Below are 46,750 nucleotides of genomic sequence, written 5' to 3'. Positions count from 1 at the left end.
CAATTTTGTCTTGTTTAGATAATTTAACCATAGTAAAACCCCGAAATTAGTTTGTTCTAATTTCGGGGTTCATATCAGAATGACGGTTTTGTCAAAACATTATTTTCAGGTAGTAAACCACTTTTAGTGGAATCTACGTCAGGGAGTTGTGTAACCAGCGCAACGCCCTTTTTATTTACAATGAAATTATATCATCTATAAAAGTAATATTCAAAGTAATTTGAATTAGTAATAATGTTTCGTATTTGACAATTAATTTTCAATTTTTTTCTAAAAATTTTATTGAACCTAAATTTACAAAAGCGTAAATTATAATAGTATAGTAATTTATTTGGAAGGGTACAGAAAAATTATGAATAAAAAAATCATTGTTACAATGATTACTGCTCTTGCATTAATGGGCTGGAAGTCGACTGCAACGGTTAAAGCCGCAACCACTACGCCAGCTGACAATCAAAACACTGTTCAAGAGGCAAATAAAATTGACACTGCCAAGCAGGATAATAATACGAATCAAAATAGTGCCGCAAGTGATGCCGAGACCACGACAACTGCCAAGCCTAAACCGCAAAAGCAGGGTTGGGTTGTAAATGGTAAAAAGACTTACTACTATAAATCCGGTCAAAAAATTAAAGGTACAGTTAAAATCGGTCAAGCTAACTATCTTTTTGATAAAAATGGGGTTATGCTTACAGGCGTGAGAAAGACGCCGCATCGTGCAACTTATAGTTATTACGGGACAAATGGTCAGCGTCATGAGTCTTCAACTTCGACAAACAGAGCATATTATTGGATCGAAAATGGTAAGATTACTGGGATTAAAAATAATGCTAAAGTAATTAGTCAAAGACCAGAATTGCCAACAGGTTGTGAAATGACAGCCGTAACAATGATGTTAAATTTTGCTGGCGTCAAGGTTTCTAAATTTACGGTTGCCAAGAAAACGCCACGTAGCAGTAATCCAGATAAAGGTTTTATTGGCTCACCGTATAAGGAATATCCGGGTGGTTATTGGGTAACGCCAAATGGAATTAAAGGTGTAGTCAAACATTATTTGGGTAAAGCTAAAGTAATGACTGGCGATAGTCTAGCAGCAGTCAAAAATAAATTACTTCATTCACATTTAGTGGTTGCTTGGGTGAAGGACGTTGACGGCTTTTCTAATCATGCGCTAGCTTTGACAGGTTATCATAATGGTCAAATTTTTTACAATGATCCTTGGACTGGTAAAAAATCTGCAATGAGTGAGAATGAATTTATTAACCACTGGCGCGGCGATGGCTTAAGAGCTTTGAGCTATTAAATAATTCAAAATCCAATTTACTTATTAAATCGCTAATGATATTATATTGTCAGTTAGTTTGATTTGTATTTTGGAAGGAAAAAGATGAAATATAAGAAACAATTATTTGCTGGCGCTGCAGCAGTAATGTTATTAGGTGGTTTAACATCAGGGACGATTGTTGAAGCCGATAGTGTTAGTCCGACTACTGCGGCAAGTAATTCAAACCAAGAAGCTGCCAATAATACTGCCTCACCTGCAGATACTAGTAAGCCGGAAAATAATACTGTCAAAGCAGCAACTACTTTTAGTAATTTAAGCACTAAATATAAGTGGACTGCCGGGGATAAAATTGAGGATCAAGTTTCCTTAAACAGTAAGGAAATTCGACCAGTATATTTACAAAAATGGGATGGCAAGAAGTATGTTGATGAGAAGAAATATACTACTGATGCTGATGGTAAATTTACGGTAACTTATCCTGCAGCTTGGTATCACCGCCTGCATACTACTTGGCGTTTGTATGCCCCCGCAACTAATGATGCGACTTCAGCTGAAAGCTCTAAAATTGAAATTTCAACAGTACGTCGTTACCAGATTCCTAAGCAATACCGGCAGTTGCACATGAAGAGCTTGCATTTAAAGGGTTACTATACTAGTCCATTTGACAAGAGTCTAAATTATGCTTCAACTAGAAGTGACTACGTCAAGGCTTTTATCAAGCGCGGCTATCAATATAAAAATGCGGGTACTGCTTGGATTGACTTTACTTCTAAGAAGCCGGGAACTTCGGTTGATTGTTCAGGACTCATTATGCAATGTATGTATGCAACTGGAATTGATCCATCACCGGCTAATCCAAGATGGCATTCAACTCATGAATGGGGCTGCCGTTCATTTGTACAAAGCAGCACTTTGCAGACAGTCAGCTTAAACCATTTAAAACGTGGTGACATCATTTTCTATGGTCAACCAAAACCAGATGTTTATCATGTTGGTATTTACTTAGGTAATAACAAGGCCTTGCATTCATGGCCTAATTGGGGAGTAACGGTAACTGCGGCAAACTTTCAACGGTATTATTATGCCAAGCGAATTTTTCCAGTGACTAATTCTAAGACAATTCATGAAAGAAATTAATTACAAAAAAGCACTTCAATTGAAGTGCTTTTTGTTTTTAAATGATTCTTCGAACAATACCATCAGGGTGATGGATTATTTTTGATTTGGTAGAACGAGAATTCCAAAATGCATCATGTAGACTCGAAACGTCAACGCCGCCGGTAGTTGTATAGGGACTGTCGTGCAGAAAAAGTCCTTTGCCTAGATAAAGCCCAACATGTGCTAAGTGACCATCAGATGGGTCATCAAAGAAAATTAAGTCACCGCGTTTTTTATGCTGGTAACTAACGCCGCGACCATTGTTACATTGACTAAATGTCGTTGAGCCTAAATGGTGACCAATACTTGAATAGAGGTAATTCATGAAGCTGGAACAATCATAGTGGCGGGTATTTTCATTATAAACAGAATGACCAATCATCTTTTCGCCTTTGGTAATGGCACGCTCTAACTGGCGATTATTGCCCTTTAAGGCATTTAGGTTGAACTTTAATTTTGATCCTGGAAGCCAATAATTTTGGTGGTTAAAGTTGAACCGATAATAAGTAATGTTTATGTTAGTATGCGCAATCATATTAACGTGCACCAATTTGTTTTTGAGGTCTAGATTGTTGATGGTGGTGATTTTGCGCACGCCATTAGTGTAAGCCGGCTTGTTATACAAGGAGGCATTAGCATTAATCTTCATCTTGTAATTTAATTTATTTTTAGTGATTAAATACTGATTGAACGCATTTTTGTTTAACCAGCCATATTTTGTTTTAACAAAAGTACCTTTAGCAGTTCGAGCAATTTTAGAATAGTTGATTCGTTTATTATAGTAGCCTTTAGCTGCTCTGCCTTTTTGGTTTAGTTTTTTACTGAAGCCATAATGAGTTTGGAAGATAACACCCGAACCTTTTTGATGATAAATAATCGGCTCTGGCTTTGCGGCGGCTGCATCTGTTGGGGCAGTCTGCTGGTTGTTATTTTGTGCTGCTTGACTTGGAGTATTTGGCACAGCTTCTTGACTAGCAGCCATGACTTTAACGTTGGCACTATGAATGCAGGCTACACTAATTAATAGAGCAGTCAAAAAATGCTTAACTTTAATTGACATCTTGGGGTCCCTTCTTAAAAATGCAATACACAGTTAATATTTTATATTATAATGGAGTGCGTGAATGATTATTTTTAAAATAAATGTTAATGAATAGCTATATGGGAGGCTGTTAAATTTGAGGATTAGGCGTTACTTTGTGGGGATTACGGTAATTTTTTGCCTATTAATTAGTGCAGTTATTCCTGTTAAGGCTACTAATACGGGACTAACTGATGAAAGTGCGCTGACGCTGCATCAAAAGAAAAAGCAGGTGTATAGTCATCATCAAGCGAAAACTGTTGGTCAGAGTGATGGGCAAATTCTTGCTAAAAAGCCCAAGACTAAGGCGAGAGCATACATTGTACTTAATCGCAAAACTGGGGCAATTTTATTGCAAAAGAATGCCAATCAACAATATTTAATCGCATCAACCGGAAAATTAATGACAATTTATTTAGCTAGACGTAAGTTGGCTAATCACCCACATGCTTGGCAAGAAAGGCTTAAATTTTCTAAGTCACTAATTAAAATGGGCACCAATCCAAACTTTGATGGTTTTCATGCGAAAAAAGGTCACACGTATACTGTTAAACAGGTACTTGAATCGGCAATTATTGATTCTGATGATAATTCGGCGATTCGGTTAGGACAATGGGTTGCCGGTTCAAACCGCAAATTTATTAAAATGATGAACAAGCAGGCTAAGTTATGGCATGTTAAGGCTAAGTTTACGTCAGCTTCGGGACTAGAAAATGACGATCTGGCACGCTATGGTTACTATGTTAAAGGCGGCCTGACTTCGGGGAATTTATTGTCGGCTAAGAGCTTAGCAGTTGTCGCATATCATGTGGTCCATGATTATCCAAGTTTAATGAAGTATTTTGCGACTGAGTCAATAAAGGTTGCAGGGCAAAGATTAGTCAATCAAAATCGGATGCTTCCAGGCAAAAAATACTATCATAAAACATTTAAAGTTGATGGTATGAAGACTGGTTGGACGCCGCGAGCTGGTTATTGCTTTGTTGGCAGTAGCCGCAAGGATACTGGCTTGATTACAGTTACATTGCATGATAATAGCGAGTTTTCCGATACAGCTAAGTTGATGCGTTTTACTTATCGGAATTTAAACAATTAGGGAAGAAAAATTAATGATTAAAAAAGTTCGCTTATTAGTTATTGGCTTAGTAGTTAGTGGAATTGCCTTATTAAGCAGTCCATTACCAGTCAATGCCAGTGATGAAGTACCACGGACAAATATGCGTGAACCAATTAGTTATACCAAATCATCTGAAGTTAAGCCGTACCCCAAGCACTTAAGTGCCAAAAAAGACCGCATTATTGTTTCGCTTAAAAAACAGCGGGCATATTTAAAGCGGGGGAAAAAGACGCGTTATGAATTTTATGTTTCAACTGGTGCACACAATCAAACACCGCGGGGACATTACCGAATAAATACTTATCGCGCGCCGTGGTTTTATTCAGCTAGTGAACAGATGGGAGCCAGATATGCGGTGGGCTTTTTGCAAGGTGGATTGTACTTGTTTCATGAGAATCCGCGCACTCTGCAACATAAAACGATTAAGTCAGTTGCTAAAAATCTTGGTAAAAAGCCCACTTCTCATGGTTGTGTTCATTTGAGCACTAGTGATGCCCGGTGGTTTTATCATCATGCGCCAACGGGGATGCGCGTGATTATTAAGTAACGATTAGTGAATATAGGAAAAGATCGTAAAAATGAAACTTAATTATCGAAAAATAATGATTGCGGCTGTTGCTTTAGGCTGCACGTGGGGCGGTTGGGCTCTGAATAATGATGTTGCCAATGCCGAAACCAAAACGGTCAACAATTAAAGATTTTTCAATTAATGAGTTTCGCCAAGAGTTTTTGAAAGATCTTAATGAGGAACGCGCGAAGCGGAGTTTGGCGCCAGTAACTGAAGATCCCCATTATGATGAAGTTGGCAACTTTATTTTGGAAGATTATTTTACTAAGGCGGGTATTTCATATCATAGTATTGCTGAATATATTGCAATGGATCCGTGGGGCTGGATTACTAATCATGCCAATAAGGAGTTGGAACCTGCACCAAATGGTGGCACATCAGCTGATGTTGCAGCTTCTAATTGGGGTCATCGTGATATTTTGCTTAATCCAAGTGACAAGACAATTGGTGTTGGAGCTGCAACCACGGTCGATGGTTATGTTTATTCAGCTGTTAGGGTCACATATTAAGTTAAAAAGCACTTCATTAAGAAGTGCTTTTTATTTATTCTTGATAATTAAAATATTGATAATGCTTATTTTCAAAGGCTTTAGCGAGTTCTGGTGTACGGTATGCATGATGGTCAACCCAAATTTTAGCACCACTAGCATTAGTTAAAATCTCGGTACCATCAAGTGTAGCCGTATTGTAGTAAGCACCGTCACCCATCCCTTGATTCCAGCCGCGAATATTAAGCCAAGTTAAACCATTTATAGTAGTGCTGTTATTGGCATATGCCCAATGACCTGTCTTTTGTAAGTAGGCGTTGTTACTTAGATATTGATCGTGTTTAACGTAGGTGTGTAATGTATTGTAGCCGACTTTTTTCTTGCCAACATAGAATTTAGCGGTCTTTTTGGTAAAAACCTCCTTATCAAGTTTTTGGGTATAAGTATCATAGTAATACCACGTACCACGCATACTTTTAGGATAGGATTTAATCTTGGTGGTAGTTGCTGCAATGGGGTGTGGTGCAATTGCGACGATCGTTCCGAGTGTAATTAAGGCAGTTGCAATTAATAAAGTGCGTTTAAATTTCATTTTTATTCTCCTGTACTCATTTCTACCTATTATAAGCTCATATTTTGTTACCGAAAAGAGATAAAATGGTAAAAACTCTGTTTATTAGTTTTGTTAAACTTGAATAACAGGGGTAAAAATATTACTGTTATATGAGTGTGCCCTTGGCAATAAAGCGTTTAAAAAAGATCAGATTGGAATATTAATATTAACTGTGAAGAAGAAAAGTGTTTTTAAAGTTGGAATAGTTGAAGTGGCATTGCTGCTTGGTGTCGGTGCATTTGGAGCACCGCGTGTCTGGCAGCCAGAACAAGTAGCAGCAGCGACATCAGGGAAAAAGTCACTGCGTAAATTTGTCCGTCACACAATGGCGCAAAATCATGTGCGTGGCTCGGTTGTGGTAATTAAAAATGGCGTGCCGCAAAAGATTAGTTATGGTTATGCCTCAAGCAATCGCAAAATCGGAAATGGTAACCACAAAGTAGTTTATCCAACTGGTTCGCTGCAAAAAGTGATCACGGGTGCAATGATTGTCCAGATTATGGACGAAGAAAAAGAAACTAACCAAGAGTTTGACCAGAATACTAAAATTGACCGGTGGTTTCCAGATTTAAAGAATGCTAAGAAAATTTCGGTTGGTAATTTGTTGACCCATACGTCGGGGATTAAACCAACTAATACTGAAGTTTGGCGTAATTATAATTATTCTGAAAGTGCTGCAATTAAGATGACAATTGCGAATGCCAATAAATTTTCATTCGCCAAGGTTGGTAAGTATAATTATAATAATGCGAATTATATTTTGCTGGCTGGGATCATTCGTCAAGAAACGGGACAATCTTATCAGACCAACTTGCATAAGCGAATTGTTAAGCCTTTGGGTCTGACGAGTACGTTTACGGCAGCAGCTTTGCCTAAATCTAAGCTGATAGCAAGTTCATACTATTCGAATGGCAATGCCAATTATTGTAACACCGTGAATTTTACAAAAGATTTTGCTTCCCAATTATTGGGCGCAGGCAATCTACTGACGACGCCAATGGAGTATTATCGAATCCAGTGTGGCTTGACTGATGGAACGATTTTGACGCAAAAGCAATTTCAATATCTAACTAATTTGGACAGTAAGGTTACGGCTTATTCTGGCGGTCTTCATATTAAAAAGTCTGGTAAACTTAAGATTGCTTATGGCAATTTGCATGGGACACACTTTGGCATGTGGGCACAATTAACTGCTGATAATCAAAATGGAATTATCATGTTTTTGAACCAAACAAATGATCATTCGGCTAAAGAGAAGAAAGTTGGCTACCGTATTTTGCAATATATTAAGCCGGGGACCTTTTTGCCGAAGTAATCTTAGCTAATTGCTAAGATTTTAAGAGTAAGATTGTTAGTAAGAGATTAATTTAGAAATGAGCGAGTAATGGCTAACGAAAAAAATCAAATGTATTTTGCGGCAAATCCAACCGCCAAGCATGATGAACATGTAGTTGATTATCACGTCAATGGTGTGGATTTGAAGTTCAACACTGATGCCGGTGTTTTTTCAAAAATGCGGGTTGATTATGGCTCTGGCGTGCTAATTAAGGCAATGGCTGATGTGAGTTTCCCAGCAGCTAATATTTTGGATGTTGGTGCTGGCTACGGTCCACTTGGCTTATTCGCAGCAAAATTCTGGCCTGAGCAATCTGTTGACCTAGTTGATGTCAATGAGCGCGGCTTAGAATTAGCCCGTAAAAATGCCCAATTAAACCAAATTACTAATGTTGCGATTTATCAATCTGATATTTATCAGAATGTTCCTGCAGAAAAGAAGTTTGGTCTAATTGTAACTAACCCACCAATTCGTGCTGGTAAAAAAGTGGTTTCTGGTATCTTAGCTGGCGCTAAGGATCACTTAGTAATTGGCGGCGTCTTGCTGGTTGTTATTCAGAAGAAGCAGGGTGAACCAAGTGCCCGCAAGTTGCTGACAGAAACTTTTGGTAATTGCAGCGTCTTAACGCGGGATAAAGGTTACTATATTTTACAGGCAGTGAATAACTAATGATGTTTTCTAGTGAAGATAAAAAGAAATACATGCAATTAGCCTTTGACCAAGCTAAAAAAGCTCAAGACTTAGGTGAAGTGCCGATTGGTGCAGTGGTAGTTGATCCCGATGGGCAAGTGATTGGTTCAGGCTACAATCGGCGTGAGCTTGATCAAGATGGCACGCAGCACGCCGAGATGATGGCGATTAGACAAGCTTGCCAAAACCTTGGCAGCTGGCGGCTGATTGATTGCAGTTTGTTTGTGACTCTAGAGCCATGTTCAATGTGCGCCGGTGCGATTATTAACTCGCGCATTAAGAATGTTTTTTATGGTGCACTTGACCCTAAGGCCGGTGCAGCAGGCAGTGTCGTTGACTTGTTTACTGTCACGAAGTTTAATCATCATCCGAATGTTGTGCGCGGCTTGTATCGTGAAGAAGCAAGTAAGATGTTGAAGGACTTCTTTCAAGAAATTCGCCGCCAGCAAAAATTAGCGAAAAATTCAGCAAAGTAGTGGAAAAGTCATGCTAAATACGGTATCATATCTATTGGGCAATGTTTGACCTCTGAAGCGTGTCAGGACCGGAAGGTAGCAGCACTAAGGTTGCTCAGGCATGTGCCTTTTATTAGATATCAATAAACTCTTAACTCTGCAAAAGAGTTAAGAGTTTTTTACTAGAGAAAGATGAACATGGCTTATCAAGCGTTATACCGCAAATGGCGGCCGCGCACTTTTGACAGTGTTGTCGGTCAAGAAGATATTACGAATACTCTAAAAAATGCGATTAAGCGCGGTACAGTTTCGCATGCGTTTTTGTTTTCTGGTCCCCGGGGGACTGGGAAAACTTCGTGTGCCAAGATTTTTGCTAAAGCCCTGAATTGTACTAATCTGCAAGACGGTGAACCCTGCAATGAATGTACTAATTGCTTAGCCGCTGATAAGGGCGCGATGTCCGATATTATGGAGATTGATGCCGCCTCTAATAACGGTGTCGATGAGATTCGCGAAATTCGCGATAAGGTTAAATACGCGCCAACACAAGGTAAGTACAAAGTTTACATTATCGATGAAGTTCACATGTTATCGATTGGGGCTTTTAATGCGCTGCTTAAGACATTAGAAGAACCACCGGAACATGTGGTCTTTATTTTAGCAACGACAGAATTGCAGAAGGTACCGGCTACCATTATTTCTCGTACGCAGCGCTACAATTTTAAGCGAATTGCGCAAACTGATCTTGAAGAACGGATGAAATATATTCTGAATCAGGAACAGATTAAGTATGAGGATAAGGCATTAGCAGTTATTGCTCAGGTTGCTGACGGCGGGATGCGGGATGCCTTGAGTATTTTGGATCAGCTGCTTAGCTATGAAAAAGATGCGGTTAATTATGATGATGCCCTGCAGATTACCGGTTTTGCCGCGAAAGAAAAAATTGAAGAAATTTTGCTGGCGCTGTTAGAAAAAGATACGGCCAAGGCGTTAACGTTAGCTCAAGCAGAGCTAAAAAATGGTGCCACTTCAAAAAATATTCTGGATGAATTGATTGATATGGCAACCAATGCTCTGATGGTAGTTAAGACCGAGGGACAAAATGAAAGTAATTTCTTAAGTGCTGATTTTGTACAAAAGATTGAGACTGTCCCAACACAGCGCTATTTTCAGTTAATTACGGCGGCTAATACCGCGTTGAATGATTTGCGCTATACCAATCAGCAGCAGATTCCGCTAGAGGTGTTTTTGGTTGCAAGTACTAGCAGTGAACAAGGGACTGAAGCTGTTACACCAGCTGCTAGTGCCCCCGCATTGCCTGATGGTAAAAGCAGCGATTTGCAAGCTGAAATTACGGCTTTAAAAAAGCAAGTAGTAGATTTAACTGAAAAATTCTCGAAGTTATCCAAGCAGCCACGTAAAACTAATCGCGATCAGGTTTACCATGTTGATTCTGCTGTTAAAAACAAGTCGCAGGCAAGCCATACAGCAATTGAAAAGCCGAAGAAAAAACGTGTGCGTAACACTGACCATGCCAATGAACAGAATCGCAAGCAAGTTTATCATGTGCTAGAAAATGCAACTAAGAAAGATTTATTGGCGCTTAAAGATATTTGGCCGGATTTGCAATCAGTCTTGTCGGTTTCACAGCGAGCTTTGCTTGATGTCCTGCAGCCAGTAGCAGCTAGTCCTGACCAAGTAGTAATGAAGTGTAAGTATACTTTATGGTTTGAGAATGCTAGTGCAGACGACGACTTTTTGACTAAATTAACTAGTGAAATTGCCAAGTTTACGCAGCATGACTATGAGATTGTCTTAGTACCAGATGAAGACTGGCTCAAGGTGCGCAAAGACTTTTTGCAAATGCATGGCAAAGACCTACTGGCTAAGAAAAAAGAATCTGCTGGTCAAGAACCAGCAAGTGAGCTGGCTGCTTCTGACAAGCAAACTGCAAATGATGAAGTAGTTCAAAAAGCCAAAGACTTATTTGGTGATGTGGTTAATATTAAAGATTAAATAAAGGAGAGCAAAATGAGTAAGAGACCTAATTTTGGTGCAATGGGCGGCATGGGTGGAATGAACATGCAGCAAATGATGAAGCAAGCTAAAAAAATGCAGGAGCAAATGATGCAGGAGCAGCAAACAATTACGGCTCAAGAATTTGTGGGTAAGTCTGCTGATGATTTAGTTGTTGCTACTTTTAGTGGAGATCGTAAGTTAAAAGATATTACGATTAACAAGGAAGCAATTGATCCTGATGATCCAGATATGCTGCAGGATTTAATCATTGACGCGGTTAACAAGGGCTTATCAGAAATTGACCAAGCTACCCAAGCGAGTTTAGGTAAGTACACGAAGGGTATGATTTAATTGCAATATCCAACACCGATTGCGCATTTGATTGATTCATATATGAAATTACCGGGCATTGGTGAAAAAACAGCCACTAGGCTGGCTTTTTATACACTAGATATGCCGGATGATGATGTTAATGACTTTGGTACAGCACTTAAAGATGTCAAAGAAAAATTACGGCGCTGCTCAATCTGCGGTAATATTACCGAGCAAGATCCGTGCTTGATTTGTGCCAATCCTGAACGCGACCAAACAACGATTATGGTTGTTGAGCAGCCTAAAGATGTGATGGCCTTTGAAGAAATGGGCGAATATAACGGCTTATATCATGTTCTGCATGGCGTTTTATCGCCAATGGATGGGATTGGTCCTGAGGAAGTTAACATTAAGTCATTAATTGTCCGCCTGCAAAAGCAAGATAGTGTTAAAGAAGTGATTTTAGCGTTAAACTCAACTCCAGAAGGTGAGTCCACGGCGATGTATATTAGCAAGCTAATTAAACCGGCGGGGATTAAGGTAACACGACTAGCAGCAGGATTGGCGGTCGGCAGCGACATTGAGTATGCTAATTCAATTACGCTAAAGCGGGCAGTTCAAGGGAGAACATCAATCTAATGGCACGAACTAAGGTTAAAGAAATGGGCGACGACAAATTAGTTGCCGTGATTGAAAAGCTGCAGGATGAAATTGCCGTGCAAAAGAGCTTGGATCCGACAACATTAGATATGTCAGACGACAATATTATTGCTAATAAAATTTTGCAGGCGAAATATTCTTTTTTGTATAATGAAGCTCGCCGGCGACATACAAGATTTAGTGGTTACACGAATGCTATTTCTGACTAAAAAGTCTACCAGTGTAGGCTTTTTTATTTTTGCTAAAATTAAAAGTATGTTGGGGTGTTAATATAGAAAGAACTTCTGTAAAATAGAGGCATGGGAGAGTTTTATGAAAAGTTTTTTTATTAGTTTTGAAGGACCTGATGGGTCTGGAAAAAGTACTGTTTTGGAACAAGTTGTAGCCCAGATTGCCCCTAAGCTCAGGGTACAACATCTTGTGACCCGTGAGCCCGGTGGCTCCAAAATCGCGGAACAAATTCGGCAGTTTATTTTGGATCCGGCTAATGTTGCTATGAGTGCTAAAACCGAGGCATTACTTTATGCCGCTTCAAGAAGTCAGCACATGGCAGAAACAATCATTCCGGCATTAGAACAGGGTCAAGTTGTTTTTTCTGATCGGTTTGTCGATAGTTCATTAGCTTATCAAGGTGTCGGACGAGATTTAGGAATTGAAGCTGTTAAGGTAATTAATGATTTTGCCACTAGTGGGATTGAACCTGACTTAACTATTTTCTTAGATGTGCAGCCTGAAGTGGGCTTAGCACGAATTGCTAAGGACCATGGCGGTCAAGAAGACCGTTTAGAACAAGAAGAATTAGCTTTTCACCAAAAAGTTTATCAGGGTTACCAGTGGGTTAACCAGCAATATTCCGACCGCATTGAGGTTGTTAATGCTAATCGACCTCTTAGTCAGGTAGTAGCAGATTGTGTTAAAATTGTTGTAAACCGTTTACCAAAAGAATTGCTAAAGGACTGATTTGATGAAGTTAATAATCGCAATTGTACAAAAAGAAGATGCCAGTCGGCTGCAGCGTACTCTGGTTAAAGAAAATATTCGTGCGACTAAGTTGGCTACAACTGGTGGCTTTTTGAGTCAAGGCAATACCACATTTCTTATTGGGATTGATGATGAACATGTAAAAGAAGTGTTACATATCATTAAGGAAGATTCCAAGGCGCGCGAGGAATATATGAACCCTAATATGGTAATGACTGGCTTTGATATGAGCAGTCAGCCGATTAAAATTACGGTTGGCGGTGCGACTTGCTTTGTCTTACCAGTAGAAGCGTTTAAGCAATTTTAATGGCTATTGATCTTACGCAAAAGAGCGCTAAAGAGGCAGCTTTTTTAGAACGTGCTTACCAGCAAAAACAACTGGCACATAGTTATTTGTTTGTTGACCGTGATGAAGATGAGGCTGTTAATACCGCATATTGGCTTGCCTGTTTATTTAATTGTACTGGTGAAAAGCGGCCTGATGGCACTTGCCAAAATTGCCGGCAAATTATTTCTGGTAACTATCCTGATGTCTTGCTGGTAACTACTGCAGGTAAGCAAAGTTTAGGGATTGATCAAATTCGACCATTAAAGGAAGAATTAGGCAAAAGCCCAGTGCAGAGCAGCTGCCGGTTTTTTATTATTAATGAGGCACAAAAATTAACGCTGCCAGCAGCTAATGCCCTACTTAATTTATTAGAAGAACCGATTGCTCCTGTTGTGACAATTTTGATTACTAATAATGTTGATCAGATTTTGCCAACAGTGCGTTCCAGAACACAAATTATTAATTTTGCGGCTGACGAGCAAGTAGATAACAAAACCGCATTTTTAATTCAAAACGGCTTTACTAAAGACCAGATCCTTGAACTTGGCGATACTCGCAAATTTGACCAAGAAATTAAATATTTTTATCAAGAAATGTTGGAATACGATCTGCTATCAATTGTCAGTGCCCACCAATTAGCAGATTTGGCTAAGAGTAAAGTTAGCCAAAATTATGTTTGGTTGATGTTAAAGAAGATGGCACAAACGGAATTAAATGATAAAGATCAACAGGCGGGAGCTAAGATGCTTCAAAATTTATTAGAAATTGACAAGATGCGTTATAGCAACGTTAATTTTCGCAACTTATTGGATTATCTAGCTTTGCAGTGGAAACGGTAGGTGTTTGATGGTGGACTCTTATTCAAAATTGCAGCAACTCCACGATTCGATGATGAAGATGACCAAGACAATCGAGAGTTTAGAAAATGATATTTTAGATACACTCAAGGAAAATACCGAGTTAAAGGTTGAGAACCAGCTTTTACGTGAAAAAATGGACAAAATGACGAATGCCAATGCGCATAACGGAACAATTAAGACTCAGAGTGGTCTTGAGTCCTTGCGGCAGATTTATAACTCGGGTTATCATATTTGCAACATGTACTATGGCTCACATCGTGATCCAAGTTCTGATTGCATGTTTTGTTTAGATATTCTTGATAATTTCGGTGAAAAGAAAAAGAAGAAAGTACATTAAAGGACGGATAAAATGCAGCGGCAAAGTAGTTATGCAGATGATCAGGGTAAGCTTTATTTGGTACCAACACCAATTGGTAACTTAGAAGACATTACGATTCGGGCTAAAAAGGTATTAACAGATGCAGACTATATCGCGGCTGAAGATACACGAACTAGTGGCATTTTGCTAGAAAAGATTGGCGTGCATAATCACATGCTGTCGTTTCATAAATATAATTCTAAGCAGCGTGCACCGGAATTAGTGCAATTAATGCAAGAAGGGGCAGTAATTGCGGAAATCAGTGATGCAGGGATGCCGGTTATTTCTGATCCGGGCTATATTTTAGTGCAGGAATGTATTAAAAATAATGTTCCCGTAGTACCACTGCCGGGTCCGTCGGCGTTTACGACGGCCTTAATTGCCTCGGGATTTGATGCGCAGCCGTTTACTTATTACGGCTTTTTGCCGCGTAAGGCAGGTGAGCAGAAGCCTTATTTTGAAGAAATGTCTAAGGCTCATGCAACTTCAATTTTTTATGAAGCACCGCATCGGCTGGTTAAGACGTTAAAAAATATGGCAACAGTATTTGCACCTGACAGGCAGATTGTGGCTGCACGGGAACTAACTAAAATTCATGAGGAATTTGTCCGGGGAACAGTTGCGGAACTAAATGACTATTTTACTGAAAACGCGCCGCGCGGTGAATTTGTCATGTTGGTATCGCCAAGTACAGCTGAAATTAAACAATTAACATGGCCTGAATTGATTAAGTTAGTCGATGACCGAGTTGCTCAAGGTGAAAGTAAAAAGTCAGCCATTAAAGAAGTAGCCCAGTTAAATAATGTTTCTAAGAACGAACTTTATGATGAATATCACCAAAACAGAGGCAACTAATGAAATATAGTGAACAAAAACGAATTGAATATTATGAATGTGATGAAAACCAGCATTTGAAGTTGCCGGCAATGATTGACTTGATGATGAGTGTATCCGAACACCAATTAAGTAGTGGCGAAGCAAGTACTAATGCTTTGACCGAGCGTGGCTTGGGCTGGGTCGTCACGCAATACCACATTGAGGTTCAAGCATTGCCCCAACCTAATGACCACATCACGGTTACTACTGATGCTGTTGGTTATAATCGCTTTTTGGAGTACCGGGACTTTAATTTTATTGATGAACAAGGGAAGATGCTCATTACAGTTAAGAGTGAGTGGGTCTTGTTCGACTTGAAGAAGCGTAAAATGGTAGCAACAGATGAAAAGATGATGACCGACTTAGGTATTCCATTATTAAAGAAATTGCCACGTTTCCCTCGCTTGCGACCGCAAAAAGAATATCAAGTTAAGCGCCAGTATCGGGTTCGCTATGATGACTTAGATACTAACCACCATATGACTAACGGGCATTACTTTAGTTGGTTCATTGATACTTTGGACCGTGAATTTTTGCGCGAGCACCTAATTCAAAGTCTAGACATTAAGTTTAATCAAGAAGTAACGTATGGTCAGGAGCCATTTGCATATGTTAGCGTACAGGATGATGGGCAAGATATTAAGTCCTATCATGTGATTGAGGATGAAGAAGGCAATCCTAGAGCCGTTTGTGAACTAACTTGGCGTAAAATATAATATAATTAATTGAGCATGACTGGTCGTCATGCTTTTTTAATGAGAGGAAGTGTTGGCGATGATTTCAAAAAGAACGCTAAAACTAGAACTACGTGACTTAATTCTACTTGGAGTTGTAATTGCAATCAAAATAATCTTGCATCGCTTCAGTATTGGTACGGCAGTTGTTCATGTCAGTCTTGATTTTATTGGGAGCGTGATGCTGGGCTTCATTTTTGGTCCCGTGTGGGGCAGTGTCGGCGGCGCGATTGGGGATCTTGTTTCCTCAGCTATCTTTGGTAATCAAGGTGGTTATTTCATCGGTTTTACACTTAGTGCGATGGTTGGACCATTAATTTACGGACTGTTTTTTTATCACCGACCAGTTAAGATTTGGCGGATTATCTTGTCGACGTTGCTGGTTACCGTAATTGTTAACGTTGGTCTGAATACTTTGTGGGTACACGTTTTGTATGGGTTGAATTTTAATGCGGCCTTAGTGCAGCGACTGCCTAAAGAATTAATTGTTCCTTGGGTACAAATGTTTGTTATCTACTTTGTTTTACAGGCCCTTTCTCGTGTTAAAATGAAAAGGTAGATTTTTTAAAAAGGGAAAAGTAATCTGAAATGAAAATTTTAAGTGTGTCAACGGCCACTAATCACTTGAGTGTAGCCTTGAATGACGACCAATCAGTTATTGTTGAAAAAAGTGAACAGGATGAACGCAACCATAGTGAGCATCTTGATCCTTTAATTGATGAAATTATGCAAGCAAATAATCTGCAGTTAAAGGATCTTGATCGTTTTGCGGTAGCAATTGGACCAGGATCTTATACGGGATTGCGGATTGGAATTACGACGGTTAAAATGTTTGCTAGTATTTTAAATAAAGAAGTCGTCGGTATTTCAACCTTGCAAGCTTTGGCTGCTGGCTGCAGCGATCAAAATACATTGATTGTAGCAGGAATTGATGCCCGCAATGATAACTACTTTGCTGGCGGTTATGTTAATGAGGGTGGTCTGCCAGTTAATGTCCTGGCTGATGGTCACTATCATATTTCATCATTGCTGGAAGCTGTTAAGGAATATTTAGCTAATAAGTCTGTAAGCAAGATTATCTTTATTGGGTCGGGTTTTACCAAGCAGGAAGAATTACTTAAGGCATTGGCTGTACCTTTTAGTTACGGTACTGATGACCAAAATGTTATTCATGCTGGCTTAATTGGCAAGCTAGCAGAAACAGCCACGCCAACTGATCCTGACCAGTTGTTACCAAATTATTTGCGGCGGACGCAAGCAGAGGTTGACTGGCATAAGAAGACGGGGAAGCCGTTTGAGCCAGATAGTAATTATGTGGAAGAAGTTTAAGCAGCATAATTATTTTTCTCGTTTTAAAAAACAGCCACTTAAGATAGAATTTCAGCCATTTGTGTTTACCTTTGCTGGTCAAACCGTTCAAGTTATGCGGGCCAAGTCTGATGATATTTCTAATATGCTGCTGCTGGAAACGCAGGCTTACAATGGGAGAATGCCGTGGAACGCGGAGATTTTTCAGTCAGAGCTGACCAAGCCCAACTTGCTATATTTAGTTGTTTATCAATCTTCAACTTTGATTGCTTATGCGGGTGTGCGCATTAACCAGCCTGAAGGACATATAACTAATATAACAGTCGCTCCTAATTGGCAGGGGCAAGGCTTAGGCACATACTTAATGCAGATAATGATTGAATTAGCACAAAAGTGGGGCTGCGAATATGTTAGCTTGGAAGTTCGCGTGGATAACTTGGTAGCGCAAAAATTATACCGACAGTTAGGCTTCAGTCCAACTTTTATTCGCCCAAATTATTATCAAGAAACGCAAACAGATGGCTTAAATATGGTGCTGAATTTAACACAAACACGAAATAAGAAAGGGAATAAGTTTTGAGCAAACAAAAAGATATTCGGATTTTAGCTTATGAGAGTTCCTGCGATGAAACTTCTACAGCAGTCATTAAAAATGGCCGTGAAATTGAAAGTTTAATTGTGGCAACGCAAATTAAGAGCCATCAACGTTTCGGCGGGGTAGTTCCAGAGGTTGCCAGTCGTCATCATATTGAAGTAATTAGCCAGATTACTAAAGAAGCATTAGCGCAGGCAAACGCCACTTGGGATGATATTGATGCAATTGCGGTAACTTACGGTCCTGGACTTGTTGGCGCACTATTAATTGGTGTTAGTGCGGCTAAGGCTGCTTCAATGGCTACAGGGATTCCGTTAATCGGTGTTGACCATATTATGGGTCACATTATGGCAGCTCAACTAACAGATGAAATTGAATATCCTGCTCTTGCCTTGCAAGTTTCCGGGGGTCATACTGAAATTGTCTTGATGAAAGACCCCACGCACTTTGAAATTGTTGGTGATACCCGTGATGATGCCGCAGGAGAAGCTTACGACAAGATTGGTCGAGTTCTAGGTGTGAAATATCCAGCTGGTAAAACGATTGATGACTGGGCACATCAAGGTCAAGATACGTTTAACTTCCCTCGAGCAATGATGACCGATGATGATTATGACTTTTCATTTTCTGGTCTAAAGAGCGCCTTTATTAATACTTGTCACCATGCTGACCAAATTCACCAAGAATTGAACAAGTATGATTTGGCTGCTAGTTTTCAGGCGGCGGTGGTAGATGTGTTATCTACTAAGACAATTCGTGCAATTAAAGAATATCAACCAAAAACCTTTATTATGGGTGGCGGTGTAGCCGCTAACCATGGTCTACGTGATCGCATGAGTCAGGAAATCGCGGCTTTGCCAGAAAGTATGCGACCAAAGGTAATTTTGCCTGACCTAAAGTTGTGCGGCGATAATGCAGCAATGATTGGTGCGGCGGCTTATAATTTGTATAATGAAGGTAAGTTTGCTGATATGACACTCAATGCTGATCCGTCACTGGAATTACCGTATGCGAAGAATATGCTGAAATAATTATTAAACTAAAAAGACGAGGAAGTAAGTAACTTCCTCGTCTTTTTTTATTCAAAATTTTCTAATTCAGTTAATGCTTGTTCCCAAGCTTCATTGGCTTTGTCCAATTCAGTTTGTACGGCAGTTAGGTCCTCTTGCAAGGGTCCCAATTTACCAAAGTCAGAAGCAATATCGGGGTTAGCCATCTGTGCTTGAATTTCTTGCTGCTTTTGTTCCAATTCTTCAATTTGAGCTTCAACATCTTCTACTTGGCGTTGCAACTTACGTTTTTGTGAGTCGCGCTGCTTTTGTTCTTGATAAGACAGCTTGGTAGAATTTGCAGCTGTTGTTTCTACGGGTGCATCTTGACCAGCAGGAGTTGCGGCACTAGCAGCAGTTTGTTTAGCTTGTTCATCTAAGTAGTATGAATAGTTACCTTCGTAAGTTTTGGCATGACCATCTTTGACGGCAACAATCTTATTAGCCAGCTGGTTGATAAAGTACCGATCATGGGAGACAAACAGCAATGTGCCATCGAACTTTTGCAGAGCTTGCTCGAGCACTTCCTTAGCTTCAATATCCAAGTGGTTGGTCGGCTCGTCCATTAACAAGAAGTTGTTATGCTCAAGTGATAAAACAGTTAAGGTCAAGCGGGCTTTCTGACCGCCGGATAATTGACCGACAGTCTTGTCAATGTCTTTGGCAGTGAATAAGAAACTAGCCAAGATTGAGCGCACGTCACGTTCAGGCATCGTTTTATGGCGATCCCAAATGGTATCAAGCACGGTTTTGCCAGGATCAAGTTGTTGCAATTCTTGGTCATAATAGCCAATATCAAGCGAAGCGCCGTACTTGATTGACCCTTCTTTAGGGGTTAAGTCCTTCATGATGGTTTTTAAAAGCGTGGACTTGCCAATCCCGTTAGGTCCAATAACCGCAACGCGGTCGCCTTTATTAACCTGAAAAGAAACATCTTGCACCATGGTTTTAGTTGGATAACCGATTGACAAGTGATTGAAGATTAAAACTTCTTTCCCAGATGGTCGCTCACTTTTGAAGGTAATGCGAACCTTGTTTTTATGTTTAGGTGGCTTAATCCGTTCGATTTTTTCCAGTTGCTTGCGCCGACTTTGTGCCCTTTTAGTAGTGGTAGCGCGAACAATGTTCTTTTGAATAAATTCCTCATCTTTTTTGATTTTATCCTGTTGCTTTTCGTAGGCTTCTTCTTGCTGACGATCACGCAGTTCTCTTTGGGCAACATAATCAGAGTAGTTACCTTTGAAGGCAGTCAGTTTACCAAATTGTAATTCAAAAATTTGGTTAGCCAAATGATCCAAAAAGTACTGGTCGTGAGAAACTACCAAAATAGCGCCAGAATAACCTTTAAGGAAGTTTTCCAGCCAGTCCAATGTATCTAAATCAAGGTAGTTAGTTGGTTCATCAAGCAGTAATAGTGGCGGCTTTTGCAGCAGCAATTTAACAAAGGCGAGGCGAGTTTTTTCACCGCCAGAAAGACTGCCAATTACCTTAGTCCACGTGTCTGCGGGAAATTTAAAGCCGTTCAGGATGCTTTTGATATCGGATTGGTACGTGTAGCCGCCTTGCTGTTCAAAGTTAAATTGCATTTGATCGTATTGCTTGAGCAAAGTTTCATCTTCGGGATGATTGGCAATCTGCTCCTGCATTGTTTGGATATTTTCACCCATTTTAATTAATGGGGCAAAAACATCCAGCATCTCATTCCAGATAGTTTTATTTTCGTTAAGACTATTTTCCTGGGCGATGTAGCCGACGGTAATGCCCTTGTTGATTGTAAATTCACCATGGGTTGCGTCTTCTTCACCGGTCATAATTTTAAGCAGCGTCGTCTTGCCGACACCGTTTGCTCCGACAAGTCCGATCCGCGCGTTTGCGTCAATTGAAAAGTTAACGTTTTTAAATAGAATATTGGCACCGAATTGTTTTTCTAAATCGTGCCCTTGTGCAATTATCATATTTTTCACCTAGAAACCATTTTAGCATAAGAGCCGAAATTCCGGTGTATCTTTATAGGTAAGAAAAAAGAAAATTATTTGAGTTGCGAATTATGCTGGATTAGTTTTTGTGTTTCAAGTAACATTGTTAACTCCTATTCATTTGTTTATGGCAATTTTAAGCAGGAATAGGTATTTTTGTCAGTCAAATTAAGGTAAGTGGTTACAATAACGCGATAAGAGGAAAGATTAATCTGTTAAGTGGTCATGTTAAGTTATTTACTTGGATAATCTGGGTCTATATTTACTAGTTATAAGGCTTTTCTATGATAGAATTTAAAAGATTGTGAAAAAATATTTGCATTGAACGTAATTTTACGAGTAAAATAAGATTGATTAGTGCTTTATTCACAAATAAAAGTTGGGGGCCGTTTGAAAATGGAAAAGATAAAAATTCCGACGGCGACAGCAAAGAGATTACCACTTTACTATCGCTATCTAATTATTTTAAATGAAAGTGGTAAAGAAAAAGTTTCTTCAACCGAATTATCGGAAGCAGTCCAGGTTGATAGTGCTTCAATTAGACGTGATTTTTCTTACTTTGGCGCACTGGGCAAGCGTGGCTACGGCTATGATGTTAAGAGTCTCTTGTCATTTTTTAAAAAGATTTTGAATCAAGATACGTTGACTAATGTTGCCTTGGTTGGTGTTGGTAATTTAGGGCATGCCTTGCTTAATTACAACTTTAAGAGAAGCAACAACATTCGTATTTCTTGTGCATTTGATATTAAAGAAGAAATTACTGGCAAAATTTTAAGTGGTGTGCCAGTTTACAGCATGAGCGAATTGAAGAAGCAATTGAGCGATCAACAGATTTCGATTGCAATTTTGACGGTTCCAGCTGAAACTGCACAGGCAACAGCTGATGAAATGATCGAATCAGGAATTAAGGGAATAATGAATTTCACGCCAATTCGCTTGTCTGCTCCGACTGGAATTCGGATTCAGAATGTTGATTTGGCAACTGAATTGCAAACGTTAATCTATTTCCTTGATGCCGACAAGGATAATGAAAAGAATATTTAGCTTAAGGTCATTTACACTTGTGTAAATGGCTTTTTGTTTTGATTAGGTAAGAAAGTAGAGGTGGTTACAATCGAAACTGCAAGTGTAATCGATGCAGAAGTAAAAGCTGTATTGTTTTGTTAAAAAATAATACAGCTTTTATGGATAATCGAGGAAATGAAGAATAAAAATTTTAATAATAACCGAAAACTATTGTTAGGCTATGCAGTATCGGGATTTGGTGACCAGTTTTATACGTTTGCGGTGCCATTGTTAATGCTGACAATTAATCATTCATCAGTAACAATGGGGCTCTTCAGCGCGATGGAATATTTACCAACTGCGTTATTTGGTTTGGTAATTGGGTCACTTTTTGATACTTATCATAAAAAGCACGTAATGCTAACTGCGTTATTAATGCAAATGATTCTGGCACTATTTGTACCAATAATGATTAACAATCACTTACCTTTGTGGAGCATTTTGCTAATAATTTTTGTCTTTGGCTTTTTTGACTTACTATCTTGGGTCGGCTATCAGACGATGATTGCCCAAAATCTGGCGCCGCAAGAGTTGGCACAGGTATCGGGGAGTGTTGGGCTGATTTCTTCAGTTCAGCGCATGTTTGGTCCAGGAATTGCATCCCTGATAATTAACCTGGTCGGTTATTTTACTGGCTTTTTATTGGATAGCATTAGTTTTGCATATTTAGCACTAACGATTAAGGATCTGCCAGAAGAAAAGTTGATAGCCACAAGGAAAAATATTGCTCATAAAACTATTGCGGGATTGAAATTTATTTGGCATGACAGTTACTTGAAATGGTTAATTATTGGCTTTTTGGCAGCTAATTTAGGTTTTCAAGTTGTGGTGCCAATGTTAACGTTTATTTTAAAGCAAACGCTGAAAGTGTCAGTTACTCAGATTAGTATTTTTTATACAGCAGCTTCAATTGCTGGGATTGCCGCAAATTTTATTTATTTGCATTTTAATCAAAGATTTACAGTTGGCTGGCAACTGCTAATCAGCGGTTTAGTTATTTTAGTTGGCTTTAGTGTCATGTTAGGACTGCATTCATTTTGGCTAGTGACTGCCGGCTATGTTCTAGTATCAGTCGGTAGTGTGTGGTCACAGGCTAACTTTTTTACAATTGTGCAGGCACTAACTAAAAAAGAGTATCGCGGGATGGTAACATCGGCATCAACAACTTTAACAAGAATGATGGGACCAATAATGTCAGTAGTTAGCGGCTTTTTGGTCAAGGTGGATGCCCACTTGATTTTTGTAATAGCTGGTGGTGCAATGATGATTTCTATTTACATTATGTGTACCAAACAGTTAATTAAATTAAAGCTACAATGAAGAATATCTTTGTACAAAAAAATATATTTTTGACAGTAAAATATTGTTATAATAAAACTTAAATAATCAAGTTACTTGTACATGAGGTAAGATAAATGAAGAAAAAATCAAAAATAATAGCAATACTTACTGCTATTATAATGAGTGGGTCGCTGGTTTTAACTAATCCTAGTAATTATCTTAGCCAGCCAGTTTTAGCTGCTACTAGTAAGAGCAAAGCTAAGCCGCACCGCAGTAAGCAAGTTAAAGGAAAACGCGGGGGCATTGGCAACTTACTTAAACCTAAAGTTGGTATGCGTCCACAAGACAATCTGTATTTAGCTGTTAATTCTAAATGGTTAAAGCAGGCTAAAATACCGGCTGATGGTGTTAGTACTGGTACTGTTAACGAGCTTTCAACTAAGGTATATACCGAATTAAGTCAAGATATGGCAGCTTTTGCTAATGGCAAAAAGCCACTGCCGAATATCCCTAATTTTGCCAAAGCCGTTGATTTTTATAAGCAAGCTCGCGATATGGATCAACGTAATCGCGATGGTGCGCAGCCAATTAAGAAGGATTTGGCAGAACTGGAAGGCATTAAGGATTTTACTGATTTTAATACTAAAGCTGCAAAGTTATTTAATGAAACGATGCCGCTGCCGATTGGCTGGGATGTCGAGCCTGATTTAAAAAATGCCCGCAAGAATGCCCTTTACTTTGGCTCTGCGGGAACGATTTTGTCTGATGCCACTAGCTATCAGGATCCCAATTCGAAAAAGTTACTTGATATTTATCAAAAGCAATCTATTAACCTATTGAAATTAGCTGGTGTACCGGAAGATAAAGCTACTGTTTATGCCGAAAACGCAATTAAGTTTGATAGTAAGATAGTTCAAAATACTAAGTCAGCTGAAGATAGTGCTGAAATAACTAGTACTTATCATCCAATGAGTGTTAAAGATTTTGAAGCAAAGTTTAGCGATTTTGATATGGCTGGATTTTTACAAGGAACAATTGGCAAAGAACCTGACCAAATTATTGTCACGGATCCGGACTTTCTGAATAATGCTAATGGGTTACTTAATAAAGAGAACTTTGCTGAAATTAAGGGCTGGATGATTGTTAAATTCATTAATAGCGTTGCTGGGGATTTGTCACAGCAGTTTATTGACGCTAGCGCCCCATTTGCGCAAGCAGAAACTGGTCAAAAAGAATTGCCTTCAACTGCAAAGCAAGCTTTTTTAATTACAGATAGTGAATATGACGACCTAATAGGTGAATATTATGGTGAAACTTATTTTGGTCCTGCTGCTAAAAAAGATGTCACCAAGATGGTTGAGCAAATTTTAAAAATTTATGAACAGCGTTTGCAAAAAAATAAGTGGCTGTCCAAATCAACCAGACAAAAAGCAATTGCCAAGTTACGGGCAATGAAGGTCAAGGTCGGGTACCCAGGCGATGTTAGCGACTTTTATGATGATATAAAAGTAGTCCCGATAAGCCAAGGCGGCAGTTTGTATGCTAATCAAAAAGCAATGGATATCAAGGACACTAAAGAAATGGTCTCAGAGTTAGATGAACCAGTTGATCGTGATGACTGGGGCATTACTGGTGATGAAGTTAATGCTTTTTATGATTCTAGCTTAAATGATATCAATATTCCTGCCGCTATCTTGCAAGCACCATTTTATAGTAAGAAGCAAAGTGAGGCGGCTAACCTAGGCGGCATTGGTACAGTTATTGGTCATGAAATCTCCCATGCCTTTGACAATAATGGTGCTAAGTTTGATAAGTATGGCAGTCTGCATAATTGGTGGACTAAAAAAGATCGCGCAGCATTTAATAAGCGTGTTAATGCAGAAATTAAGTTATTTGACGGCATCAAGTATGGCGGTAAAAAGGTTAGCGGTAAGCTGACAGTATCGGAAAATATTGCCGATCAAGGTGGATTATCCGTAGCTATAGCTGCAGCTAAGAAAGATCATGTTAGTTTACGTGAACTCTTTAAAAATTACGCCCGAATTTGGCGGATAAAAGCAAGTCCAGAAATGGCGCAATACTGGCTTGCCAATGATGTTCACTCGCCTGATGCTTTACGGGCTAATGTCCAAGTTCAGTGCCAACCGGACTTCTATAAAGTCTTTAAGGTTAAGAAGACTGATGGTATGTGGCTATCGCCTAAGAAGCGCGTAATAATTTGGTAGCATTTTTTTCATAATATTAGTTAATAAGAACCCCTGAAATTGAATTCAGGGGTTTTGTTGTGGCTGAATTAACGTGAGCAGTTTTAATTTAAAACAAAAAATCAATTGAAAAATATTTAATTATATGCGAAGTTATGCGGGTTAAGAGTTTGCAAAAAATAAAATTAGCACTTTAAACAAAAAAGTGCTAATTTTTCTTGCATTTTTTGGCAAAAGAGGTTATTATCATATTTGTAAGTTAGCACTTAGCTAATAAGAGTGCTAACCGATATAAAGTAAATAAAAATTATCGAAATTTAATTTTAGGAGGCAATCGTGTTACAACCAATCGGTGATCGCGTGATCGTAAAAGTTAAAGAAGAAGAAGAAAAATCTGTTGGCGGCATTGTCTTAGCATCAAATGCTAAAGAAAAGCCAACTGAAGGTGAAGTTGTTGCTGTGGGTGAGGGTACTTATACCCAAACTGGCGATAAGATTCCAATGACTGTTAAGAAGGGCGACGTCGTTTTATACGATAAGTACTCTGGCACTAATGTTAAGCATGAAGGCGAAGAATACTTAGTTCTTCACGAAAAAGATATTTTAGCAGTTGTTAAGTAATTAAGGAGCGAATGAAAATGGCAAAAGATATTAAATTTTCAGAAAACGCAAGACGTTCCCTATTAAAGGGTGTTGACAAGCTAGCTGATACTGTTAAGACAACGATTGGTCCTAAGGGACGCAATGTTGTTTTAGAGCAATCATACGGCAACCCAGAAATCACTAACGATGGTGTTACAATTGCCAAGGCAATTGAATTGAAAGACCATTACGAAAATATGGGTGCCAAGTTAGTTGCTGAAGCTGCACAAAAGACCAACGATATTGCTGGTGACGGTACAACCACTGCCGTTGTTTTGACTCAAGCAATTATTCGTGAAGGAATGAAGAATGTAACTGCTGGTGCTAACCCGGTTGGTGTTCGCCGCGGAATTGAAAAGGCTACTAAGGCTGTAACTGATGAATTACACAAGATTAGCCATACAGTTTCTTCAAAAGACCAAATTGCTCAAGTTGCTGCTGTCTCAAGTGCTTCTAAAGAAGTTGGTAATTTAATTGCTGACGCAATGGAAAAAGTTGGTAACGATGGTGTAATTACTATTGAAGATTCTCGTGGTATTGAAACTGAATTATCAGTTGTTGAAGGGATGCAATTCGATCGCGGTTACTTGTCACAATATATGGTAACTGACAACGATAAGATGGAAGCTGACCTTGATAATCCATACGTTTTGATTACTGACAAGAAGATTTCTAACATTCAAGACATTTTGCCATTGTTGCAAGAAATTGTGCAACAAGGCAAGTCATTGTTAATCATTGCTGACGATATTGATGGTGAAGCATTGCCAACACTTGTTTTGAACAAGGTTCGTGGTACTTTCAACGTTGTTGGTGTTAAGGCTCCTGGCTTTGGTGACAGCCGCAAGGAACAATTACAAGATATTGCCGCATTAACTGGTGGTACTGTAATTACTGAAGACTTGGGTCTTGAATTGAAGGACACTTCAATTGACCAATTAGGTCAAGCTCGCCGGATTACAGTTACTAAGGACTCAACTACAATTGTTGATGGTGCCGGTTCTAATGAAGCAATCAAGGATCGTGAAGATTCAATTAGAAAGCAAATCGATGAAACTACTTCTGACTTCGATAAGAAGAAGTTGCAAGAACGCTTGGCTAAATTAACTGGTGGTGTTGCAGTTATCCATGTTGGTGCTGCTACTGAAACTGAATTGAAGGAACGTCGCTACCGGATTGAAGACGCCTTGAACTCGACTCGTGCTGCTGTTGATGAAGGTTACGTTGCCGGTGGTGGTACTGCCTTAGTTGATGTTGAATCAGCTGTTAAAGACCTTAAAGGTGATACTGCTGATGAACAAACTGGTATCAACATTGTCTTACGTGCTTTGAGTGCACCAGTTCGCCAAATTGCTGAAAACGCTGGTGAAGATGGTTCAGTTATCTTGAACGAACTTGAAAAGCAAGACAACGAAATCGGCTACAATGCTGCTAATGGTAACTGGGAGAATATGGTTGAATCAGGTATTATTGACCCAACCAAGGTTACGCGGACAGCTTTGCAAAACGCTGCTTCAATTGCTGCGCTTCTCTTAACTACTGAAGCTGTAGTTGCAGAAATTCCTGAAGATAAGCCAGCTGATCCAGCCGCAGGTGCTGGTGCCGGCGCTCCTGGAATGATGTAATTTTAAGATAAATAATAATTAAAAAAGTCGCTCAAACAAGCGGCTTTTTTGTGTGGTGAGAATTAATTGAACAGGTAAGAGAATTGCTTAATTTGCATTTTTAATAGATGGGCTAGATCATGTGCGCCAATTTCATTTAATAGCTCAGCATAATAAATTGCTCGGCTGTGGTCCTTATTGCAAATAGCTAATTCTGACTTGCAAAGAAGTAATTTATCATACTGACTGTTATTTTGGGCTAAATCAGCAGCTTGAATTAGTACTGTTTTAGTTGAATTAAAGTCGTTCTGTTCTAGTAATAAATTAGCTTGATTAATTAAAACATTACATTTTAAGCTTGTTAAAAATGGATAACACTTATCAATTGTATTGATTATTTTAGTAATAATCTGTTGGTTAGTTTCGTCATCGAAGGCATAGGCAATCATATTTAACAATGCAAGGTCAATAATTGTTAATGCTTTAATGTTGATTAAATAGTTATACCAAATAGGTTGAACTAACTTTTTAGCTTGTCTTAAGCCGTCAGAAGTGTTTAGTAATAATTGACCTTGTAAGATTCTTTTAATGCGCTTAATATCATTATCGTTTTTAATACTTGAACATTGTTTAATAAGTGAATTGATTTTGTTAGTTTCAGTATTAAGTTCAATATTGAAAAATTGATATAAAATTTGATCTTTTTTTGAAGCTGAATAATCATGTTGGATATATTCGAATTCTTTAGGTGTAAGACTTAAACGAGAAATTAATTGACAGGCAACTTGTTGAGAAGGATAGGAATTGCCACTTTCTATCCTTGATAAACGACTACGATTAAAAATTCCTGTAGCTAATTCCTCTTGACTAATAGAACGAGAAACACGTAGTTGATGGATTGTTTGACCAAAGTCTGACATTTGAAGCACCTCTTTGATTAAATTTTACATTATAGGTAAATAAATTTGCAATAAAAAATTATTTGTGCGTAAAACGCACAGAAATTTTCTTTAGGAAAAGCTATTATAATTATAAAAACATTTGATAAAGAGCTCTTATAATTTATGTTCTAGTGTGTATATTATGTTTAAGTTGAAAGAAGTAATTATGAACTATTTATGGGAAAAACTTTTATGGTTTTGTTCAAAGAAAATTAATTAAAAATAATAAGGAGGTACAAAATTATGTTATCATTAAAGAATCATTTTTGGGGCAAGTCAATATTAGCAGCTGGAACTATTTTGGCACTAAGTGGTACTACGGTTGTTAGTGCAGCTAAGGGACCATCATGGACTGTTAGTCACGAGACTGTCAGTGCACGTGGTAATTGGAGCTCTTATGGCTCATCAAATGTTAAGAGAACTAATTCAAACGATGCGTCTTTCAATGGTGATGTAGTGCCTAATTGGAATGGCTATCTTGTAAAATTAATTAATAGTAATGCTACTCCAAGATCATCTACTACTCAGTTATGGAAGGATGTAACTACGTATGGACGTGATAATACTGGAACGGTAAATTATGCATATTATGCAGATGTTCGTTCAACTCCTAATGAGCCCAACAGTAGTTACGTTAAACTTCACTTTAGTTCGGATCATAAGTAATTTAAAAAGGGAGGAATTATAGTTCCTCCCTTTTTAATATTTGAAATTTAGATAAGGGAAAGATAATGCTAAAAAAAACTAAAAGAATAATTATTATGCTTATAATAACTTATTTAATATTATTAACTTGGCAAATATTTACTGGTATTAAGGAGAATCAAGGAGTACTTAGTTCGAAAGGTAATATTTCTGTAGCACTATTTTTCGATCTACAAATTGGTGGATGGAATGACAAAATTGAAATAGATATTGTTAGAATGGTTTTAGTATCTACTCTGGTAGCTGGGCTATTTATTTACTTAAAGAATAGTAATATGTTTTCCAATATTCAACAACGTATTGGCTACAGACAGTTCTTAAAAAAAGCAACTTTTAATACTTTCTTATGTGGTATGAGTTTATCAATAATAACCAACCTGTATGAAATGCTTTTGATAAATTTGTTTTATTTTCCTTTCGTTTATAATTTTCATGATATTGGATTAAGTGAAGGAATGAGACCGGGCTATTTTACGACTAATGATTTAACAGAAATTATTGTGTTCATAATGCCTGCTGCTATTGGTTGGGGTATTTTCGCTATTTTAGTTTTTAGTGTCGGTTTATTTGTGCAAAAAAATGCTCTATATATTGGTGTGGGACCAATTTTAGGATTAATTCTAATTTTATTACCTGTCTTAGGTAATATGAATAATATTGTTTGGCGAACATTTGTATTTTCCTGGTTTCTGTATACTTTAGTTGCTCCGGGTCAGTCTACCTTTATGGGTCAAAGACCACCAGTAAATTCACTTGTGGCGTTTGTGCTAGCAAGTTTAATTTATTTAACAGTGTCACTATTATTAATTAATTTTTGGTATCGAAGAAAGAGACGTAAGGGTTAATAATGTCCGTTAAAAAAGTAAATCAATGCTTATGGGTAATTGGAGTAATAACAGTGTTGCTAGGCTTATGGAGTGGCGAATATTTGATTACTACTAATCCACCTGAAACTATGGAATTGACAAATGCCTATCTCGATTCTAATTTAATATCACTTTATGTTCAGCCAATAGTTTTAGTACTAATGTACACTCAAGTTTTACGTTTTCGTAATATATACTTATTGATTGGTGTTCGCGGACAAACTAATCAGATGACTAAGAGGTTACTGGTATTAGTAACAATGTATAGTCTAGTATTCTGCTTAGGTTTGATTGTCCCGTACTTATTTACTGGTTTTCCATTATTTCGTAATGGTAGTCCTATCTTGGGTACTGCAATAATACTATTACATGTTGGCGTATTACTATTTTTAGCTTGGCTCTTAGTTGGTGCTTATAATTCAAAGCATCCATATTTTTTGCTATTCATTGTTCTTATTTTAGAAGTAACATATCATTATTACTTTGAAAAACAAATTTTGATTAAGTATAGTCCTTTATACGATCCGCTATATCGGGCAGTACATCATATTTATGGCGGATATTAAAAGGGAGAATTATTATGTTGCAATTGACTCACATTAAGAAATCTTTTAAGAATAAGCAGGTTTTGCAAGATGTAACAATGACAGCTGAAGCTGGTGAATTGGTACATATTTCAGGGATCAATGGTTCAGGAAAATCGACAATTTTTAAAATTGTAACAGGGCTACTAAAGGCCGCTGGAGGCAAAGTCACAATTGGTAAGGATGATTTAATTGGTGCATTGATTGAAAATCCGGAATTTTTGGAATATGAATCCGCAATGACTAACTTACATTTTTTAGCTAATTTGAATCATCGCTTCAATGAAGAAAAAGTTAGGGCATTGCTTCAATATTTTGAACTTGATCCTGATGATAAACAGGCAATTGCTAGATATTCTGTTGGTATGCGACAAAAAGTAGGAATTATTCAAGCAGTAATGGAGGGACAAAATATTATTTTGCTTGATGAGCCAACCAGAGGGATAGACCAAGATAGTATTGGGCAATTTATAACTTTGTTGGCAAAGCTGAAGCAAGAAAATAAAACGGTAATTGTTGCTAGTCACGATCAAATTCCGGAGATTAAATATGATCGATACTTAAAATTGAAAAATGGTGTAATTATTAATGAATAAAAAATTTGCCTTTTATATTTATGCGGCTGCGACGAGTTTATTGATTATTTTGGCACGTGAGAATTGGACGTTATATTTATCGACTAAGAAACTATGGCAACTTAATTTTGCTTGGTTAGGTAAACCATTTGTCTTCTCATTATTATCAGCTAATATCTTATTTTTTGATTGTTTATCTATCTGGTTGCCACGGAGTAATTTTGATTCAATTAGTGATTTAGTGATGGTACGACAACCAAATTTAAAGAATTTGATTATTAATGTTATACCTTATATTTGGCAGTATTTTTTAATATTTGTTTTAGTGCATGTTATTGCTTTTAGTGGCAGCATAACTAGATCAATAATCATGTTAGCGGTAATGATTTGTATTTGGCTAATTTTATTGTTTTTGCCTAATTATCGGTGTTCGCTTAATGAGCAGCGTGCATTAGTTTTTGTGCTTTTACTAGGGCTAAGACTATTTACTAATCAATTTGTTTAAGATAAATCCTTGTGCTGATACTTCTAATCTATAAAGTGATATAAAGTGGTCTGAAAAAATGAGTTTTAGTTTTTAATCCTTGTTCAAGATCATTATGTGAAATATTAGTTATTACTGAAATGCTGATTTTTTACATAATGGACCAGTTACTAATGTTAGTTTGGTAGTTACAGGCATCGTAACAGCGCTAATGATTATTTACTGCCTAGTAATGCTGTTACTAGCTAAAAGGCGGCTTGCTCAATAATAATTTATTTAATTTCAAGAAAAAAGACCATCAAGTTAGATGGTCTTTTTTCTTGATAATACTAGCTTTCTAAGGCTTAATTAAATATGTAAAAAAGTAATATCTATTTTTATGTAAAATATAATTTGAATAAATAGACGCAATTGTTATTTAATAAATGTAAGCAATTTCAATATTCATGTATATCAAAATACGCAAAAAAGGATACTTAATTGGGCAAAGTGTTGCTGCACCGGCATTTATTTACGTATATATATTCGCGTAAATGATAAGATTAAAATAGTAAATAAATAGTGAGTAATTTTAAAAAGTTACTTGCATTCGAATATTTTTTGTTATATAGTAATTGTAATGATTATGAAAGTGCTGTAAGTAGCAGTAATATAACGAATGTTTTGTTTTCTGTTAGTTACTAATTTGTAATTATTAAGCTATTTTTTATTGAAGAAGTATAATTAGGCAAAATAAAATAGCATCTTTCCAAGAGCTGGTAAAGCTACTATTTTATCAAAGTTTTGTTAATTAGCGTTTTAATTAATTTCCCGTATAAAGTGTTCTAAGCCGATTGTAGAAATCTTGATCTAAAATTTGAGTATGGTTTTTCATGGCGTTCTCACTAAATTGAGAATTACTTGCAGACATTAAATTTGATGAAGTACTACTGTGATCTAAGCCTAAAGCATGTCCAAATTCATGAATGAGAATTGCTTCATTACGATAATCTAAACGCCATTTAACTCGATTGTTTAAACTGTAATTTAAGTTGTTTTCTTCTTTATTAACGTAGACATTAACGTGGATAAAAGTTTTAGGTGCATATTTATTAGCTGTCAGCCAGACATTTCCATATACTGTTAAGCCTAAAGCCATAATGTGTGGATCATGATTAGGATCGCTGTTAAAGCTGTTGATCTTTTCTTGACTGACGTAATGTACGGTAATATCAGGATTACTTGTGGAAGGTACTAATCTAACGATATTCATGCTGTTGATTCGTTGTGCAGCGTCATCTGTAAGTGTGGTTTGACGCGATGTACCGTCTGTAGTATAAGTAATATTATTTTTATCAGACCAACTATAACCAACAAGGTTATTACGATCAGGTACAAAAGCAGCAGAATTATAAGCTTGTTTTCCGTTGAGGTTATATTTGAATGCTTTCTTTTGTTTGATATCGTAGTAATCTTGTTTGATTAAATCGGTGCCAGAATATTCATAAAATTTAGCCGTAGCTGCGTAAGCAGGTGGACCACTTATGAATAATAATAAGAATACTGATAGTGCGTATAAAAAGTTCTTTACTGTTTTCATGGTTAACGCTCCTTAATTTGTATATAAAATTTTGATAAAGTCGCAATTTAATTGAAGTATGTCCAGTCCTTTAATTAAAGCGGTTTCATATAAAAGGAAAATGATCTGTCTGGTATAGTAAAGTATTTGGTAAGGCTTGATTAACATAGTATTTAAAATTCAAATAGTAACCGTCCAAATTATATTTAAATTTTTTATTGTTATGATAATCTTACTCGATTAATTCTACTAACCTTTTTATCCTCCCCTTTTTATTTTATATCTTTTTAACAAAATAATGAAAAAATCGCTTCTCGTACTACCTATGAGAAACGATTTTTTGTACACATATATTTATTTATTGACTTAATAAATTACGTATAAATATAAGCACTTATTAAATCTGTATTTTTATTATATTATACGGATACATGTAAAAACAATAAAAATGCTTATAAATGCTGATAAATATCGAGTTATTACTTTTAGCTTTACTAAAAGTATACTTATAATAATTTATATATTATTATTAAACTTAAATTGTTTTTGTGATTTAAATTTACTTAAAAATAATCAAATAAATTGTATTATTGTTATAACTAATAAGCTTGAAAAAAATTTATTTGCTAGTTGTTTTTGCATACCTATGTCAGAATGCAAATTGTAAAGTTGAACTAATTAGAAAATTTAAGAAAAGGATCATTAACTAGTGGTCTTTTTTCTTTTGCTTCAAGAGATAGCGTATAATATAGCAGTAATAGCAAAGAAGAAGAGGAATAAATGGCCAAAGCAAGTACAACTCCGATGATGGAGCAATATTACGAAATTAAAAAGCAATATCCCGATGCCTTCCTTTTTTATCGCGTCGGTGACTTTTATGAATTATTTGAAGATGATGCGGTTAAGGGTGCCCAGATTTTGGAATTAACTTTGACGCACCGTTCGAATAAGAGTGAAAACCCAATTCCAATGGCAGGTGTGCCCCACGTTGCGGTTGATTCTTACGTTGATACCTTAGTAGAGAAGGGCTATAAGGTCGCTTTGTGTGAGCAATTGGAAAATCCTAAAGATGCCAAAGGAATGGTTAAGCGGGGAATTATCCAGCTGGTGACACCGGGTACACGGATGAATGACAAGCCAAGCGAAGCCAAAGATGCCAATTATTTAACATCAGTAGTGACAACTAAGAGCGGCTTCGGCTTAGCTTATAGTGATCTATCAACTGGTGAAATTTTTGCGACTCACTTAAAGACATTTGCGGCCGTAGCGAATGAATTATTGTCATTACGCACGCGCGAGGTTGTTTATAATGGCCATTTAAGTGATACCGACAGTGAGTTTTTCAATAAAGCCAATATTACGGTTTCGGCGCCAGTTGAATTAACTGAAAAACATGCCGAAGTGTCTTTTGTTGAACAAAATTTGGCTAATCATGTGGAAAAAGCAGCGGTTCAACAGCTAGTTGGTTACTTACTGACGACGCAGAAGCGCAGTCTGGCACACTTGCAGGTCGCGCAAAGCTATGAAGTCAGTCAGTATTTACAAATGTCGCACACGGTGCAGAACAATTTAGAATTAACCGCTTCTGCAAAAACTGGCAAAAAGATGGGCTCCTTGTTTTGGGTACTTGATAAGACGCATACGGCAATGGGCGGGCGTTTGCTCAAGCAGTGGCTGGCGCGGCCGCTATTATCAGTTGACCAATTGACTAAGCGCCAAGAAATGGTGCAAGCCCTGCTTGATGGCTATTTTACCCGTGAAAACATTATTGATGCTCTCAAGGGTGTTTATGATTTGGAGCGGTTAACAGGTCGAATTGCCTTTGGCAGTGTTAACGCCCGTGAATTATTGCAGTTAGCTCATTCTTTGCAAGCAGTACCGATAATTTTGACAGCATTACAAGACGCTGATAGCAAGGTTTTGCAGAATTTTGCCACTAAGATTGATCCGCTAAAGGGTGTAGCAGAATTAATTACGACGACAATTGTTGACCAGCCACCGATTGCGACTACTGATGGTGGACTTATTCGCCCTGGCGTTGATCGCCAGCTTGATCGCTACCGCGATGCAATGAATAATGGTAAGAAGTGGTTAGCCGAAATGGAAGTTTCGGAACGGCAAAAAACAGGAATTGATAACCTCAAGGTTGGTTATAACAAGGTCTTTGGTTACTATATTCAAGTGACGAACTCCAACAAGAGTAAGGTGCCAATTGAGCGTTACACCAGAAAGCAAACGTTAACTAATGCGGAACGTTACATTACCCCAGAATTAAAGGAACACGAGAATTTAATTTTAGAAGCACAGTCCAAGTCGACAGATTTGGAATATGATTTGTTTGTTAAATTGCGTGAAGAAGTCAAGAAGTACATTGCTGCTTTACAAAAATTAGCTGCCCAACTAGCCAGTCTTGATGTCTTTTGTTCGTTTGCGCAAGTTGCCGAAGAAAATAATTATTGCCGGCCCGTGTTCCATACTGTCAATCAAGACGTGAAGGTTATTGCAGGACGTCATCCCGTAGTTGAAAAGGTAATGAAGGCGGGTGCTTACATTCCTAATGATGTTAAGCTTGACGAAAATACTAATATTTTCTTGATTACTGGTCCGAACATGTCTGGTAAGAGTACCTACATGCGGCAAATGGCACTGATTGCAGTGATGGCGCAGGTCGGTTCGTTTGTGCCAGCAGATAGTGCTGAACTACCGATTTTTGACCAGATATTCACGCGAATCGGGGCTGCCGATGACCTGATTTCGGGTCAAAGTACCTTTATGGTTGAAATGACGGAAGCCAATGCGGCATTGCAAGCAGCTACTAAGCGCAGCTTGGTATTATTTGATGAAATTGGTCGTGGTACGGCAACCTATGACGGGATGGCATTAGCCGGCGCAATTGTCCAGTATCTGCATGATGAAGTTGGGGCAAAAGTTTTATTTGCGACACATTTCCACGAGTTAACGGCAATGGAGCAAAAATTACCTCATCTGAAGAATATTCACGTTGGAGCAACCGAAGAAAATGGCAAGTTGATTTTCTTACATAAAATTCTACCGGGACCAGCAGATCAAAGTTACGGTATCCACGTGGCGCAATTAGCGGGATTACCGCGCAAAGTCTTGCGTGAAGCAACCAAATTGTTAAAGCGGCTTGAAGCTCAAGGCAGTAACTTAGGACCAGCAGCGACACAATTAGACTTATTTAATACTAATGAAGCTGCCGCTGCGGGTGATAACCTTGAAGAGTCAGCAGATGAAGTTAAAGGTAAGGAAAAAGATATCCTTGATGAGATTTCTAATCTTTATCTGGCAGATAAGACACCACTTGAAGTAATGCAGCTAGTTGCAAACTGGCAGGAAGACTTGAAAGATGAGCAATAATCATGGCGCAAATTCATGAATTGTCGGAAACGTTAGCTAACCAGATTGCGGCTGGAGAGGTAATTGAGCGGCCAGCGAGCGTGGTTAAGGAATTGGTCGAAAACGCAATCGATGCTGGTAGCAGCCGAATTCGGATTGATTTTATCGATGCTGGTCTAAAGGAAATTGTTGTGCAAGATAATGGTTCGGGAATTGCTGGCGATCAAATTGATCTTGCTTTTACCCGGCACGCAACAAGTAAAATTACCAACGAACGAGATTTATTTAATGTTGGTACTTTGGGCTTTCGCGGGGAAGCCTTGGCTTCGATTGCGGCGGTTAGTCATGTAGAAATTCTAACTAATACCAATGAGGCAGCAGGAACACGAGCTGAATTTACTGGTGGCGTAAAAAAGCTCCAGGAAGATGCCGCTGCTAAAAAGGGTACGCAAATTACAGTTAAAGACCTGTTTTATAACACGCCGGCGCGGCTAAAGTATCTGCGCAGTCCCCGTACCGAAATCATGAAAATTGTTGATATTGTGAACCGGATTGCTTTGGGTTATCCTAATTTGGCTTTAACGCTAACTAATGAAGGGCGAGTTTTATTACGAACTGCGGGTAATGGTAACTTGCAGCAGACGGTTTCTAGTGTTTATGGTCGCCATATTGCCGAAAAAATGCTGCCATTTAGCAGCAGCGACAATGATTTTACGGTTACTGGCTTAATATCGAAACCAGAATTAACTCGTTCAACACGTAATTTTGTTTCGATTTTGCTAAATGGACGTTATATTAAAAATTTCAAGCTCGCAGCTGCCGTGATGGCAGGATACGGCACAAATTTGACTGCTAAACATTACCCAATTGCGATTGTGAAGATTGAAGTTGACCCGCTGCTAGTTGATGTTAACGTGCATCCCACTAAGCAGGAAGTACGCTTATCAAAGGAAAGTGAAGTTGGTCGTTTAATTACGAATGCGATTAGCACTACACTTTTAGAAGAAAATAACCAGGGCGATGGGTTGGCTAATTTGACCGCAGCAAAGCAAGATACACTGGTAGACCAGCTTAAATTTAATTTAAATAAAAATGTTGTGGATACTAAGCGGACTGTACCTATTGATGAGGTGCATGAAAGTCATGCCGCTAAGATTGCAACACCTAAGCACGCGCAATATGTAAATTTAACAGTACCGCGTGAGGATGACCGCTATATTATTACCAAAACTTGGCGTGATAATGTTGCCCGGCAAAGGCAGCTGCCGCCGTTTGTTAATCATGCAAATAGTGCTGCAGTTGTTTCAACAGGGGATGAAGTTTTAGCTAATCATCTTCCTGAATTAACTTTGGTTGGTCAAACAAGAACTTATTTGGTTGCCGCAAATGGTGACGACTTATATTTGGTGGATCAAGTTGCGGTTAGACGGCTGCTTTGCTTCATTACAATTGAGCAGACAATTTCACAACAAAAGATTACTCAACAGGGTTTATTAACGCCATTGACGCTTTCCTTTGGCAATCTGGATTTTATTCAAATTAAGGATAATTTGGCAGAAATTAATCAGATTGGTCTATTTTTGGAAGAATTTGGCAGTGACACATTTATTCTGCGGTCTTATCCGACATGGATTAAGAGCAATCCTGAAGAAGCAATTCGCTCAATTTTGGATAGCTTTTTGAATGTTGACCAAACTGATACTGCCAGCTTGGTTAAGCGAATTGCAGCCCGGCAAGCTGAAAAAGAAATTACGGGACGGATCAAGCTAGCAGATGCGGAAGCCAGTGAACTATTGAATAAATTACGGCAAACTCCTGATCCTTACCATGATGCCCGCGGCAATCTGGTTCTAGTGCGGTTACGGCAAAGCGAATTAAATAAAATGTTTAAAAAGGATAAATAATTAATGTATGAATATTTAAAGGGCATTATTACCAAGATTATGCCTAATTATGTTGTGCTTGATGTTAATGGTGTGGGCTATAAGATTTATAGTCCCACCCCATTTGCTTATCAGCAAGATGAACAGGCTGAAGTTTATATTGAGCAGGTAGTTCGTGACACGGGTATTACCTTATATGGTTTTCAAAGTGAAGAAGATAAGGAACTGTTTTTAAAATTGCTTAGTGTCAGCGGTATTGGTCCCAAGTCGGCACTTGCAATCATGGCAGCTGAAGATAGTAATTCGCTAGCCGAAGCTATTGAGCAGGGCGAAGTTAAGTATTTGACCCGCTTTCCCGGCGTTGGCAAAAAGACCGCGTCACAGATTGTACTTGACTTAAAAGGTAAGCTTGGTGATTTTGTGCAGCGGGTGGATAAGATTGCCGATCAAGAAATCACCCCGGAACTTAATGATGCCTTGCTAGCACTGCTTGCTCTTGGCTATACCCAAAAGGAAGTTGACCGAGTGGCACCTAAATTAGCTAAGGAAGATGCGACAACTGCTGACCAGTATATAAAAAAGGGTCTAGCCCTTCTCTTAAAGAAGTAGTTCTTGTTATAATAAAAAGTAACGTGTTCAAAGGAAGTGAAACTGGTGACAGATAATGATGATTCAATTGTTTCTGGTGAGAGTCAGGGATTAAATGAGCAGCAGACTGAATTTTCGCTAAGACCACAGCACTTAGACGATTATTTGGGGCAAAAGCGGGTTAAAAAAGAGCTAGCAGTTTATATTAAAGCTGCTAAACAGCGTGATGAAGCACTTGATCATGTTCTACTCTACGGACCGCCGGGCCTCGGAAAAACGACTTTGGCGTTTGTAATTGCAAATGAATTGGGTGTTAATTTAAAGAGTACCAGTGGTCCAGCAATTGAAAAAGCTGGCGATTTGGTGGCGTTATTGACTGATCTTAATCCGGGGGATGTTTTATTTATTGATGAAATCCACCGCTTGGCCAAGCCGATTGAGGAAGTACTCTATTCAGCAATGGAAGATTATTACATCGACATTGTGATTGGCGAGGGTCAAACAACCCACGCGGTCCATGTGCCGCTGCCACCATTTACCTTGGTTGGTGCAACGACTTTAGCTGGGCAATTGTCGGCGCCCTTGCGTGATCGCTTTGGGATTGTTGAACATTTACAGTATTACCAAGTTGATGAATTAGAGCAGATTATTCAGCGCTCAAGCAATGTGTTTCAGATTGAGATTGCACCAGAAGCTGCTCATGAATTAGCGCGTAGGTCGCGTGGTACGCCGCGAGTAGCTAATCGGCTGCTTAGACGGGTGCGTGATTTTGCGGAAGTAAAGGGCGAACAGGTGATTTCCTTTGCGACAACTGCTAGTTCACTTAAGCAGCTGCAAGTTGATGATGAGGGGTTAGATCAGACTGACCGCAAGATTTTACGGGTAATGATTGAAAATTATCATGGTGGTCCAGTCGGCGTGCGGACGCTAGCGGCTAATAGTGGTGAAGATGTAGAAACAATCGAATCGTTATATGAGCCATATCTGCTGCAGCGAGGCTTTATTTTAATGACACCGCGCGGGCGCATGGTAACCGAGAAGGCATATTTGCAGTTAGGCTTACCGATTCCTAATGAGTAGTGCAAATGCCGATGAATTTATGTATAATTAAGAAGCTAATATATTTTTGAATTTATGAGGTGTAAAAGTGAATACTTTATTTTTAGCTGCTGCGGGTAATGGCAGTAACAGCTTTGTGATGATTATTATCTTTATTGTTTTAATTGCTTTCATGTACTTTACAATGATTAAGCCGCAAAAGAAGCAACAACAAAAGAAAATGGAAATGATGAATCAATTAAAGAAGGGCGACAACGTTATTTTAATTGACGGTTTGCATGCCAAGATTGATTCTGTCGATACTAATGACAAGACGGTTGTTGTTGATGCTGATGGTATTTATCTGACTTTTAGCCGGATGGCTGTTCAACAAATTTTGCCAGCAGAAGCTAATGTTACTGATAAGCCAGCTGAAGAAGAACCTGCAAAGGAAGAAAAGCCAGCAGAACCTGCTGATAAGTCTGATGAAGCAGAGCCAAAGTCAAGCGATGATTCTACTGAAAAATAAAAGATCTAAATAAAAGCGTCAGTTGACGCTTTTTATTTTGCTCTAAAAAATTATCACTCTGCTTGGCTAAAAACTAATGTTTGGATGCAAAATAGTATAAAATGGAATTAACTTAAGTTTAATTTTAGGAAAGGGTACCCTTATGAACAATATTCCAGTTGTAATGATTATTTTTGGCGGCAGCGGCGACCTGGCCCATCGTAAATTGTATCCGGCTTTGTTTAATTTATACGAGCAAGGTCTAATTCATGATAATTTTGCAGTTATTGGTACAGCGCGGCGACCATGGACCCACGAATATTTGCGCGAGCAAGTTAGCGATGCAATTCATGAAACCCACAAAGAAGTCAGCGAAAATGATATCCAAAATTTTGCCAGTCACTTTTACTATCAGTCCCATGACGTGACAAATGTTGAACATTATCAAGCACTTAAAGAATTAGCGCAAGAACTTGATGATCGTTATAGTGCACAAGGCAATCGAATCTTTTACATGGCAATGGCGCCGCGCTTCTTTGGTACGATTGCAACGCACATTAATGACCAACATCTGACAAGTACAGGCTTTAATAGAATAGTTGTTGAGAAGCCATTTGGGCGTGACCTTGCCTCTGCTGAAAAGTTGAATAAGCAGATTACTGCCTCTTTTGCTGAAGACGATATTTTTCGAATTGATCATTACTTAGGTAAGGAAATGGTGCAGAATATTCTGCCGTTACGGTTTACCAATCCGCTGATTAAAAATGTCTGGAATAGTGCCAATGTTAAGAATATTCAGGTTACTTTAGCAGAACGGCTCGGTGTTGAAGCCCGCGGCGGCTATTATGAAACTTCTGGGGCCTTGCGCGATATGGTGCAGAATCATATTTTTCAAATTATTACGTTGCTGGCAATGCCGCAGCCTGCTGATTTGACTGCAAAGAGCATCCACCAAGCTAAACAAGAACTGCTTGATAGTCTGGTAATGCCGACTAAGACGGAAATTGACCAGCACTTTGTTCGCGGACAATATCTCGGCAGTGACACGACCTTTGGTTATAAGCAAGAACCGAATGTAGCCGAAGACTCGACGACAGAAACATACGCAGCTGGACAAATTAAATTCGAAAAGGGACCTGTTGCTGGTGTGCCGATTTATTTTAGAACAGGGAAAGAATTTAGGGAAAAGGAAAGCCGCATTGATATTGTCTTAAAGCACATGGCTAATCCTTATGGTCAAGCACACTCCAACAACATTACCATTGTGATTGACCCGCAAATGGAAATTTTTATTACAATTAATGGTAAGAAAATTTCAACAAGTGGTATTCGCCGTGAAAACTTAGATTATACTTTTGCTAAGTCTGAACTAGCCCAAGTGCCGGACGGCTATGAGCGCTTATTGCACGATGTTTTTGTTAATGACTCAACCAATTTTACTCATTGGAGTGAATTGAAGAATTACTGGAAATTTATTGATTTGATTGAAGATGCCTGGCATCAGGATGATCAAGCTGGCAAAAAGCCCGTGGAATATTTACCTTATCGTATGGGACCAAAAGCGGCAGACCAAATTTTTGATTCTACAACAGAACACTGGATTTATGACTAGCCCAAGTGATGATCTGCTGCCGCTTAATGATACCCACAGGCGCATTATTCATATTGATATGGATGCCTTTTATGCTTCAGTAGAAATGCGCGATCATCCAGAACTGAAAAATAAGGCACTGATTATTGGTCAAGATGCCCGAAAAAATCATGGTCATGGTGTCGTGGCGACGGCAAATTATGTCGCTCGTAAGTACGGTGTGCATTCAGCAATGCCGTCAATTAAGGCAATCAGGCTAGTGCCAACAGATAAATTGGTCTTTTTGCGACCAGATTTTACTAAATATCGCGCTGTTTCGGCAGCAATTCACGAAATGATGCACGAGATTACAGATTCGGTGCAGTCGATTGCACTTGATGAAGCTTATTTGGACGTAACTGAGAATAAGTTGGGTTCAACTTCGGCTGTCCAACTGGCAATTGATTTACAGATGCGAATTCGTAAGGAAGAAGGACTGAATTGTTCTTTTGGTGTCACTTATAATAAATTTTTGGCAAAAATGGGTTCAGAATATGCTAAACCATTCGGGCGGACAGTAATTTTGCCTCTAGAAGCAAAGGCTTTTTTAGCAAGACAAAAAATTGAGGACTTTCATGGCATAGGTCCCAGAACGCAGGAACGTCTTCATCAAATGGGAATCTATACTGGCAAGGGACTGCAACAGATTCATGTGCGCGAATTGATTAAGCATTTTAACCGGATGGGCTATTTGATGGCCGAGCACGCTAACGGGGTTGACTTGTCACGGGTTGTTCCTGATGATGAACATAATCGCAAGTCGATTGGCATTGAGCGCACTTATGAGCCGTGCGTTTTTGATGAACAGACAGCACTGACTAATATTCGAAGTTATGCTGCTAGTTTGGAAGAAAAGCTGCAGGAACGTAACTTTTTTGCCAATACGATTGTCTTAAAAATTCGCAATAATGATTTTGTGACTGTGACCAAACGGCGCAAATTGCCGCATGCAACGCGTAATGCAACGGAGATTTATCAAGCAGCCCGCGAATTGTTTGAGCCGCTGGCGAATAACTTTCTCAGTAATGGTATTCGCCTCTTGGGAGTGACGGCAACCGATTTTTCAGAAGCTGATTTTGAAGATGTCAACTTAGACTTATTTTCAGATTGAGTGACTTTTCTGGTAAACTAAAGGATAAACAATTAATAGATGAAGGAGTAATTATGAGCACTTTTGCGGAAATATATCAAAAAATCGAACAATATTCGACAATTATTTTGCACCGTCATACTAGCCCAGACCCAGATGCCTTAGGTTCACAGGCTGGGTTAGCGCGGTCATTAAAGTTGCACTTTCCTGACAAACGCATTTTATGTGCTGGTGAAAATGATGAGGGAGATCTTGCTTGGATTAACAAGATGGATCCGGTAACTAAAGCAGATTATCAAGGCGCACTGGTTATTACAACGGATACTGCTAATACGGCACGGATCGCCAATAAGTTATACGATCAAGGGGATTTTTTAATTAAAATTGATCACCACCCAGATGTTGAACCGTATGCTGATATGAGTTATGTTGATGATGAGGCACCAGCTGCTTCGCAGATTATCGCGGACTTTTTAGCGGCAGAAAATTTGCCGATGCCAGCTGAGGCTGCTTATCCGTTATATGCGGGGATAGTTGGCGATACAGGTCGATTCATGTATCCCGAAACCACAGCGCATACGTTTAACGTTGTTGCCAAATTGGCGGCTACGGGAATTAATATTACTGAAATTGCCCGTAATATGAGTGATGTCACATTTGTGCAGGCAAAATTGCAGGCAGAAGTACTCGATTATATGAAAGTTGACCCTAGCGGTGCTGCTTATGCAGTTTTAACGCAGGAAGCTCTTGATAAGTTGGGCGTTGATTTTAGCCAAGCCTCGTGCACGGTTTCAACACCAGGACGAATTAAGGACATCATTGCTTGGAATGTTTTTGTCGAAAAGCCTGATGGCACCTATCGTGTTCACTACCGTTCAAAGGGTCCAGTCATTAATGAATTAGCAGCTAAGCATGATGGTGGTGGTCATGCTTTAGCCAGTGGCGCCAATGCTCAAGATTTAGCTGAAGTTAAGCAAATTTTTGCGGAATTGGTACAAGTAACTAAGGAATATCAAAAAACACATGAATAATATTTTTAAAGACGCTAAACTCAAGCCAGAATTGCAAGCTGGCTTGAGCAAGATTAATTTTACGCAGCCAACTAAGGTTCAGGAAGAAGTTATTCCTGTTTTATTAGAGCATAAGAATGCGGTTGTCCAGGCTGTTACTGGATCGGGAAAGACGCATGCGTTTTTAGTACCTGTATTGAATGACATTGATCCAGAATTGGCATACACGCAAGCAGTAATTACAGCGCCGAGCCGCGAACTATCCGAACAGCTTTATCAAGTTGCAAGACAACTGCGGGATGCTTCAGGGCTGAATATTTCGATTGCTCATTTAGCTGGTGGAACAGATCGTGAACGGCAATTAAAGAAGATTACCAGCAATAAGCCGCAATTAGTAATCGCCACGCCGGGGCGGCTGCACGATTTTGTTCAAAAGAAGCTGCTGTTTTTGGATTATGTTAAAGACTTCATTATCGATGAAGCTGATATGACCTTAGATATGGGCTTTTTAAACGATATTGATTTCATTGCCCAGAGAATGCCGAAGGAGCTGCTGTTTGCGGCTTTTTCAGCAACGATTCCAGTACAATTAAGCAACTTTTTGCGTAAATATATGGCTAAGCCTGAGCAAATTGTAATTGATAATCCAACTGTTATTTCCGGAACAATTAAGAATGACTTGTTAGATGTTGGTTCTAAAAATCGCAAAAAGATTTTGTACCAATTATTGACAATGGGTCAGCCATATTTGGCAGTTGTCTTTGCTAATACTAAGCAAAAAGTTGATGAACTAACTGAATATTTGCAATCTGAAGGCTTAAAAGTAGCCAAGATTCACGGTGGGATCACTGAACGCGAGCGTAAACGTGCATTGCGGGAAGTGGAAGCTGGACAATTTCAGTATGTGGTTGCCACTGATTTGGCAGCACGTGGACTTGATATTGATGGTGTTAGTCTAGTTATTAACTACGAAATTCCGCGTGATTTGGATTTTGTTGTTCACCGAATTGGGCGGACTGGTCGTAACGGTTTGTCTGGGCATGCTGTTACTTTAATTCGTGAAGAAGAAATGAATCGAATCGCTGGATTAGAAAAAATGGGCGTCCATTTTGATTTTGTTGAAATTAAAAATGGTGAATTGGTGCCGCGTAAACATTATCACCGCCGTACAGATCGTAATGCTGCCAACCATAAGATTGATAATAAGTTAAATGGTTTGGTCAAAAAAGCCAAGAAAAAGCGCAAGCCTGGCTATAAGAAGAAGATTAAGCAAGCTATCCAAAAGGATAAGGCGCAGAAGCGAAAAATTGAGCAGCGTCATGAAGTTCGCAAGGCTAAACGCCAACGTAAGCAGCGTCGTGAAAATGGTCGTTAAATAAAAAAGCAAAGTTGTAATGCAGCTTTGCTTTTTTAATTTGTATAGAACAATATTTTGCTGTAACAGTACTTGAGGGAAGTATATTTAAATATAATTTATTGCATGTTAGCGCTTTTATTGATATATTGATTACAATAAATTTAATAGGAGAATTAGAACATGGCTATACCATACTCTGAGAAGATTCTTAAGCGGGACTTGAGCAAGAAGATATGTGACAAATACACTGTAACGGAATTTTGTCAAAAGGCGCAGATTGACAGGGGGATGTTTTACAATCATTACAGTAACATGTCGAGTATGTTTGTGTCGGTGGTTGTTTTACAAGTACAAAGAACTTTGCGTAGTTTTAATGGTGAGACAATGAACCGAATGTTTTATCGCATGCTCACGCAAATTAAAGAAAATCACATTTTCTATTATAATTTGCTACTAATTAGTAAAGACCCTAGAAATTTTTATATTGCTTTGCGCAAGGAATTTGCAATTGCCATTGAAAATTACATGCGGCCGCGGGGTGCTTTTTCGGTTAGACAAATTGATTTAGTTGCTAATGGTGTCTATGCAATTATCTATAATTGGGTCATTCATGAGTGCAAAACCGACATAAGAGATATTTATCAGTGCATTAATTTGCTATTATCTCACATTGAAAAACCGTTGAAGAATTAGGCTTTTTAGGGAATGTTAGAAATAACATTCTATTTTTTTGCAAAAAAAGCTTGCAAAAGAGGAGACAAGTTGGTAGTATTAATAACTGTCGTCGGGCAAGAGAGCGAAAGGCTTGAGAGCAAGGCGGCGAAAGAAACTAAGCAAAAGAGCTTGACAAGAGCAGGAAGGTTTAGTAAGATAATAAACGCTGCTGAGGGAGTTGAAAACTTCTTCAGGAGCGGGTCAGAAAAAAGTTCTTGA

48 protein-coding genes and 1 other RNA gene are annotated in these 46,750 nt (G+C 38.5%); 43 read left to right on the top strand and 6 right to left on the bottom strand.

Features of this window, described 5'->3' with window-relative positions; translation table 11 throughout:
• Nucleotides 1–352 precede the first annotated feature (352 nt).
• The gene (locus PT281_RS07745; protein ID WP_277153500.1) at nt 353–1,303 is read left to right on the top strand and encodes a C39 family peptidase; all 951 of its coding nucleotides are present in this window, start codon (nt 353–355) and stop codon (nt 1,301–1,303) included.
• Nucleotides 1,304–1,387: 84 nt separating this feature from the next.
• Nucleotides 1,388–2,422, top strand: coding sequence for an NlpC/P60 family protein (locus PT281_RS07740; RefSeq protein WP_277153499.1), 1,035 nt, complete (start codon nt 1,388–1,390; stop codon nt 2,420–2,422).
• A gap of 37 nt (nt 2,423–2,459) precedes the next feature.
• On the opposite strand, the gene PT281_RS07735 is transcribed toward PT281_RS07740, so the two are convergent.
• Entirely contained in the window at nt 2,460–3,503 is a 1,044-nt protein-coding gene (locus PT281_RS07735; protein WP_277153498.1) for a C40 family peptidase, read from the bottom strand.
• Nucleotides 3,504–3,621: 118 nt separating this feature from the next.
• Between PT281_RS07735 and PT281_RS07730 the strand changes: the two genes are divergently transcribed.
• The 3 genes from PT281_RS07730 to PT281_RS07720 all read left to right on the top strand — a co-directional run bounded on the left by PT281_RS07730 (nt 3,622) and on the right by PT281_RS07720 (nt 5,718).
• Nucleotides 3,622–4,620 (top strand): serine hydrolase, encoded by a 999-nt coding sequence (locus tag PT281_RS07730; protein ID WP_277153497.1) that lies wholly within the window; start codon nt 3,622–3,624, stop codon nt 4,618–4,620.
• A gap of 13 nt (nt 4,621–4,633) precedes the next feature.
• Nucleotides 4,634–5,188 (top strand): L,D-transpeptidase, encoded by a 555-nt coding sequence (locus PT281_RS07725; RefSeq protein ID WP_277153496.1) that lies wholly within the window; start codon nt 4,634–4,636, stop codon nt 5,186–5,188.
• 119 nt (nt 5,189–5,307) lie between these two features.
• Nucleotides 5,308–5,718, top strand: a complete 411-nt coding sequence (locus PT281_RS07720; RefSeq protein WP_277153495.1) for a hypothetical protein — start codon at nt 5,308–5,310, stop codon at nt 5,716–5,718.
• Between the two features lie 34 nt (nt 5,719–5,752).
• Here the strand turns inward: PT281_RS07720 and PT281_RS07715 are convergent, their stop codons facing one another.
• Complete coding sequence (locus PT281_RS07715; protein ID WP_277153494.1) at nt 5,753–6,289, bottom strand: hypothetical protein; 537 nt, start codon at nt 6,287–6,289, stop codon at nt 5,753–5,755.
• A gap of 193 nt (nt 6,290–6,482) precedes the next feature.
• Between PT281_RS07715 and PT281_RS07710 the strand changes: the two genes are divergently transcribed.
• From PT281_RS07710 to tsaD, 18 genes are all read left to right on the top strand, one after another.
• Complete coding sequence (locus PT281_RS07710) at nt 6,483–7,625, top strand: serine hydrolase domain-containing protein (protein ID WP_277153492.1); 1,143 nt, start codon at nt 6,483–6,485, stop codon at nt 7,623–7,625.
• Nucleotides 7,626–7,694: 69 nt separating this feature from the next.
• Nucleotides 7,695–8,315 (top strand): class I SAM-dependent methyltransferase, encoded by a 621-nt coding sequence (locus PT281_RS07705; protein ID WP_277153489.1) that lies wholly within the window; start codon nt 7,695–7,697, stop codon nt 8,313–8,315.
• Between the two features lie 2 nt (nt 8,316–8,317).
• Complete coding sequence (tadA, locus tag PT281_RS07700; protein ID WP_277153503.1) at nt 8,318–8,812, top strand: tRNA adenosine(34) deaminase TadA; 495 nt, start codon at nt 8,318–8,320, stop codon at nt 8,810–8,812.
• Nucleotides 8,813–8,837: 25 nt separating this feature from the next.
• Nucleotides 8,838–8,937, top strand: an RNA gene (ffs, locus tag PT281_RS07695) — signal recognition particle sRNA small type.
• Nucleotides 8,938–8,989: 52 nt separating this feature from the next.
• The gene (dnaX, locus tag PT281_RS07690; protein WP_277153488.1) at nt 8,990–10,807 is read left to right on the top strand and encodes a DNA polymerase III subunit gamma/tau; all 1,818 of its coding nucleotides are present in this window, start codon (nt 8,990–8,992) and stop codon (nt 10,805–10,807) included.
• Between the two features lie 15 nt (nt 10,808–10,822).
• The gene (locus tag PT281_RS07685) at nt 10,823–11,161 is read left to right on the top strand and encodes a YbaB/EbfC family nucleoid-associated protein (RefSeq protein WP_277153486.1); all 339 of its coding nucleotides are present in this window, start codon (nt 10,823–10,825) and stop codon (nt 11,159–11,161) included.
• Nucleotides 11,162–11,761: a recombination mediator RecR gene (gene recR / locus PT281_RS07680; RefSeq protein WP_277153484.1), complete on the top strand. Its 600-nt coding sequence runs from the start codon at nt 11,162–11,164 to the stop codon at nt 11,759–11,761.
• Nucleotides 11,761–11,991 carry a YaaL family protein gene (locus PT281_RS07675; RefSeq protein WP_277153482.1) on the top strand — a complete coding sequence of 77 codons (231 nt, stop codon included), beginning with the start codon at nt 11,761–11,763 and terminating at the stop codon, nt 11,989–11,991. The genes recR and PT281_RS07675 overlap by 1 nt, the downstream gene beginning before the upstream one ends.
• 103 nt (nt 11,992–12,094) lie before the next feature.
• Nucleotides 12,095–12,742, top strand: coding sequence for a dTMP kinase (gene tmk, locus PT281_RS07670; RefSeq protein ID WP_277153480.1), 648 nt, complete (start codon nt 12,095–12,097; stop codon nt 12,740–12,742).
• 4 nt (nt 12,743–12,746) lie between these two features.
• Entirely contained in the window at nt 12,747–13,070 is a 324-nt protein-coding gene (locus PT281_RS07665) for a cyclic-di-AMP receptor (RefSeq protein ID WP_277153479.1), read from the top strand.
• On the top strand, nt 13,070–13,930 hold the full coding sequence (locus PT281_RS07660; protein ID WP_277153477.1) for a DNA polymerase III subunit: 861 nt from the start codon (nt 13,070–13,072) through the stop codon (nt 13,928–13,930). Before PT281_RS07665 ends, PT281_RS07660 begins: the two co-directional genes overlap by 1 nt.
• Before the next feature lie 10 nt (nt 13,931–13,940).
• Nucleotides 13,941–14,288: a DNA replication initiation control protein YabA gene (gene yabA / locus PT281_RS07655; RefSeq protein ID WP_277153475.1), complete on the top strand. Its 348-nt coding sequence runs from the start codon at nt 13,941–13,943 to the stop codon at nt 14,286–14,288.
• Nucleotides 14,289–14,300: 12 nt separating this feature from the next.
• The gene (gene rsmI, locus PT281_RS07650; RefSeq protein WP_277153473.1) at nt 14,301–15,164 is read left to right on the top strand and encodes a 16S rRNA (cytidine(1402)-2'-O)-methyltransferase; all 864 of its coding nucleotides are present in this window, start codon (nt 14,301–14,303) and stop codon (nt 15,162–15,164) included.
• Entirely contained in the window at nt 15,164–15,901 is a 738-nt protein-coding gene (locus PT281_RS07645) for an acyl-ACP thioesterase domain-containing protein (RefSeq protein WP_277153471.1), read from the top strand. Before rsmI ends, PT281_RS07645 begins: the two co-directional genes overlap by 1 nt.
• Before the next feature lie 58 nt (nt 15,902–15,959).
• Nucleotides 15,960–16,478, top strand: coding sequence for a folate family ECF transporter S component (locus PT281_RS07640; RefSeq protein ID WP_277153469.1), 519 nt, complete (start codon nt 15,960–15,962; stop codon nt 16,476–16,478).
• A 29-nt stretch (nt 16,479–16,507) separates the two neighbouring features.
• Nucleotides 16,508–17,248 carry a tRNA (adenosine(37)-N6)-threonylcarbamoyltransferase complex dimerization subunit type 1 TsaB gene (tsaB, locus tag PT281_RS07635; protein ID WP_277153467.1) on the top strand — a complete coding sequence of 247 codons (741 nt, stop codon included), beginning with the start codon at nt 16,508–16,510 and terminating at the stop codon, nt 17,246–17,248.
• The gene (rimI, locus tag PT281_RS07630; protein WP_277153465.1) at nt 17,232–17,807 is read left to right on the top strand and encodes a ribosomal protein S18-alanine N-acetyltransferase; all 576 of its coding nucleotides are present in this window, start codon (nt 17,232–17,234) and stop codon (nt 17,805–17,807) included. Before tsaB ends, rimI begins: the two co-directional genes overlap by 17 nt.
• On the top strand, nt 17,804–18,853 hold the full coding sequence (gene tsaD, locus PT281_RS07625) for a tRNA (adenosine(37)-N6)-threonylcarbamoyltransferase complex transferase subunit TsaD (protein ID WP_277153463.1): 1,050 nt from the start codon (nt 17,804–17,806) through the stop codon (nt 18,851–18,853). The genes rimI and tsaD overlap by 4 nt, the downstream gene beginning before the upstream one ends.
• Nucleotides 18,854–18,900: 47 nt before the next feature.
• On the opposite strand, the gene PT281_RS07620 is transcribed toward tsaD, so the two are convergent.
• The gene (locus PT281_RS07620; protein WP_277153461.1) at nt 18,901–20,826 is read right to left on the bottom strand and encodes an ABC-F family ATP-binding cassette domain-containing protein; all 1,926 of its coding nucleotides are present in this window, start codon (nt 20,824–20,826) and stop codon (nt 18,901–18,903) included.
• A gap of 417 nt (nt 20,827–21,243) precedes the next feature.
• On the opposite strand from PT281_RS07620, the gene PT281_RS07615 reads away from it, so the two are divergent.
• The 5 genes from PT281_RS07615 (at nt 21,244) to groL (ending at nt 27,664) form a co-directional block, all read left to right on the top strand.
• Complete coding sequence (locus PT281_RS07615) at nt 21,244–21,891, top strand: redox-sensing transcriptional repressor Rex (RefSeq protein WP_277130679.1); 648 nt, start codon at nt 21,244–21,246, stop codon at nt 21,889–21,891.
• A gap of 156 nt (nt 21,892–22,047) precedes the next feature.
• Nucleotides 22,048–23,232, top strand: coding sequence for an MFS transporter (locus PT281_RS07610; RefSeq protein ID WP_277153459.1), 1,185 nt, complete (start codon nt 22,048–22,050; stop codon nt 23,230–23,232).
• A gap of 293 nt (nt 23,233–23,525) precedes the next feature.
• Nucleotides 23,526–25,418 carry a M13 family metallopeptidase gene (locus PT281_RS07605; protein ID WP_277153502.1) on the top strand — a complete coding sequence of 631 codons (1,893 nt, stop codon included), beginning with the start codon at nt 23,526–23,528 and terminating at the stop codon, nt 25,416–25,418.
• 315 nt (nt 25,419–25,733) lie between these two features.
• Nucleotides 25,734–26,018 (top strand): co-chaperone GroES, encoded by a 285-nt coding sequence (gene groES / locus PT281_RS07600; RefSeq protein ID WP_277130681.1) that lies wholly within the window; start codon nt 25,734–25,736, stop codon nt 26,016–26,018.
• A 17-nt stretch (nt 26,019–26,035) separates the two neighbouring features.
• The gene (gene groL, locus PT281_RS07595) at nt 26,036–27,664 is read left to right on the top strand and encodes a chaperonin GroEL (protein ID WP_277153457.1); all 1,629 of its coding nucleotides are present in this window, start codon (nt 26,036–26,038) and stop codon (nt 27,662–27,664) included.
• Between the two features lie 62 nt (nt 27,665–27,726).
• On the opposite strand, the gene PT281_RS07590 is transcribed toward groL, so the two are convergent.
• The gene (locus PT281_RS07590; RefSeq protein WP_277153455.1) at nt 27,727–28,563 is read right to left on the bottom strand and encodes a helix-turn-helix transcriptional regulator; all 837 of its coding nucleotides are present in this window, start codon (nt 28,561–28,563) and stop codon (nt 27,727–27,729) included.
• 264 nt (nt 28,564–28,827) lie between these two features.
• On the opposite strand from PT281_RS07590, the gene PT281_RS07585 reads away from it, so the two are divergent.
• From PT281_RS07585 to PT281_RS07565, 5 genes are all read left to right on the top strand, one after another.
• Nucleotides 28,828–29,250, top strand: a complete 423-nt coding sequence (locus PT281_RS07585) for a choline-binding protein (RefSeq protein WP_277153453.1) — start codon at nt 28,828–28,830, stop codon at nt 29,248–29,250.
• Between the two features lie 65 nt (nt 29,251–29,315).
• Nucleotides 29,316–30,134: a hypothetical protein gene (locus tag PT281_RS07580; protein ID WP_277153451.1), complete on the top strand. Its 819-nt coding sequence runs from the start codon at nt 29,316–29,318 to the stop codon at nt 30,132–30,134.
• Nucleotides 30,135–30,244: 110 nt separating this feature from the next.
• The gene (locus tag PT281_RS07575; protein WP_277153449.1) at nt 30,245–30,721 is read left to right on the top strand and encodes a hypothetical protein; all 477 of its coding nucleotides are present in this window, start codon (nt 30,245–30,247) and stop codon (nt 30,719–30,721) included.
• Nucleotides 30,722–30,735: 14 nt separating this feature from the next.
• On the top strand, nt 30,736–31,335 hold the full coding sequence (locus tag PT281_RS07570; RefSeq protein WP_277153447.1) for an ABC transporter ATP-binding protein: 600 nt from the start codon (nt 30,736–30,738) through the stop codon (nt 31,333–31,335).
• Nucleotides 31,328–31,819, top strand: a complete 492-nt coding sequence (locus PT281_RS07565; RefSeq protein WP_277153445.1) for a hypothetical protein — start codon at nt 31,328–31,330, stop codon at nt 31,817–31,819. Before PT281_RS07570 ends, PT281_RS07565 begins: the two co-directional genes overlap by 8 nt.
• Nucleotides 31,820–32,600: 781 nt before the next feature.
• Here the strand turns inward: PT281_RS07565 and PT281_RS07560 are convergent.
• Nucleotides 32,601–33,377 carry a matrixin family metalloprotease gene (locus PT281_RS07560; protein WP_277153443.1) on the bottom strand — a complete coding sequence of 259 codons (777 nt, stop codon included), beginning with the start codon at nt 33,375–33,377 and terminating at the stop codon, nt 32,601–32,603.
• A 783-nt stretch (nt 33,378–34,160) separates the two neighbouring features.
• On the opposite strand from PT281_RS07560, the gene mutS reads away from it, so the two are divergent.
• The 10 genes from mutS (at nt 34,161) to PT281_RS07510 (ending at nt 46,510) form a co-directional block, all read left to right on the top strand.
• Entirely contained in the window at nt 34,161–36,734 is a 2,574-nt protein-coding gene (gene mutS / locus PT281_RS07555) for a DNA mismatch repair protein MutS (protein WP_277153501.1), read from the top strand.
• 2 nt (nt 36,735–36,736) lie between these two features.
• Nucleotides 36,737–38,617, top strand: a complete 1,881-nt coding sequence (gene mutL / locus PT281_RS07550; protein ID WP_277153441.1) for a DNA mismatch repair endonuclease MutL — start codon at nt 36,737–36,739, stop codon at nt 38,615–38,617.
• Between the two features lie 3 nt (nt 38,618–38,620).
• Nucleotides 38,621–39,205, top strand: a complete 585-nt coding sequence (ruvA, locus tag PT281_RS07545) for a Holliday junction branch migration protein RuvA (RefSeq protein WP_277153439.1) — start codon at nt 38,621–38,623, stop codon at nt 39,203–39,205.
• A 36-nt stretch (nt 39,206–39,241) separates the two neighbouring features.
• Nucleotides 39,242–40,264 (top strand): Holliday junction branch migration DNA helicase RuvB, encoded by a 1,023-nt coding sequence (ruvB, locus tag PT281_RS07540; protein ID WP_277153437.1) that lies wholly within the window; start codon nt 39,242–39,244, stop codon nt 40,262–40,264.
• Nucleotides 40,265–40,331: 67 nt separating this feature from the next.
• Nucleotides 40,332–40,751, top strand: a complete 420-nt coding sequence (gene yajC, locus PT281_RS07535) for a preprotein translocase subunit YajC (protein ID WP_277153435.1) — start codon at nt 40,332–40,334, stop codon at nt 40,749–40,751.
• Between the two features lie 142 nt (nt 40,752–40,893).
• Nucleotides 40,894–42,342 carry a glucose-6-phosphate dehydrogenase gene (gene zwf, locus PT281_RS07530; protein WP_277153433.1) on the top strand — a complete coding sequence of 483 codons (1,449 nt, stop codon included), beginning with the start codon at nt 40,894–40,896 and terminating at the stop codon, nt 42,340–42,342.
• On the top strand, nt 42,335–43,471 hold the full coding sequence (gene dinB / locus PT281_RS07525; protein WP_277153431.1) for a DNA polymerase IV: 1,137 nt from the start codon (nt 42,335–42,337) through the stop codon (nt 43,469–43,471). The genes zwf and dinB overlap by 8 nt, the downstream gene beginning before the upstream one ends.
• 53 nt (nt 43,472–43,524) lie before the next feature.
• On the top strand, nt 43,525–44,481 hold the full coding sequence (locus PT281_RS07520) for a bifunctional oligoribonuclease/PAP phosphatase NrnA (protein ID WP_277153429.1): 957 nt from the start codon (nt 43,525–43,527) through the stop codon (nt 44,479–44,481).
• Nucleotides 44,474–45,835, top strand: coding sequence for a DEAD/DEAH box helicase (locus PT281_RS07515; RefSeq protein ID WP_277153427.1), 1,362 nt, complete (start codon nt 44,474–44,476; stop codon nt 45,833–45,835). The genes PT281_RS07520 and PT281_RS07515 overlap by 8 nt, the downstream gene beginning before the upstream one ends.
• A 162-nt stretch (nt 45,836–45,997) precedes the next feature.
• Complete coding sequence (locus PT281_RS07510) at nt 45,998–46,510, top strand: hypothetical protein (RefSeq protein ID WP_277153425.1); 513 nt, start codon at nt 45,998–46,000, stop codon at nt 46,508–46,510.
• Between the two features lie 29 nt (nt 46,511–46,539).
• Here PT281_RS07510 and PT281_RS07505 read toward each other — a convergent pair.
• Nucleotides 46,540–46,750, bottom strand: a 211-nt coding sequence (locus PT281_RS07505) for a hypothetical protein (RefSeq protein ID WP_277153423.1), incomplete at its 5' end; no start/stop codon positions are given.

The sequence above is a fragment of the Lactobacillus sp. ESL0701 genome (assembly GCF_029433445.1).
In the GTDB taxonomy this organism is placed as follows: domain Bacteria; phylum Bacillota; class Bacilli; order Lactobacillales; family Lactobacillaceae; genus Lactobacillus.
Note: the sequence above shows the minus strand (reverse complement) of the source record. Positions and strands in the feature narration are given on the sequence as shown.

Coding starts and splice junctions, on each gene's coding strand:
- PT281_RS07745 (WP_277153500.1), top strand. CDS start 353: ATGAATAAAAAAATCATTGTTACAATGATTACTGCTCTTGCATTAATG.
- PT281_RS07740 (WP_277153499.1), top strand. CDS start 1,388: ATGAAATATAAGAAACAATTATTTGCTGGCGCTGCAGCAGTAATGTTA.
- PT281_RS07735 (WP_277153498.1), bottom strand. CDS start 3,503: ATGTCAATTAAAGTTAAGCATTTTTTGACTGCTCTATTAATTAGTGTA.
- PT281_RS07725 (WP_277153496.1), top strand. CDS start 4,634: ATGATTAAAAAAGTTCGCTTATTAGTTATTGGCTTAGTAGTTAGTGGA.
- PT281_RS07720 (WP_277153495.1), top strand. CDS start 5,308: ATGCCGAAACCAAAACGGTCAACAATTAAAGATTTTTCAATTAATGAG.
- PT281_RS07715 (WP_277153494.1), bottom strand. CDS start 6,289: ATGAAATTTAAACGCACTTTATTAATTGCAACTGCCTTAATTACACTC.
- PT281_RS07705 (WP_277153489.1), top strand. CDS start 7,695: ATGGCTAACGAAAAAAATCAAATGTATTTTGCGGCAAATCCAACCGCC.
- tadA (WP_277153503.1), top strand. CDS start 8,318: ATGTTTTCTAGTGAAGATAAAAAGAAATACATGCAATTAGCCTTTGAC.
- dnaX (WP_277153488.1), top strand. CDS start 8,990: ATGGCTTATCAAGCGTTATACCGCAAATGGCGGCCGCGCACTTTTGAC.
- PT281_RS07685 (WP_277153486.1), top strand. CDS start 10,823: ATGAGTAAGAGACCTAATTTTGGTGCAATGGGCGGCATGGGTGGAATG.
- PT281_RS07675 (WP_277153482.1), top strand. CDS start 11,761: ATGGCACGAACTAAGGTTAAAGAAATGGGCGACGACAAATTAGTTGCC.
- tmk (WP_277153480.1), top strand. CDS start 12,095: ATGAAAAGTTTTTTTATTAGTTTTGAAGGACCTGATGGGTCTGGAAAA.
- PT281_RS07665 (WP_277153479.1), top strand. CDS start 12,747: ATGAAGTTAATAATCGCAATTGTACAAAAAGAAGATGCCAGTCGGCTG.
- PT281_RS07660 (WP_277153477.1), top strand. CDS start 13,070: ATGGCTATTGATCTTACGCAAAAGAGCGCTAAAGAGGCAGCTTTTTTA.
- rsmI (WP_277153473.1), top strand. CDS start 14,301: ATGCAGCGGCAAAGTAGTTATGCAGATGATCAGGGTAAGCTTTATTTG.
- PT281_RS07645 (WP_277153471.1), top strand. CDS start 15,164: ATGAAATATAGTGAACAAAAACGAATTGAATATTATGAATGTGATGAA.
- PT281_RS07640 (WP_277153469.1), top strand. CDS start 15,960: ATGATTTCAAAAAGAACGCTAAAACTAGAACTACGTGACTTAATTCTA.
- tsaB (WP_277153467.1), top strand. CDS start 16,508: ATGAAAATTTTAAGTGTGTCAACGGCCACTAATCACTTGAGTGTAGCC.
- rimI (WP_277153465.1), top strand. CDS start 17,232: ATGTGGAAGAAGTTTAAGCAGCATAATTATTTTTCTCGTTTTAAAAAA.
- PT281_RS07620 (WP_277153461.1), bottom strand. CDS start 20,826: ATGATAATTGCACAAGGGCACGATTTAGAAAAACAATTCGGTGCCAAT.
- PT281_RS07615 (WP_277130679.1), top strand. CDS start 21,244: ATGGAAAAGATAAAAATTCCGACGGCGACAGCAAAGAGATTACCACTT.
- PT281_RS07610 (WP_277153459.1), top strand. CDS start 22,048: ATGAAGAATAAAAATTTTAATAATAACCGAAAACTATTGTTAGGCTAT.
- PT281_RS07605 (WP_277153502.1), top strand. CDS start 23,526: ATGCGTCCACAAGACAATCTGTATTTAGCTGTTAATTCTAAATGGTTA.
- groL (WP_277153457.1), top strand. CDS start 26,036: ATGGCAAAAGATATTAAATTTTCAGAAAACGCAAGACGTTCCCTATTA.
- PT281_RS07590 (WP_277153455.1), bottom strand. CDS start 28,563: ATGTCAGACTTTGGTCAAACAATCCATCAACTACGTGTTTCTCGTTCT.
- PT281_RS07585 (WP_277153453.1), top strand. CDS start 28,828: ATGTTATCATTAAAGAATCATTTTTGGGGCAAGTCAATATTAGCAGCT.
- PT281_RS07580 (WP_277153451.1), top strand. CDS start 29,316: ATGCTAAAAAAAACTAAAAGAATAATTATTATGCTTATAATAACTTAT.
- PT281_RS07575 (WP_277153449.1), top strand. CDS start 30,245: ATGGAATTGACAAATGCCTATCTCGATTCTAATTTAATATCACTTTAT.
- PT281_RS07570 (WP_277153447.1), top strand. CDS start 30,736: ATGTTGCAATTGACTCACATTAAGAAATCTTTTAAGAATAAGCAGGTT.
- PT281_RS07565 (WP_277153445.1), top strand. CDS start 31,328: ATGAATAAAAAATTTGCCTTTTATATTTATGCGGCTGCGACGAGTTTA.
- PT281_RS07560 (WP_277153443.1), bottom strand. CDS start 33,377: ATGAAAACAGTAAAGAACTTTTTATACGCACTATCAGTATTCTTATTA.
- mutS (WP_277153501.1), top strand. CDS start 34,161: ATGATGGAGCAATATTACGAAATTAAAAAGCAATATCCCGATGCCTTC.
- mutL (WP_277153441.1), top strand. CDS start 36,737: ATGGCGCAAATTCATGAATTGTCGGAAACGTTAGCTAACCAGATTGCG.
- ruvA (WP_277153439.1), top strand. CDS start 38,621: ATGTATGAATATTTAAAGGGCATTATTACCAAGATTATGCCTAATTAT.
- zwf (WP_277153433.1), top strand. CDS start 40,894: ATGAACAATATTCCAGTTGTAATGATTATTTTTGGCGGCAGCGGCGAC.
- dinB (WP_277153431.1), top strand. CDS start 42,335: ATGACTAGCCCAAGTGATGATCTGCTGCCGCTTAATGATACCCACAGG.
- PT281_RS07520 (WP_277153429.1), top strand. CDS start 43,525: ATGAGCACTTTTGCGGAAATATATCAAAAAATCGAACAATATTCGACA.
- PT281_RS07515 (WP_277153427.1), top strand. CDS start 44,474: ATGAATAATATTTTTAAAGACGCTAAACTCAAGCCAGAATTGCAAGCT.
- PT281_RS07510 (WP_277153425.1), top strand. CDS start 45,998: ATGGCTATACCATACTCTGAGAAGATTCTTAAGCGGGACTTGAGCAAG.